At 56.9% G+C, this 55,621-nt stretch carries 59 protein-coding genes (2 of these 59 only partly in view); 38 read left to right on the top strand and 21 right to left on the bottom strand.

Annotation, left to right across the window (positions count from 1 at the left end):
* On the bottom strand, positions 1-228 hold the beginning of the coding sequence (locus CR254_RS07890) for a hypothetical protein (protein ID WP_145996720.1). It extends 1,077 nt beyond the left edge of the window; only the first 228 of its 1,305 coding nucleotides appear in the window; its start codon is at positions 226-228; its stop codon lies beyond the left edge, outside the window.
* 593 nt (positions 229-821) lie between these two features.
* Here CR254_RS07890 and CR254_RS07885 point away from each other — a divergent pair.
* The 3 genes from CR254_RS07885 (at position 822) to CR254_RS07875 (ending at position 2,518) form a co-directional block, all read left to right on the top strand.
* Complete coding sequence (locus CR254_RS07885; RefSeq protein ID WP_180955935.1) at positions 822-1,325, top strand: YfbU family protein; 504 nt, start codon at positions 822-824, stop codon at positions 1,323-1,325.
* Positions 1,326-1,382: 57 nt separating this feature from the next.
* Positions 1,383-1,820, top strand: coding sequence for a hypothetical protein (locus tag CR254_RS07880; protein WP_097929297.1), 438 nt, complete (start codon positions 1,383-1,385; stop codon positions 1,818-1,820).
* Between the two features lie 392 nt (positions 1,821-2,212).
* The gene (locus CR254_RS07875) at positions 2,213-2,518 is read left to right on the top strand and encodes a hypothetical protein (RefSeq protein WP_097929296.1); all 306 of its coding nucleotides are present in this window, start codon (positions 2,213-2,215) and stop codon (positions 2,516-2,518) included.
* A 115-nt stretch (positions 2,519-2,633) separates the two neighbouring features.
* On the opposite strand, the gene CR254_RS07870 is transcribed toward CR254_RS07875, so the two are convergent.
* Positions 2,634-2,873, bottom strand: a complete 240-nt coding sequence (locus tag CR254_RS07870) for a hypothetical protein (protein ID WP_145996719.1) — start codon at positions 2,871-2,873, stop codon at positions 2,634-2,636.
* A gap of 235 nt (positions 2,874-3,108) precedes the next feature.
* Here CR254_RS07870 and CR254_RS07865 point away from each other — a divergent pair, with 235 nt between their 5' ends.
* From CR254_RS07865 to CR254_RS07840, 7 genes are all read left to right on the top strand, one after another.
* Positions 3,109-3,777 (top strand): DUF6998 domain-containing protein, encoded by a 669-nt coding sequence (locus tag CR254_RS07865; protein ID WP_097929294.1) that lies wholly within the window; start codon positions 3,109-3,111, stop codon positions 3,775-3,777.
* Positions 3,778-4,083: 306 nt separating this feature from the next.
* Complete coding sequence (locus CR254_RS07860; RefSeq protein ID WP_097929293.1) at positions 4,084-5,127, top strand: restriction endonuclease; 1,044 nt, start codon at positions 4,084-4,086, stop codon at positions 5,125-5,127.
* Positions 5,128-6,124: 997 nt separating this feature from the next.
* Positions 6,125-6,802, top strand: a complete 678-nt coding sequence (locus CR254_RS07855; RefSeq protein WP_097929292.1) for a hypothetical protein — start codon at positions 6,125-6,127, stop codon at positions 6,800-6,802.
* Between the two features lie 23 nt (positions 6,803-6,825).
* The gene (locus tag CR254_RS07850) at positions 6,826-8,949 is read left to right on the top strand and encodes a TnsB C-terminal domain-containing protein (protein WP_180955934.1); all 2,124 of its coding nucleotides are present in this window, start codon (positions 6,826-6,828) and stop codon (positions 8,947-8,949) included.
* Entirely contained in the window at positions 8,946-9,509 is a 564-nt protein-coding gene (locus CR254_RS07845) for a TniB family NTP-binding protein (protein ID WP_097929290.1), read from the top strand. Before CR254_RS07850 ends, CR254_RS07845 begins: the two co-directional genes overlap by 4 nt.
* Before the next feature lie 121 nt (positions 9,510-9,630).
* Positions 9,631-9,948, top strand: a complete 318-nt coding sequence (locus CR254_RS17875; RefSeq protein WP_145996717.1) for a hypothetical protein — start codon at positions 9,631-9,633, stop codon at positions 9,946-9,948.
* Entirely contained in the window at positions 9,945-11,450 is a 1,506-nt protein-coding gene (locus tag CR254_RS07840) for a TniQ family protein (RefSeq protein ID WP_180955933.1), read from the top strand. Before CR254_RS17875 ends, CR254_RS07840 begins: the two co-directional genes overlap by 4 nt.
* A gap of 338 nt (positions 11,451-11,788) precedes the next feature.
* On the opposite strand, the gene CR254_RS07835 is transcribed toward CR254_RS07840, so the two are convergent.
* A complete protein-coding gene (locus CR254_RS07835; RefSeq protein ID WP_097929534.1) occupies positions 11,789-12,475 on the bottom strand; it encodes a helix-turn-helix transcriptional regulator in 687 nt (228 codons plus the stop codon).
* 40 nt (positions 12,476-12,515) lie between these two features.
* On the opposite strand from CR254_RS07835, the gene CR254_RS07830 reads away from it, so the two are divergent.
* Complete coding sequence (locus tag CR254_RS07830) at positions 12,516-13,154, top strand: glutathione S-transferase family protein (protein WP_342744475.1); 639 nt, start codon at positions 12,516-12,518, stop codon at positions 13,152-13,154.
* A gap of 599 nt (positions 13,155-13,753) precedes the next feature.
* Positions 13,754-14,764: a tRNA dihydrouridine(20/20a) synthase DusA gene (gene dusA / locus CR254_RS07825; protein ID WP_281252988.1), complete on the top strand. Its 1,011-nt coding sequence runs from the start codon at positions 13,754-13,756 to the stop codon at positions 14,762-14,764.
* Positions 14,765-14,783: 19 nt separating this feature from the next.
* Here dusA and purQ read toward each other — a convergent pair whose 3' ends face one another.
* Genes purQ through purC form a run of 5 tightly spaced genes read right to left on the bottom strand, consistent with a single transcriptional unit; the run spans position 14,784 to position 17,687 of the window.
* Positions 14,784-15,449: a phosphoribosylformylglycinamidine synthase subunit PurQ gene (purQ, locus tag CR254_RS07820; protein WP_097929288.1), complete on the bottom strand. Its 666-nt coding sequence runs from the start codon at positions 15,447-15,449 to the stop codon at positions 14,784-14,786.
* A gap of 11 nt (positions 15,450-15,460) precedes the next feature.
* A complete protein-coding gene (locus tag CR254_RS07815) occupies positions 15,461-16,489 on the bottom strand; it encodes a zinc-dependent alcohol dehydrogenase family protein (RefSeq protein WP_097929287.1) in 1,029 nt (342 codons plus the stop codon).
* Between the two features lie 3 nt (positions 16,490-16,492).
* Positions 16,493-16,732, bottom strand: coding sequence for a phosphoribosylformylglycinamidine synthase subunit PurS (gene purS / locus CR254_RS07810; RefSeq protein WP_097929286.1), 240 nt, complete (start codon positions 16,730-16,732; stop codon positions 16,493-16,495).
* Positions 16,729-16,926, bottom strand: coding sequence for a hypothetical protein (locus tag CR254_RS07805; RefSeq protein ID WP_097929285.1), 198 nt, complete (start codon positions 16,924-16,926; stop codon positions 16,729-16,731). Before CR254_RS07805 ends, purS begins: the two co-directional genes overlap by 4 nt.
* The gene (gene purC, locus CR254_RS07800; protein ID WP_097929284.1) at positions 16,926-17,687 is read right to left on the bottom strand and encodes a phosphoribosylaminoimidazolesuccinocarboxamide synthase; all 762 of its coding nucleotides are present in this window, start codon (positions 17,685-17,687) and stop codon (positions 16,926-16,928) included. The genes CR254_RS07805 and purC overlap by 1 nt, the downstream gene beginning before the upstream one ends.
* Positions 17,688-17,842: 155 nt before the next feature.
* On the opposite strand from purC, the gene CR254_RS07795 reads away from it, so the two are divergent.
* Positions 17,843-18,160, top strand: a complete 318-nt coding sequence (locus tag CR254_RS07795) for a DUF1476 domain-containing protein (protein WP_097929283.1) — start codon at positions 17,843-17,845, stop codon at positions 18,158-18,160.
* Positions 18,161-18,204: 44 nt separating this feature from the next.
* On the opposite strand, the gene CR254_RS07790 is transcribed toward CR254_RS07795, so the two are convergent.
* The 3 genes from CR254_RS07790 to purB form a co-directional block, all read right to left on the bottom strand.
* Positions 18,205-18,501: an antifreeze protein gene (locus CR254_RS07790; RefSeq protein WP_097929282.1), complete on the bottom strand. Its 297-nt coding sequence runs from the start codon at positions 18,499-18,501 to the stop codon at positions 18,205-18,207.
* 93 nt (positions 18,502-18,594) lie between these two features.
* A complete protein-coding gene (locus tag CR254_RS07785; RefSeq protein WP_097929281.1) occupies positions 18,595-19,116 on the bottom strand; it encodes a glutathione peroxidase in 522 nt (173 codons plus the stop codon).
* A gap of 124 nt (positions 19,117-19,240) precedes the next feature.
* Positions 19,241-20,548 carry an adenylosuccinate lyase gene (purB, locus tag CR254_RS07780; protein ID WP_097929280.1) on the bottom strand — a complete coding sequence of 436 codons (1,308 nt, stop codon included), beginning with the start codon at positions 20,546-20,548 and terminating at the stop codon, positions 19,241-19,243.
* A gap of 74 nt (positions 20,549-20,622) precedes the next feature.
* On the opposite strand from purB, the gene CR254_RS07775 reads away from it, so the two are divergent.
* Positions 20,623-21,054 carry a DUF6314 family protein gene (locus tag CR254_RS07775; protein ID WP_097929279.1) on the top strand — a complete coding sequence of 144 codons (432 nt, stop codon included), beginning with the start codon at positions 20,623-20,625 and terminating at the stop codon, positions 21,052-21,054.
* Positions 21,055-21,093: 39 nt separating this feature from the next.
* Here CR254_RS07775 and eno read toward each other — a convergent pair whose 3' ends face one another.
* Positions 21,094-22,371, bottom strand: a complete 1,278-nt coding sequence (eno, locus tag CR254_RS07770) for a phosphopyruvate hydratase (RefSeq protein WP_097929278.1) — start codon at positions 22,369-22,371, stop codon at positions 21,094-21,096.
* Positions 22,372-22,536: 165 nt separating this feature from the next.
* Here eno and CR254_RS17870 point away from each other — a divergent pair, with 165 nt between their 5' ends.
* On the top strand, positions 22,537-22,782 hold the full coding sequence (locus tag CR254_RS17870) for a transmembrane 9 family protein (RefSeq protein WP_145996716.1): 246 nt from the start codon (positions 22,537-22,539) through the stop codon (positions 22,780-22,782).
* A gap of 450 nt (positions 22,783-23,232) precedes the next feature.
* Here the strand turns inward: CR254_RS17870 and mazG are convergent, their stop codons facing one another.
* Positions 23,233-24,078 (bottom strand): nucleoside triphosphate pyrophosphohydrolase, encoded by an 846-nt coding sequence (gene mazG / locus CR254_RS07765; protein ID WP_097929277.1) that lies wholly within the window; start codon positions 24,076-24,078, stop codon positions 23,233-23,235.
* Between the two features lie 118 nt (positions 24,079-24,196).
* Between mazG and CR254_RS07760 the strand changes: the two genes are divergently transcribed.
* The gene (locus CR254_RS07760) at positions 24,197-25,363 is read left to right on the top strand and encodes a M20 aminoacylase family protein (RefSeq protein ID WP_097929276.1); all 1,167 of its coding nucleotides are present in this window, start codon (positions 24,197-24,199) and stop codon (positions 25,361-25,363) included.
* 41 nt (positions 25,364-25,404) lie between these two features.
* Complete coding sequence (locus CR254_RS07755; protein ID WP_097929275.1) at positions 25,405-26,424, top strand: sensor histidine kinase; 1,020 nt, start codon at positions 25,405-25,407, stop codon at positions 26,422-26,424.
* A gap of 43 nt (positions 26,425-26,467) precedes the next feature.
* Here the strand turns inward: CR254_RS07755 and CR254_RS07750 are convergent, their stop codons facing one another.
* Positions 26,468-27,121, bottom strand: coding sequence for an alpha/beta hydrolase (locus tag CR254_RS07750; protein WP_097929274.1), 654 nt, complete (start codon positions 27,119-27,121; stop codon positions 26,468-26,470).
* 183 nt (positions 27,122-27,304) lie between these two features.
* On the opposite strand from CR254_RS07750, the gene CR254_RS07745 reads away from it, so the two are divergent.
* The 11 genes from CR254_RS07745 to CR254_RS07695 all read left to right on the top strand — a co-directional run bounded on the left by CR254_RS07745 (position 27,305) and on the right by CR254_RS07695 (position 36,273).
* Positions 27,305-27,763, top strand: a complete 459-nt coding sequence (locus CR254_RS07745; RefSeq protein WP_097929273.1) for an Rrf2 family transcriptional regulator — start codon at positions 27,305-27,307, stop codon at positions 27,761-27,763.
* On the top strand, positions 27,760-28,803 hold the full coding sequence (locus CR254_RS07740) for a cysteine desulfurase family protein (protein WP_097929272.1): 1,044 nt from the start codon (positions 27,760-27,762) through the stop codon (positions 28,801-28,803). Before CR254_RS07745 ends, CR254_RS07740 begins: the two co-directional genes overlap by 4 nt.
* A 41-nt stretch (positions 28,804-28,844) precedes the next feature.
* A complete protein-coding gene (sufB, locus tag CR254_RS07735; protein WP_097929271.1) occupies positions 28,845-30,371 on the top strand; it encodes a Fe-S cluster assembly protein SufB in 1,527 nt (508 codons plus the stop codon).
* The gene (locus tag CR254_RS07730; protein ID WP_097929270.1) at positions 30,371-30,727 is read left to right on the top strand and encodes a hypothetical protein; all 357 of its coding nucleotides are present in this window, start codon (positions 30,371-30,373) and stop codon (positions 30,725-30,727) included. The genes sufB and CR254_RS07730 overlap by 1 nt, the downstream gene beginning before the upstream one ends.
* Entirely contained in the window at positions 30,724-30,981 is a 258-nt protein-coding gene (locus CR254_RS07725) for a hypothetical protein (protein WP_097929269.1), read from the top strand. Before CR254_RS07730 ends, CR254_RS07725 begins: the two co-directional genes overlap by 4 nt.
* Positions 30,974-31,729 (top strand): Fe-S cluster assembly ATPase SufC, encoded by a 756-nt coding sequence (gene sufC, locus CR254_RS07720; protein ID WP_097929268.1) that lies wholly within the window; start codon positions 30,974-30,976, stop codon positions 31,727-31,729. Before CR254_RS07725 ends, sufC begins: the two co-directional genes overlap by 8 nt.
* Positions 31,729-33,024 carry a SufB/SufD family protein gene (locus CR254_RS07715; RefSeq protein WP_342744474.1) on the top strand — a complete coding sequence of 432 codons (1,296 nt, stop codon included), beginning with the start codon at positions 31,729-31,731 and terminating at the stop codon, positions 33,022-33,024. The genes sufC and CR254_RS07715 overlap by 1 nt, the downstream gene beginning before the upstream one ends.
* Positions 33,025-33,029: 5 nt before the next feature.
* On the top strand, positions 33,030-33,629 hold the full coding sequence (locus CR254_RS07710; protein ID WP_097929267.1) for a YIP1 family protein: 600 nt from the start codon (positions 33,030-33,032) through the stop codon (positions 33,627-33,629).
* 69 nt (positions 33,630-33,698) lie between these two features.
* Positions 33,699-34,337: a hypothetical protein gene (locus CR254_RS07705; RefSeq protein WP_097929266.1), complete on the top strand. Its 639-nt coding sequence runs from the start codon at positions 33,699-33,701 to the stop codon at positions 34,335-34,337.
* Between the two features lie 72 nt (positions 34,338-34,409).
* Positions 34,410-35,630, top strand: a complete 1,221-nt coding sequence (locus CR254_RS07700; RefSeq protein ID WP_097929265.1) for a cysteine desulfurase — start codon at positions 34,410-34,412, stop codon at positions 35,628-35,630.
* 70 nt (positions 35,631-35,700) lie between these two features.
* A complete protein-coding gene (locus CR254_RS07695) occupies positions 35,701-36,273 on the top strand; it encodes an ATP-dependent Clp protease proteolytic subunit (protein WP_097929264.1) in 573 nt (190 codons plus the stop codon).
* 60 nt (positions 36,274-36,333) lie between these two features.
* Here CR254_RS07695 and CR254_RS07690 read toward each other — a convergent pair whose 3' ends face one another.
* The gene (locus CR254_RS07690; protein WP_097929263.1) at positions 36,334-38,793 is read right to left on the bottom strand and encodes a penicillin acylase family protein; all 2,460 of its coding nucleotides are present in this window, start codon (positions 38,791-38,793) and stop codon (positions 36,334-36,336) included.
* A 102-nt stretch (positions 38,794-38,895) separates the two neighbouring features.
* On the opposite strand from CR254_RS07690, the gene CR254_RS07685 reads away from it, so the two are divergent.
* From CR254_RS07685 to CR254_RS07675, 3 genes are all read left to right on the top strand, one after another.
* Positions 38,896-39,774: an NAD(P)-dependent oxidoreductase gene (locus CR254_RS07685; protein ID WP_097929262.1), complete on the top strand. Its 879-nt coding sequence runs from the start codon at positions 38,896-38,898 to the stop codon at positions 39,772-39,774.
* Between the two features lie 172 nt (positions 39,775-39,946).
* Positions 39,947-40,648, top strand: coding sequence for a ribulose-phosphate 3-epimerase (gene rpe, locus CR254_RS07680; RefSeq protein ID WP_097929261.1), 702 nt, complete (start codon positions 39,947-39,949; stop codon positions 40,646-40,648).
* Positions 40,648-41,016 (top strand): DUF2237 family protein, encoded by a 369-nt coding sequence (locus CR254_RS07675; RefSeq protein WP_097929260.1) that lies wholly within the window; start codon positions 40,648-40,650, stop codon positions 41,014-41,016. Before rpe ends, CR254_RS07675 begins: the two co-directional genes overlap by 1 nt.
* A gap of 22 nt (positions 41,017-41,038) precedes the next feature.
* On the opposite strand, the gene hemB is transcribed toward CR254_RS07675, so the two are convergent.
* Entirely contained in the window at positions 41,039-42,046 is a 1,008-nt protein-coding gene (hemB, locus tag CR254_RS07670) for a porphobilinogen synthase (RefSeq protein ID WP_097929259.1), read from the bottom strand.
* A 147-nt stretch (positions 42,047-42,193) separates the two neighbouring features.
* Between hemB and CR254_RS07665 the strand changes: the two genes are divergently transcribed.
* The 3 genes from CR254_RS07665 to CR254_RS18040 all read left to right on the top strand — a co-directional run bounded on the left by CR254_RS07665 (position 42,194) and on the right by CR254_RS18040 (position 46,458).
* The gene (locus CR254_RS07665) at positions 42,194-42,715 is read left to right on the top strand and encodes a hypothetical protein (protein WP_097929258.1); all 522 of its coding nucleotides are present in this window, start codon (positions 42,194-42,196) and stop codon (positions 42,713-42,715) included.
* Between the two features lie 46 nt (positions 42,716-42,761).
* Positions 42,762-46,214: a transcription-repair coupling factor gene (gene mfd, locus CR254_RS07660; RefSeq protein ID WP_097929257.1), complete on the top strand. Its 3,453-nt coding sequence runs from the start codon at positions 42,762-42,764 to the stop codon at positions 46,212-46,214.
* A 76-nt stretch (positions 46,215-46,290) separates the two neighbouring features.
* Positions 46,291-46,458, top strand: coding sequence for a hypothetical protein (locus tag CR254_RS18040; protein ID WP_180955932.1), 168 nt, complete (start codon positions 46,291-46,293; stop codon positions 46,456-46,458).
* A gap of 42 nt (positions 46,459-46,500) precedes the next feature.
* Here the strand turns inward: CR254_RS18040 and CR254_RS07650 are convergent, their stop codons facing one another.
* A complete protein-coding gene (locus tag CR254_RS07650; RefSeq protein WP_097929255.1) occupies positions 46,501-47,145 on the bottom strand; it encodes a DsbA family oxidoreductase in 645 nt (214 codons plus the stop codon).
* Between the two features lie 259 nt (positions 47,146-47,404).
* Here CR254_RS07650 and CR254_RS07645 point away from each other — a divergent pair, with 259 nt between their 5' ends.
* On the top strand, positions 47,405-48,025 hold the full coding sequence (locus CR254_RS07645; RefSeq protein WP_097929254.1) for a helix-turn-helix domain-containing protein: 621 nt from the start codon (positions 47,405-47,407) through the stop codon (positions 48,023-48,025).
* 3 nt (positions 48,026-48,028) lie between these two features.
* On the opposite strand, the gene CR254_RS07640 is transcribed toward CR254_RS07645, so the two are convergent.
* Positions 48,029-49,039 (bottom strand): patatin-like phospholipase family protein, encoded by a 1,011-nt coding sequence (locus CR254_RS07640; RefSeq protein ID WP_097929253.1) that lies wholly within the window; start codon positions 49,037-49,039, stop codon positions 48,029-48,031.
* A gap of 69 nt (positions 49,040-49,108) precedes the next feature.
* Positions 49,109-49,894, bottom strand: a complete 786-nt coding sequence (locus CR254_RS07635) for a 3-hydroxybutyrate dehydrogenase (protein ID WP_097929252.1) — start codon at positions 49,892-49,894, stop codon at positions 49,109-49,111.
* Between the two features lie 169 nt (positions 49,895-50,063).
* Between CR254_RS07635 and CR254_RS07630 the strand changes: the two genes are divergently transcribed.
* From CR254_RS07630 to CR254_RS07620, 3 genes are all read left to right on the top strand, one after another.
* The gene (locus CR254_RS07630; protein WP_180955931.1) at positions 50,064-50,507 is read left to right on the top strand and encodes a MarR family winged helix-turn-helix transcriptional regulator; all 444 of its coding nucleotides are present in this window, start codon (positions 50,064-50,066) and stop codon (positions 50,505-50,507) included.
* 14 nt (positions 50,508-50,521) lie between these two features.
* Positions 50,522-51,697 carry a YHYH protein gene (locus CR254_RS07625; RefSeq protein ID WP_097929250.1) on the top strand — a complete coding sequence of 392 codons (1,176 nt, stop codon included), beginning with the start codon at positions 50,522-50,524 and terminating at the stop codon, positions 51,695-51,697.
* A 547-nt stretch (positions 51,698-52,244) separates the two neighbouring features.
* The gene (locus CR254_RS07620; RefSeq protein ID WP_342744473.1) at positions 52,245-53,789 is read left to right on the top strand and encodes an extracellular solute-binding protein; all 1,545 of its coding nucleotides are present in this window, start codon (positions 52,245-52,247) and stop codon (positions 53,787-53,789) included.
* Between the two features lie 125 nt (positions 53,790-53,914).
* Here the strand turns inward: CR254_RS07620 and CR254_RS07615 are convergent, their stop codons facing one another.
* Positions 53,915-54,637 carry a DUF502 domain-containing protein gene (locus CR254_RS07615; RefSeq protein WP_097929248.1) on the bottom strand — a complete coding sequence of 241 codons (723 nt, stop codon included), beginning with the start codon at positions 54,635-54,637 and terminating at the stop codon, positions 53,915-53,917.
* Positions 54,638-54,844: 207 nt separating this feature from the next.
* Positions 54,845-55,621 carry the 3' portion of a GTPase HflX gene (gene hflX / locus CR254_RS07610; protein WP_097929247.1) on the bottom strand. It continues 570 nt past the right edge of the window, so the window shows 777 of its 1,347 coding nt (coding positions 571-1,347); its start codon lies beyond the right edge, outside the window — the gene reads right to left on this strand; it ends in the stop codon at positions 54,845-54,847.

The raw sequence follows: 55,621 nt of genomic DNA, 5'->3' as shown, positions 1-55,621 counted from the left end.
GTCGGCAGCCAAGTCGGAGGAGAAAAGCGCACTGCTAATAATGCGATGTCGAAGGGCATCACTTTTGACCTTTAGTCCAAAAGCCGAAACCAAAACAGCGATCCATTCGTCGTAAGCTCTGTCCTTAAAGCTGATACGTCCATCGCTCCCAATAGTTCGAATTCCCCTAATTTTTTCAAAAACATAATGGATCTGTTCTTCTGTGAAATCGTCGCGCCAGAAACCCAAGTTTTATCCAATCTGTCCATGTTCTCCACCAGTGAGGCGGCATTCGAATATCAGTATTTCGAAATCCACTTCGGTATCAAAGTGTTTTCTACATCGGCGAAATAGCAGAGCATCATTATTTTGATTTTTAAGGAAAATTATACACAGATAGTTTACTTTGCAAAGTCGTATAAACTACCCATTCTTGACGTTGGTCATGTTGCCTGTCGCCACAGTGCGGCTTCCCATCCAAGGTGTCTAACGGGATGTCCGCTTTGTGATGGGACCGGTCATCCGGTTGGTCGCGCCGAAGCCTGCAAGGTCAAGATTGCGTGCCGCACAGCAGCAAGTCCGGCTTGAATCCACTTTGACTGATGCTGCGCTTTGGACGAAGGGCTGCCGTGGAGGCCGTGAGCAATTTGGTCCACAATATTGCCCGTCCCATGACCTATAGCTATGCTAATTATTACCAAACTCTGGGGCCGAGCGCCTATGATCCTGTTGCAGCCCTTCTCAGGAGAATTGAATAGAGGCGTAAATCAATTGTTTTAATTGCATTTTCAATGCAGGCAGGGGCCAATATATGGCTTATCATAGTACAACGAGAGGCTGATATGGAATTGACGAAAAACGAGCGGTTATCTTTGATATATCAGTTAAGAATACTGGAGGCGTTATACCCCGAGGAGGCAACTAATTTCGTCCATAATCGCACCGCATTGGAGAATGGGTTCACGCTTCATTATGATTGGATATTCGAAAACCTACGTGATGAGTTGAGCAAGGAGGAGTGTCAGGAACTTCTCGATATTCTCGATATGTATCGCGCAATTACGTTCAGCCTGCGCGAACTGGACGAGGGTGACGTTCTCCACGAGCATCACTTGGCGAAGTTCCGCGGATTTGATGGCAACAAAGAAGGCCAACTTATGGCCTATGTGCGATACTTTATTGTTGATTTAGATAGATATGATGAACTAAAATACGAAAAATTGCCTAGCTTTAACTCTCATACGTCAATGTTAAACACTTATCGAGAAATGCTTAGCCGTTGGAGTGCAGCTGAAAAAAAACATATACTTTCTAGAGAGCAAATTTGCACTGTTCTAGAGGGCTGAGCGGTGACTTGGACCGATATAGTGACATGGATAGGCACAGGCATAACTATCATAAGCATGATTGTTACAATGCTGCAGGCAAGGGAGGCAAAGAGTGCCGCTGCCCACGCCGAGCAAATGCGAGGTGAGATTTCCGATCGCAACGCCCATAGCCAATTGAGCAGTTTGAGTGGTGTTCTTAGTGCTGCCATTCGGGCTATGGATAAGTATGGCCCCGGCACAGGATCAACCGCCCGTCGCGGTTGCTCGCCAAGGAGTGATGCCGCGCACGTTCGTGCCCTTACAGGTGAGATGAAGCGATTACGCAAACTTTTATCTGAAAGGTTTGGTAGCGAAGCAGACGATTTAATCAATAGAATTAACGACCTATTGGTCCAATTCGCTGAGGCTTCCAGCACTGCAGATAGAGATAAGTTTGGTTGCGATATTTATAACGAGCTTGTCGAATTTAACGGCAACATCGGAAACGAGTTGGATGGCAATATTTTCGGTTAAAGACGGATTGCGCACTTTGCATACTCAGGCGGACATCAGACTTTCTGGGCTTACTTTCCGTACGCTGCTGACAATCACCGTACGTGTTGTAATCTGCACACTTCAGCATCGGCCAATATGGAATCAATGGGGAAAGTTCTCGTCGTGCAAAAGCCACCGTTTGTTGAACGGTTCGCCAAACAGGACATTGATGCACATGTAGCGAAGGTTGGGCTTGTCCCACACAGCCGACATCGGCCCCATAAGATTGCTGCACACCATTGCCAATGTCCGATTCAGGAAAGCGGTGACGCCGCATTGTCGGTATCGGCCAATATAGCTGGTTTGGGCCGTTCATCCATTGTGCAGTTTTTTGGCTTGCGCAAACCATTGAACAGCCTAGCCTGCTCGCCATGGATTATATCTACCCCATAAATTTTGTTAGCCACGATGAGTGGTTGGACAGCGGATACGAACCAAAGCTGGCGCAAGGTGACGTTGTTACTCGCGATGGTGAATTCCTCGGGATGTGGCGGGTCGTTGATTACGATCGTGAGGACGAATACTCGAGCGGGCGAATAGAATTCATCATGGATGGAGAAAGTACCGTTAAATTCGCGGAGGATTTTGCGGCGCTAGATGTCAGAGCCAGCCGTGGCTTTGCACTGTCACAGCTTATTCGAACTATCAGAGCGTGGTACGAAGAGCAGCCATCCTGAACTAAAAATGCCCATCAGCTATGAGCTGTTCGGCGTGCGAAGGCGCTCGCAATGTCCGCTATTGGAAAGCTGCAGCGCAGCGACGATCGTGATGGCCAATGTCCGCTCTGGGCCGTTAGCTTTCGATGTTTATCGACTTCGGGCTAAACAGACGCGGCCCTTTTACGGCAGGCGAAGACATGCGGCCTTTCAAACCTTTTCGAATTTGGGATGCAAAATCTTCCAAGGTGGCAACACGGATGTAGTCTTTTTCAAAGCGCGTAGGAGACACAACATATTTCCCATCTTCGTGTCGATGCGGTGTGACAGTCTCTCCCTTCTGAGGGCCGCGTGAAACTCTCGCGATGATCTTCATTTGCGATTTGTCCTCTTGAAAAAAGTTCGCCATGTTGATCATCGGGCAACAGCGGTTGCAAGTATCAATGAAGGTATAGGCAGGGTATCATCGGCGCGTCCATCTCTACGCGGTGTTTGGCTGGTTTGTGTAAGCTGCGCTGCAGCGCTTTTTGCACGGCCAAGGTCCGGTATGGGCCGTACTAAACTGATCGAGCTGCCTGACGCTCAGCAGCGTCATCGAAGATGGGTGTACAATGGCGTTGTCGCAAGTTCAAATTATTCAATCTTTGGCCGAGGCACTTTCATGGTTTGAGAAGGAACTGAACTGGGGGGTGCCGCAAGCCGAGCTGCGTCATCTATCTGGCCGGATCGGCGAGCTTTATGCGGCGATGATTACACGAGGGCAAATGGCGCTGGCAGTCAATCAGCACGGTTATGATGTCGTGAGCGCCGATGGGGAACGTATTTCTGTCAAAACGATCACGACATCATCGCACGTTTCATTCAATATGGAGACATTCGACCAAGTGGATCGTGTAATTATTCTTCGCTTAGCCGTCGAAGAAAATGAGGTATCTATCGAAGAGTTGCTTGATTGCACGAGCGCTGATGCGCGCACAGAGATGCGAGTTTCGCAAAGAAAACTTGTCTATACGCCTGGTAAGCTATCCCAAGGTCGCACGTTTTCGGATTTACGCGTTACAGAGCAGGGGATGTCTTGTGGCATTTTAATCAAGCAACTCGAGAACGGCTCTATCTTGGTTGAGCGCAATGGGCAGCCGGTAAACCCTGCAAAACCTAAACTGCGCGAAGTAGCTGCCGAGATCGGAGTTGATATCCTCAACTCGAACGGCAATCCAAAAAATACTCGATCGCTTGGTGCGGATATCTTGACAGTATTGCGCTCTCAGTACGGTCAATAAGGACCAATGGATAGTAAACGTTAATGGCAGATTCGCGCTCGGCAATGGACCTTCTCTGTGCCGAGCCTGAATGTCTGCAATGGGCCGTCGTTGAAGGCTTTAAGAAAGGTGGAGAGCGGAAGTTCGACTCGTCTGGGGGCTGGTGTAGTAGGCGCAGCTTGGGGTTGCCTTTGGATGTATGCACGATACTTTCAGACCTGAAATGAGTACCTACTTTAGGCCCCATCATCGATGCCTTTTCACCTGAAAGTACACCTTTAATCGAAGCTCAGGCAAAGGCCGCCCCCAAAGCGAAAGGTCGCAAGAATGGCACATGACCCCACCGTCTGGGGCGTCCACATGGGCGCGCATGTAGGCGACCGTCCAATTGACGACAGCTATGTGGCCATCGGCTGGGATAAGATGGGCGACCTGACGCACATCGCGCCGAACCGCGAAGCCTTCAAGGCAGCGCTGGCTGAGGCCTATCCAGATAAAAAGGCGGGGGCAATCCCCGTCGATGCTGGTTCGATGTTCAAGTTTCTTCATCAGATCAAGCCTGGGGATATTGTCGTCTATCCGTCCAAGTCGGACCGCATGGTCAATATCGGCAGGTTCCGCGATAAGGTCGAATATTTGGCTGACGACCGAGACGAATACCCGACCCATCGGCACGTCGACTGGCTGGGGCATTTCCCGCGCAACGAATTCAGCCAAAGCGCGCTGAACGAAATCGGATCGTTCCTGACAATGTTTCGCGTCAAACGGCATGTGAACGAATTCCTCACCAAGGTGGATATGCGGATCACACTTCCGCCAGTCGCAATTTCAGAGGCTCAGGCCGAAGCTATAGAGGACCCCACCGACGACGACGCGGCCACCGTGGCGGCATCGCTTCAGGCCGAGGCGAACACCAGCGACTTTGTTATCAAGCGCCTGATGGCCGAACTGTCCGGGCATCAGTTCGAAGAATTCATGGCGCACCTGCTGGAATGTATGGGTTACACTGCCCGCGTGACGCCCAAATCTGGGGATGGTGGCGTTGACGTGATTGCCCATATGGATCCGCTCGGGTTTCAGCCACCCATCGTCAAGGTCCAGTGCAAGCGGACGACCGGGCAAACCCCGAGGCCGGATGTGGACCAGCTTCTGGGAACGCTCGGGGATGGTGAATATGGTTTGTTCGTGAACTTGGGGTCCTTCGCACGCGGCGCGGTGGAACTGGAACGTAACCGCGCGAAGCTGCGGCTGATAGACGGTGAACAGTTCGTGGAGCTGATCTTCGAGCATTACGCCGCCCTCGCTCCACGCTATCGCGCCATGATCCCGCTGAAACAGATTTTCGTACCAGACCTCACACAAAGTCAGTAATTTTGAGAGGGCAGATGGGTGGTCGTTCTTCGATGCTGTCGGCATGAACGACCACAGTCAGAGCGTTTGATGTGCCCCTACTTTCCTGAATGCCCGCCTCGTTCATTCTCCGTTGTGTGATTTCATAATTAACTGACGCAGCATGCCGGTCTTCGTATGCCTGAGGACGCGGCTCAGCGTCCGTTTGTCCGCGTGGGCGCAACCGCGGATGAAACCGAACCGCCGGTCGATGGAGTTTTGCAGCAGAGCTTTGGGCATTCACATTTATATCGTGGTGGCGAGGGCATAGGCGCACCTACAGCGGTATCGTTCTCGAACTCCATCAAGGGGTGGGCGATTTGCGAGAAAACTGACGGCCCCGCGAATGTTCACCCGCATCATGCCACGCTTTCGGTTTCACACTCGTGGTCCTCTTCGATGGAAGGGTCTTTCCGGCGTGTATTCCGCACCGACCCAGTTCGCAGCGCGTGCGGATATCGCTGAACTCTCAACGTCTTGAGTGCAAATATACCTTCCGAAGATGCGGAGTCGTGCAAGATTTTGCCACAAAACCGGGTGTTTGGCTCTGACACGCCATGATCGGTATATTGTCGCAGAATATCTTGGGGCGCAATTTTTTCGCAATAAAAACAATGGGATGCGAATCAATCCTATATTATGTAAGTCTTTTTCGACCCCGACCTTGGTAGCCGTGAATGTCGGAACATGTGGATAACCTTTTTCTGGGACTCGGCCTTTGACCAGCCCCGAGTCAATATGTCGCAACGCTGATAACACGGGAGCAAGAATGATGATGATCTAGCAGATCAAAAAAAGCCCGATCCAATGGACCGGGCTCAAAGTCTTAGTCGGGCGAACCCAACTTATCCTTCAGTCACAATGACGCACGCTCATAAAATGAGCAAGGATTTTCCCGACTTTTCCACAATTTAACGGACCGTTCGACGGCGCCGAACGATGGCCTGCGGGTCACGGGCAGGAAGAGTGAATAATTTGAATGTCGACTAATCATGTGTGGCTGGCTCCGAAGCCGAGCCGCGCGGAACGCAAAATTCCGCGCAAATCAAATAACCATTTTGTCGGGGAGCTGACCTTTGGTGAGGAACTGGGGCAGGGGCAGACACTGGGGTTCGAGAGCAAGCTCGAGCACGACATCGCGCTAATGACGATATACCACCCCGAAGTCGTCGATGTCCGCGAGCAGGTGAAGGTCGTCTACAAAAGCGCCCAGGGCAGATATCTTGCGCATTACGTCGATTATGTCTCGACCGAGAGACACGGTCGTCGGACCGCCATCGTGGTGAAGCCGTCCTACGTCTCGAACAAATATGAATTCAAGGATCTGGTAGCTCGGGTCGCTGCTGCAGCCATTCCGTCGGTGGTCGATCGCGTCGTCGTTGCAACGGAACGCGTGCTTGACCCTTTGCGGTTCTCGCGGGTTGAGCAATTTCATTCTTGTCGGTTCGCGCAGCCGGAGTTTGACAGTCATTTATCGCAGACTGTTGGACGCCTTGAGCAGGGATCGTCGATCCGGGACTTTCTGAGGAAAGTGGGTCTTGGCCCCAATGGCTTTCACGCGGTCATACGCATGATCCGGTTCAACTCGATCGAGGCTATGGAGCCTGGGATCTTGAAGCTCAGCTCGTTTATCCAGCGCCCACAGGTATTCGCATGAGCCGGGCACCAGAGGGCACGTCGATGCAGCTTGCTGAAGGCACGCAGATCTCGCTCAGGGGAAAGGTGGGCTCCGTCTATCGGTCAGGTCCCTTTGGCTGTGAACTGGTCTGGGCCGAGCATTGCGATGTGGAAACGGGTGAGATGATTGCTGCTATCTCGGGGAGGTTGAGTAGTGAAGAGATCCAGCGGACCTTGAGGTGTGGATCCTTGAAGATCGTTTCTCTCCCCGATCACTTGCACGTTCAACCACCTCAAAGGGCGGCTGCGGTCGCGCCCCGGCCCAAAGAGCTAATGCGGGCAGCGTGGCGCGAATGTTATGTCTTAGCTGCTCAGAAGATGATCGATGCAGGCATTTTGCAGCCGTATCGGGCTGACTTCGTTCGCCACTTTGCAGCGATCTCGCGCAATGGACTGGAGGAGGACAGTCGGCGGTCGAGTAAGGCGGGAAAATCAAAGCGTGCCGGACAACGGATCGACGTCCGGATGCCGCCGCGCTGTGGCGAAACGGTTTGGGACTGGTGGAACCGGGTCAGGGCTTTCGGCGCGGGCGAAACCCTCGATAACTACCGGAACTCAGGGCGCAAGGGGAGCCGGTTCACCCCTGAGGAGAATGCTCTGATGCAGGAGGTAATCGGCCTCAGGCTGACGGAGGAGCGCTGCTCGATTACGAGTGTGTGTGAGTCCGTTCAGGCGCGCTTCCGGATTCAGAACAATGATTTGACAAAGGATGACCCCGCAGCGAAAGAATTGACTGTTCCCGGATATGACGCCGTGTGGAATGCCATCGCGCAGATCGCGCCGCTCGATCACAAGATCCGGACCCGCGGTATGGATGTTGCCTATCGTGATCTGCACACGCTTGGTCAGGGTCTGCAGGTCGAACGTGCGCTTCAGCGTGTCGAGTTGGACGAATACACTGTCGACCTCATGGTGTGGCTGCGCCTTTTGAAGATCGACCATCTGATTACCCCTGACGAAAAAATGTCATTGGGCCTGACGGGGGACCCCAAGAGGGTGATCATCTCTGCGGCAATCGACGTATACACAGGCGCGATTGTTGCCATGCAGATTGCGCCTGCAGGCACGATGAATTTGGCGGTCAAGACGATCGAGATGATCTATCTCGACAAGCAGTCGATCGCTTCCGCCGCAGGGACCGAACACGAGTGGCCTATGCACGGACATCCGCAGACGCTTGTCCTTGATCGTGCGTCGGTGAACATGAGTGACGAGATGTATCTGCGTCTCGCGGCAGCTGGCATTACCAATTTCGCCGTGCCTGCGCGGAAGCCGTTCCTGAAACCGTGGGTCGAGGGCTTCTTTCCAACGATGGGCAGCAAATTCCTTCAGCAGTTCACGGGGAGGACCTTCGGAAATGTTGTCCTGAAAGGGGAGAACGATCCGGCGGAACGCGCGACGCTGACCTTGGATGAGTTCCTTGCTTGGTTGGTGCGCTGGATCGTTGACGTTCACCATACAAGCAAACCTGCAACCATCGGGCGGTCTGCCCCGCTGTTTGGCTGGCAACGCGCCGTCGCCGAAACGCCACCACTGATTTTGAACGACGAGTCGCGGTTGCGCAAAGCCTTCGGAGACAGGAGCGAACGCAAGGTGAGCCGTAAGGGGCTGCAGGTTCAGGGTCTTCATTACATCGGACCCGAGATTGCCGACTGGTTTCTGAATGAAAGTGAGCGGACCCTCGAGGTCTGGTGGTGGCACCGGAAGATTGGCCGCGTGGAGGTCTTGCTGCCGGATGGTCGCTGGGTCACCGCGCATTGCTCTGACCCACGATGGGCCGACAAATCCTATGATGATCTCGCGATGTTCGTTGCGGCCGAGAACGCTGAAATTACGCGTGGCCAGGACGCCCGCGATCGCTACCGCGTCGATGCGGATGAACGCACGCACGAGCTATCGGGACTGCGGGGAATGCTGCCACTGGCACCGTCCAAGGACGACCTTGCCCGGCGGACGAAGGAATTTTCACGCTATATGCTTGATCCATCGGCAGAACCATTCCAGGCGCGTGACCTGTTCGAAGACGAGGTCACGCCATTCCAAGACGAGGAGGATGCAGACGGAGGGCACTCCAGTATGCCGGCACCGCCGGTGGACGGATCTGAATACGGAGGTAACATGGAATGATGACGTCATTGGACCCGCAGCGGCGACATCAGCTGTCTGAAGCGCCTGCTACGCCCAGTTCCGCACCCAGTCTTGCGAGCAGTCCTGCCGAACGTCTGGCATGGGTGCGCGCACGTTACATGAAGAACCCGCGTGACGAGATGTTCGAAGACGCGATGCGGGAAATTCTGGAAAGTGATGCTTCCGGAGAGTTGACCGCGCACCCACAAAGGAACGGTCTGGTGAACGAGACCCGTGGTGTTCTGGTTCTGGGGGCGCCACGCATCGGAAAGACGGCCCTGATCCGCCGTAACCTCCGGCATCATACTGCGATCACCGTGACCGACGGTAAGGAGCCGGGAAACGCGCTCTACTTCCGCGTCTCGGCCAGCCCAACGCTGAAGGGTGTCGCGACGGATATTCTGAGGGTCACCGGCTATGGGCAGGTCCACGCTCGCCTGCGCTCCAGCCAGATATGGGACATGGTGGTGTCCCGGCTCGCAACCTTGGGGATCACGATCCTCTGGCTCGACGAGGCGCATCATATGCTGGAGCTTCCGAAGGAGTGCTGCGGCGGCTGAAAACGCTGATGCAAGGGGACAATGCGGTGGCATTGATCGTGTCTGGTGTTCCCGGCCTTGCGAAAAGATTCAGGCGGATGAGGAGACGAGTGAACGGCTGTTCCGCATCCAGTTGAAGCCAATGCAGACGGAGCGCGAACGTGGAGAGTTCAGATCGTTCATCGGGCAGTGCTGTCGGCTTGTGCATCTGGAATTCCCAGAAGATGAGTATCTCGTCGAGCGTCTGGTCTTTGCGACCAACGGCAGCTTGGGCCGTGCAATTGAATGCACCCATTCAGCCATCGGTCGTGCGCTACAGCGAAAGGATGGACATCTGACACTTGAGGACTTCCAGCGCGGCTTTGCCCTCAAAACGGGGCTTACAGGCGATGGTCCGTTCGATCCAGAGCCATGGCCGGTTCTCAAAGACATCCTCGACAAGAAAGGCTGGTCGGTATGATTGCACAATTGCGCCCGTATCTGCCCTTTGACGATGCAGAAACCACGGAGTCCTATGTTCGGCGCCTGAGCCAGTTCCACACGGGACGCGACGGGCCTAGCCTGCTGAAAGATTTCGGGATCGATCATCGGGCGTTTCTGGCGGGATCACATGAGGTGATCGCCAAACTGGCGGAGATCAGCGGCACGACTGTTGATGTTCTGATCGCCGGCACGTTCCAGCACAGGGCAAGGTATCGGGAATTCCGGAACGAAGCGTGCTCTGTGAGCTTCCTGCGGCCGGAGGGGGCGGCGATCTGCCCGGAGTGCCTCAAGAGCGATGCGAGCAAGGGGGTGTCCTGGATGCTGAAAGGCAGTGTGGCGTGGAGGCTGCGATCTCTCCAGACGTGCACGCTCCATAGCTGTCGGCTTATCGCGCCGGAAGGGTCTTCCGGAACCCGTGATGGCCACGCAGCCTCTATGACGCTGGACAGTATCCGCAATCTTGTGTCCGAGCCGCAGGAACCGACCGCTCTGGAGGTGAACATCTCAAACCGCCTCCGTGGGACAGCAACCGAGGCAGGTGACTGGTTGGACCAGCAGACGATCGAACAGAGTGCGAAGGTGTGCGAGATGATCGGAGCCACATTGCAGCATGGTCTGAAGTTCCACCCCAAGATGCTGTCGGCAGAGGACTGGCGACAAGCTGGTGCATGCGGGTTCGACATCGCCAGGCGAGGAGAAGACGCCGTCTCAGAAGCATTGTCTTCGATTGCAGCACTGTCCACGACGACGGCGGGGCAGGCGGGCCCGAAGGCGGTCTATGGCAGGCTCTACGAATGGATTGCCTACGGGTCACAGGTGGTGGATTTTGGACCGATCCGGGGATTGCTGCGTGAGCATATCCTGAACACGATCGTCATTGAGCCTGGCGAAATCCTGCTGGCCGAACCCGTTGCCGATCGGCGTCTGCATTCGGTTCATAGTCTGTCGATCAAAACCGGACTTCATCGCAAACGATTGCGCAAAGTTATGGTTCAGGCGGGATACGCCTCGGCGGACAGCTGGGATCTCGCCGCGCATCGTCTGGTGTTCGATGTCGCCAAAGCTGAAACCTTGTGCGCGGACATCGTGGACGGCCTGTCTTTGCACTTGGTTCCGGAGTTCATCGGATGCTCGAGAAACCAGGCCGAGTGTCTCTACCGCGAAAACCTCATCAGCCCGATCATCACGACCGATGCCTCGAACCGGATCGGGAAGCTTACCTTTGCGCGGCGCGATCTTCTGAGCTTCCTTAAAACCATAGGACAGCTTTCTGAGATCAAAGGCGATCCTGCGGAGCTGATCGATATGGTCAGTGCGACCAAAAGAACGGGGCGCAGCACCGGCGATATTATGACCAGAATACTCGATGGTAATTTGAAGGCTGTACGAAGGGCAGGTGATCCGGCCGTCAACGCGATCAGATTTGATCTACGTGATTTGGACCCGATCCGGACCAGAAAACCCAAACATCTGAGCTGACGATATCGTCTGGCATATCGATGAGTCCGGCCCGCTTCGGCGGGCTTTTTTGTGTCTTAAGGCCAATGGCGCAAAATGGGAGGAATTTTGGCCCGAAATCGGAGAAATTCTACTCGGGCACAGATGCGGGGGTGTTGATTTTAAAGGGTTAATTCGGGCGTGCTGGAGGAACTATGGTCGGACGGACACACAGTCTGTTGTCATTAAGCATCCCCAAACCGAGTAAAATCTCTCGGTTTGGGGGCAATAATATCTGATGTGATATCGATTTTGCGGTCATGCATTGCATTTACTGTCGTTTTGGCGCGGCCAATGGCTTGCCCGCCACGATCTGAAGCTTACTCGGTCGCATATCCCGCCACATAATCACGCAGTAGGGTCACGCGCCGTGGTCTAAAACTGCGTCCGTTGAGGGATGCCGTCTCGATCCCTGCCGCATGAAAAACCCGCCAGTCCTGCCGCAGGCAGCACCACACCAGTACCATCAATGTGCGCTCTGAATAACTGATGCCCAGGGGCCATATCTCGCGCTCAGTTATGCGGCCATTGAGGTCACGATAGCGGACGTCTAGCGCCAGTTCCTCCCAGCACGCACGCCGCAATAGCGCCATATCTACGGTGAATTCCACACGCGCAGGTGGTGAGCGGAAGCTGCGCAGGACGGTGTGCATCGCCTGGCGCGACTGCCCGTCGGCAAGTGTTGCGATGATCCGCGCAAGGGCGGATCGGCCTGCCGCCTCCAGTGCCGCATCGCCCGTTTGGGACAAATCCCCCACAGCAAGGACAAGCGCCTCGATCTCTAGCTGAGAGAAGCTTTGCGGCGGCAAGGCGGGGTCCTCGGTCAACCGATATCCGACGCCAGCCTCACCATCGATCAGGGCACCGCCAGCGCGCAAGGTGGCAATGTCACGATATAGCTGCCGCCTAGACACGTCTGTTTCTGTCGCCAACCTTGCGGCGGTAACTGGTGCCGGCAGGCGGCGCAGCGCATCCATCAGGCGCATAAGGCGATCGGTTCTGGCCATGCTGGCGTAATCTGTCAGCAGGTGCCGGATAAGACAAGGCATGACACAATTTCAGGATATCACGATCATGCCCACCCTTTATCATTCGCCAAATTCCCGCTCGACCTTGATCCTTTTGCTGATCGAGGAAATGGGCATCACCGACCGCATTGACGTGGTTAACGTTACCGTTGCCCGACAGGATGGCAGTGGAGGGCCGGACGCGCGCAATCCACACCCCGAGAAAAAGGTGCCCTATCTGACCAATGGCGATGATCATATCCGCGAGCGTGGTGCAATCGTCGCCTACCTGACGGATATGTTCCCAGACACTGCGCTGGGGCGTCCGGTCGGGCATCCGCAGCGCGGGAAATTCCTGGGCTGGTTGTTCTATTATCAAGGCGTAATGGAACCGGTTCTGGTTCTCGATTGGGCTAATGTCGAACACGCGGCGCTGCACACAACGTTCCGTGACCTAGATGCAGTTTTCTCATGCCTAGCCAACGCATTGCAGGATCAACCTTACCTCCTTGGGGGGGAGTATTCAGCGGTGGATTTGTTGCTTTCCAGCCCCTTCCAATGGCTTCCCGATGCGATGCCACAACACCCGTCCATTCAGGCATGGATACAGCGTTGCGCCAACCGCCCAGCATTAGCGACCGTAATGGCCCGAGAGGCCGCAGGATCGCAGTTGGTCTAAGTTCTTTGGGGCGAGTGTTGTTGGCTCAGTTGGGCCGGCAACACTTCGTCAGGCAAATCCCGTGGCGGTGCACAGCATATGTACATTTTTACGTCGCTCATTTGCGCTACGAAGGCGTGCACGCCAGACTTCAATGGCAGGTTTGTGGTGGGTAAAACCCTTGCGAAACGATAGCGAAGCTTTGTGTTCTTGATCCCGCTTTCAGCTGCTGTTTTACAAAAGGTACAGGCATTGTATTCGGCATTCATAATGCAGCCCTCTGCTGCATTAACGCTTGCTACAAGGGTTGCAGATACGGATTGGCAATGTCACGGCCAATCAGATGCAAGAGCGACATGCAAGGGTAGATGCCGTATGCGGCCGGTTGCACGCTCAACTGTCTCGCGCCGCAGATCCCAGCCGGTTACCGTTGTGCTTGATGACGACCTCTGCGGGATGCGCTATAGTCTTGTCCGGAGTTACGTGTTCGCTTATTGCACCCATGCATCCTCATGCCTTTAATTATCCTCCCGCCCCCCCAATCGGGGAGACGATAGGTGAAATTTGGGTGAGCAGGGGTAAACTAGGCGAAATAGGAGAATGAAGAAGTGCTGCATCATATTGATAACACAAAACGATACAGCAAGTCCAAAGGCTCTCGTTTGTCCGTTGCACCGATGATGCAGTGGACGGATCGTCATTGCCGTCTATTCCACCGGCAGTTCAGTGCCCACGCTTTGCTTTATACAGAAATGGTGACGGCGCGAGCCTTGGTTCATGGCGATCCGCAGCGGCTTATCGGTAAATCTGATGAGGAGGGTGAGGTCGCCCTGCAAATCGGCGGGTCCGAGCCGGATGTGCTTGCCGAGGCTGTGCGCGTCGCCGCGCCCTTTGGGTATGGAGAGATCAACCTGAACTGCGGCTGTCCCTCTGATCGCGTGCAATCAGGTGCGTTCGGTGCTTGCCTGATGCGCGATGCGGGGTTGGTGGCTGAATGTGTTTCCGCGATGAGGTCCGCCAGCCAAGGCGCTAAAATCACTGTGAAATGTCGTATCGGCGTGGACGATCAGGAACCGCACGAGGTTCTGCCTGAATTTATCGCGCGTGTATCTGCCGCAGGTGTTTCGCATTTTGTCGTGCACGCACGTAAGGCGTGGTTGCAGGGGCTCAGCCCAAAGGAAAACCGCGATATTCCACCGCTTGACCATCCGCTGGTGTTGCAGATGAAGGGCCTGTTTCCTGCGCTGGAAATCGTCATCAATGGTGGGATTGCGTCGCTGGATGAGGCGATGCCGCATCTGGAGTCCGGCTTGGATGGTGTGATGATCGGGCGCGCTGCCTATCACGATCCATGTGCTGTGCTTGCCGATGCTGATGCGCGGGTCTTTGGCCAGAGCAGCGCTCCGGTCGATCCGGCTGATGCGGTGCGCGCAATGCTACCGCATATCGAGGCAGAGCTGACGCAGGGCACACGCCTCAACCAAATTACGCGCCACATGCTGGGCGCCTTTATCGGCCGTCCGGGGGCGCGCCTGTGGCGTCGTGAATTGAGCGAGGGCGCACATTTGCCCGAGGCCGGACCAGAGCTGGTCGAAAAGGCCCTGACCCATGTGGAAAAACGCGCCGCCTGATCTGGCGGCGCGCAGTCAATTACGCCGTTTCTAGCGCACCAACCAGCCCGTTAAAGAACCGCTCACCATCCGTACCGCCAAGCGCTGGGTCGTTCATCCGCTCAGGATGCGGCATCATGCCCAGAACACGCCGGTTCTCGCTGAGGATACCCGCGATATCCATCTGGGAGCCGTTCGGGTTGCCCTCATATGTGAACGCGATGCGATCCTCACCCATTAGGCGGGCCAGTTCCTCATCATCCGCGATATAATTGCCGTCGTGGTGGGCAATCGCATAGGTCGCTGTATCGCCCAAACCGGCGGTAAAGGCGCTGTCATGGGTCGCTACGCGCAGCGTCTGCGCCTTGCACACATATTTCAGGCCAGCATTGCGCATCAGGGCACCGGGCAGCAGACCCGCCTCGATCAATATCTGAAAGCCATTGCAAACGCCCAGAACCAGGCCGCCGCGCTTTGCGAAATCAACAACGGCGTTCATCACCGGTGCGCGGGCTGCAATCGCACCGCAGCGCAGGTAATCACCGAACGAAAATCCACCCGGAACCGCGATCAGGTCCAGCCCCTCGGGGATCGAGGTGTCCTTGTGCCAAACGGATTGCGGCGCAATACCGGTGGCGCGCTGTAGGCCAACATGCATGTCGCGATCGCAATTCGATCCGGGAAAGGTGATGACGGCGGCTTTCATGGCGGCGCTCCTCAGGTCGCGAAATTCGTAATGACGGCAACACCCGGAGGGGCAGGGCCGTCGAAGGCTTCTAGCTCGGTCTGCGCATCAGATAACGATACGCGCCGTGCAATCATGGGGGACAGGTCCAGCCCCGCCTCGATCAATGCGAAAAGTGACGGGTACTTCCACGCAGGCATGCCGCGGGTGCCGAACAGAGCCAACTGCCCCGAATAAACCGCATCCATTGGTAGTGCCATCTGCACATGATCGCCCGCAGGCATACCAATCTGCACGTGCCGCCCCAATTTGCGTAGGCAGCGCAGGGATGCATCCGTCGTGGCCGCAATGCCCAGCGCCTCAACACTGACATGGGCACCGCCGCCGGTGAGTTCCTTGATCGCTTCTGCTGCACCGGCCGCTGCCACGGGAATTGCGCCCAGCTTCTCGGCAAAGGCCAACTTCTCCGGCACGACATCAACAGCAATCACACGCGCACCCATGGCACGGCCAAGCATGACAGCGGCCAAACCGATGCCGCCAACGCCATGTACCGCCAGCCATTCACCCGGAGCCAATGCCGCACGATCCGTCAGCGCGTGCCACACTGTAGTCACACGACAGCCAAGCGCGGCGGCAAGGGCAGGGTCCATAGCATCAGGCAGGGCAGCCAAATTTGCGTCAGCGCGGGGAACTGCAATTTGCTCGGCAAAGGCACCCGCGATGGTGAACCCCGGAACCGCCTGCGTACCGCATGTCGTCTGCTCACCCGCCTTGCACGCATCACAGCGGCCACAGGCCAGAATGAATGGTGCAATCACACGATCGCCAACAGACCAGTCGTTAACATTCGCACCAACCGCGCGAACCGTTCCGCAAAATTCATGACCCGGAATATGGGGCAGCGTCACATCAGGGTCCGCCCCCGTCCATGCATGCCAATCGGATCGGCACACACCACAAGCCAGAACGTCCAGAACAACGCCATCGGCTGGGCACTCCGGCGCAACCACATCATGTATTTCCAGCGTCCGCCATTCGGTGAGTACCGCCGCGCGCATCGCTTAGATAGCCGTGACGGTAAAGTTTTCGATCACCTGGTTTGCCAGCAGCTTTTCCGCCATCTGGGATGCTTGGGCCAAGGCGGCCTGCTCGTCATCAGTCGCCAGATCCAGCACGATCACTTTACCCTGCCGCACGCCGTTCACACCCTCGAAGCCGAGCGCACCCAGCGCGTGCCGAACTGCCTCGCCCTGCGGATCCAGAACGCCGGGCTTCAACGTGATATCAACACGAACTTTCATTTGTTTTCAGCCTTGTCCAAGATTTTCTTAACTGTCGCGATAACAATGCCGCCGCCGATCCATAGCAATGTGCCGATGATAAAGGAGGTCGGCGCATAGCCAAAAAAGGTCCACGCGAAACTGATGCACATCAGATAGACACCCGCCACGATGGCGGTTGCCTGATGCGTCAATATGGCGAAGACCTTTTCCATCAATGTACCAGCTTGGGCCCGTCATTCGAGCCGTTCTGCCGTGGCATCACGCCAAGGCGCTTTGCAACTTCGGTATAGGCCTCGCTGAGATTGCCAAGGTCGCGGCGGAACACATCCTTGTCCAGCTTTTGACCTGTCTCGACATCCCACAAACGGCAGGAATCGGGGCTAATTTCATCAGCAACGATCAGGCGTTGGAAGTCGCCCTCAAACGCGCGGCCAATCTCGATTTTGAAATCGATCAGCTTGATACCAACGCCCATCATCATGCCGGACATGAAATCATTGACCCGCAGGCCCAGCGAAACCATGTCATCCAGATCCTGCTGGGTGGCCCAACCGAATGCAATGATGTGCTCCTCACTGACGATCGGATCGTTCAGGTCGTCATTTTTGAGGTAGAATTCGATGATCGGGCGGGGCAACTGCGTGCCTTCCTCAATCCCCAAACGTTTGGACATTGAACCCGCAGCAACGTTGCGCACCACAACCTCCAGCGGGATCATTTCAACCGCACGCACCAACTGCTCACGCATGTTGAGCCGCTTGATGAAGTGGGTAGGAACGCCGATGCTGGCCAAACCTGTCATGAAATGTTCCGATAAGCGGTTGTTGAGGACGCCCTTGCCCTCAATCAGCTCATGCTTCTCGCCATTTCCGGCTGTTGTATCATCCTTGAAGAACTGGATCAGTGTTCCTGGCTCCGGCCCCTCGTAGAGGATCTTCGCCTTGCCTTCATAGACCATTCTGCGGCGCGCCATGATACTCTCCGAACCTGTCTGCGGCGGTCATCCGCCTATCTTGGCGGGTCTTAGCGCTTGTCGGCACAATGGGCAAGGATTCGGGCCGAAACCCTTGTTGCAGCGCCGTTTCATTGCCAACTATTGTAATGAGGAAACCCATAGGAGCGACGTAAATGTCCACTTTTGATGATCGCAAGAACGCATTTGAGGCGAAATTCGCCCATGATGACGAGATGAGATTCAAGGCTGAGATGCGCCGAAACCGGCTTTTGGCCGAATGGGCAGCCCTGCAATTGGGATATGATGCGCCCCGAACGACCGAATATGTGAAGGAGGTCATCAAGGCCGACTTTGCCGAGGCAGGCGACGAAGATGTCTTTCGCAAGCTCAACGCCGATCTAGGGGACAAGGTCAGCGAGGCCGATCTGCGGGCCCAAATGGTTGTCGCAGATGCCGAGGCAAAGGTGCAGCTTCTGACCGAAGCCCAGTGAATTCACTCCGGCAGGGGTATGAAACACCTCTGCCGGACGCCACATCAACGCGATAGCCGCTTTGCGTTAGCGCTGGTTTTGGCCGCGACCGGTTTTAATGCGGCCTCCATCATCTCGGACGGACTTTGCCCCTTTGCCATGGCAAGAACGGCATCCTGCAAGCCCTCAGCTATGGCCACGGGTTTTTCTACCCACATCTGGGTGGCTTCAATCGGGGTCAATGCGCCCTGAAAAAACAGGGTGGAACGGCTCACAATCGTCTGCGCAGCCGTCACGCTGATCTTGTGTTGCAGCCGTGCGAGCCGAGCGTATCCCCATGGGTCGAAAGCATCGTAACTCATCACAATATTCCCTATGTTGCACCGCACAATACGCGTTTGGCGCCGCGTTGTCGATGCATGTCATCCAAATGACGCTACATTATGACGAGAACGTCACATAGTTCGAGCACGTGCAATCATGTCTCGCATCTCTGCGCTCTCTGGTGTGATCGCCGTTGGCAGTGATCCGGCCAATGTTCCGTCAGGAGCGATGATCCACTTATGAAAGTTCCACTGTGCCTGCGCTCCGGCAACATCTTGCGTTCCGACCCAATCGAAAAATTCATGGGCCTGTGTGCCCCTGACATGCAGAATATCCGACATCGGAAAGGTGATGCCAAACATGGCCTCGCAAAACTCTGCTACTTCTTCCTCCGTTCCGTATTCTTGTCCCCCGAAATCATCCGAGGGCAAGCCGACAACGGTTATCCCTTCATCGCTATCATGTAGCTGCTGCAACGCCTGGTATTGCGGCGTGTACGCGCAAAAGGACGCGGTGTTCACAACCACCACAACGTGACCGGCATAGTCGCGTAGATTTAGCGGGCCGCCCTCTAGCGCAGTAAACTGCATAGGATCAGCGGATAGAGTGGTTGCGGGCAGGGTGAGGGCCAAGGCCAGTGCAATTTGTTTCATACACTATTCACGTAAAACCTTACCAAAAGGTTTCACGAAGCTGGTGAAATGGTTAACGCCCATTTTGCCAGCCATATAGCAGCCGCAGGGCAGCCCGAAAGCAGCCCTGCGATTTCGTCAAATCTTACTCGTCGCCAAAGACGCGAGCGAAAATCGTATCGACATGTTTGGTGTGATAACCAATGTCGAATTTCTCCTCGATTTCCTCGGCGGAAAGTGCGGCCAGAACGTCCTTGTCGCCCAGAAGTTCGGTCTTGAAATCAGCGCCTTGCTCCCAAACCTTCATCGCGTTGCGCTGGACCAGCTTATAGGAATCCTCACGGTTAACACCGGCCTGCGTCAGGGCCAGCAGAACGCGTTGGCTCATCACCAGACCGCGGAACTGGTTCATGTTACGCAGCATGTTCTCTGGATATACCACAAGCTTATCAATAACTTGCGTCAGGCGCGCCAAGGCGAAGTCCAGCGTAACCGTGGTGTCCGGCCCGATATTCCGCTCAACCGAGGAGTGCGAAATATCGCGCTCATGCCACAGCGCAACGTTTTCCATCGCAGGAACAACAGCCATCCGAACAAGACGTGCAAGGCCCGTTAGATTTTCCGTCAGCACAGGGTTCCGCTTATGCGGCATCGCCGACGAACCCTTTTGACCGGGAGAGAAATACTCTTCAACCTCAAGCACTTCTGTCCGCTGAAGGTGGCGAATTTCTGTCGCAATCCGCTCAATCGACGACCCAACAACACCCATCGCGGCAAAGAATGCAGCATGGCGATCGCGCGGGATAACCTGTGTCGAAACCGGCTCAGGGCGCAGGCCGAGTTTTTCGGTAACGAATTCTTCAACAAATGGGTCGATATTGGCAAAGGTTCCGACAGCGCCCGAAATCGCGCCGGTCGCAATCTCATCACGGGCCGTCAGCAGTCGAATGCGGTTGCGGTCCATTTCAGCATAGGCCTGCGCCATTTTCAGGCCAAAGGTAACAGGCTCGGCGTGAATGCCGTGGCTGCGACCGATGCAAACCGTCATCTTATGCTCCAGCGCGCGACGCTTGAGCGCATCGAGGAGCTTTTCAGTCTGCGCGATCAGCAGGTCAGCCGCGCGCACCAATTGCACGTTGAAACACGTGTCCAGAACGTCCGACGACGTCATGCCCTGATGCACAAAACGTGCCTCATCTGATCCGACATGTTCGGCCAGATGGGTCAGGAATGCGATGACGTCATGTTTGGTGACGGCCTCAATCTCATCAATGCGGGCAACGTCGAACTCGACATCTTTCGCCTTCCAAACGGCATCGGCATTTGCCTGCGGGATAACGCCGAGCTGTGCCTGTGCGTCACATGCATAGGCCTCAATCTCGTACCAGATGCGGAATTTCGTCTCCGCGGACCAGATGGCGACCATTTCGGGGCGAGAATAGCGAGAGATCATGCGGCGGAACCCTTGATTTGACGACGTTATGCGGGTGATAGACCCATGACGCGCTGCAAACAAGGGAGTGACCTGTGTCACATTCAACTCAACGGCCTGATCCGCTGGCTCCCTTTGTCGGGGAATGGTCGATTCGGCGCGATATTTTCGATCTGGACAGCAACTGGACTGGCCGGTTCGAGGGGCGCGGTGTTTTCGAGCCTTCGACCGCTGGCTTGGCCTACGCGGAGGAGGGCGAGCTGCGCTTTGCGGGGCTGCCGGGGTTCAAGGCGACACGCGGTTACCACTGGCGTGCAGATGGTAGACATATCATCGTTGAATTTGAGGATGGCCGATTTTTCCATCGCTTCGATCCCGCAACCGATGGAACCGAGGCAACGCATTTCTGCGACCCAGACACATATGATGTTCGCTATGTTTTTGAATTTCCGAACACTTGGCGTTCGGAGTGGCGGGTAGAGGGTCCGCGCAAGGATTATCGCATGGTCACCAACTACGCACGATAAGGGCGCGAGCCGTAGCCCGCGCCCCGATATCAGATCGGTTTAGCGCTTGAGGATCGAACGACCAGCATAGCGTGCAGTCGTGCCCAGCTCTTGCTCGATGCGGATCAGCTGGTTGTACTTGGCCAACCGGTCAGAGCGGGACAGCGAGCCGGTTTTGATCTGGCCACAGTTCAGCGCAACAGCCAGATCGGCAATCGTTGCGTCCTCTGTTTCACCGGAGCGGTGCGACATAACCGAGGTCATGCGCGCACGGTGCGCCATGTCTACAGCATCGATGGTTTCGGTCAGCGAACCGATCTGGTTCACCTTCACGAGGATCGAGTTGCCTGCCTTATCCTCGATACCACGGCTCAGACGCTTGGAGTTCGTCACGAACAGATCGTCACCAACCAACTGTACCTTGTCACCGATCAGCGCGGTCAGAGCGGTCCAGCCCTCCCAATCGTCCTCATCCATGCCATCCTCGATCGAGATGATCGGATAGGCCGCTGCCAGATCGGCGAGGTATTGCGCGTTTTCCTCGGAAGTCAGGGACTTACCCTCACCCTTCATCTCGTATTTGCCATCGACATAATACTCGGTCGAGGCGCAATCGAGCGCGAGGAAAACGTCCTCACCAGCCTTGTAACCGGCCTTCTCGATGGAGGTCATGATGAAGTCGAGCGCTTCGCGTGTGCTGGACAGCGCGGGGGCGAACCCGCCCTCGTCTCCGATGCCGGTATTGTGGCCAGCGGTGCTCAACTCTTTCTTCAGCGTGTGGAAAATCTCGGAACCGATGCGAACGGCATCGGCCAGATTTTCAGCGCCCACAGGCATGATCATGAATTCCTGGATATCAATCGGGTTGTCCGCGTGCTCACCACCATTGATGATGTTCATCATCGGTACGGGTAGGACGCGCGCGGATGTACCGCCTACGTAACGATACAGGGGCAGGCCGACGCTCTCCGCTGCGGCCTTGGCCACGGCCAGCGATACGCCCAGAATCGCGTTCGCGCCGATGCGGGCCTTGTTTTCCGTGCCGTCCAGACGGCACAGAATGTCGTCGATCATGACCTGCTCGGTTGCGTCGATGCCCAGCAATTCCTGACAAATCTCGGTGTTCACAGCCTCTACAGCCTTGAGCACGCCTTTGCCCTTGTAGCGGTTTGCGTCGCCGTCGCGCAGCTCAACTGCCTCATGCGCGCCGGTCGAGGCGCCCGATGGAACAGCGGCACGGCCCATGGCGCCGTCATCAAGGTAGACATCAACCTCAACGGTAGGGTTTCCGCGGCTGTCGAGGATCTCACGCGCGGTGATGTCGATAATGATACTCATATAGGGGGCTCCTCGTGAGGGTTTACGGATCGCGCCCTCCTACAACATGAGTGCGACAGCGCAAAGACTTGATCGCGGTAGGAGGTCGTATTGATAAAATTGTTGCAATCATAGGTTGTTTGTGTGCGAATTACGCCAAGCCTGAGATAGCTTGGGGGCATAGGCATGACTGATCCAACTACTGCGATTATGATTTTCATGACGAGGCATGTTAATGTCATCGTTCAGCAACTCGGACTTTTGCCATCTGACATTCAGTTGCTGTCCATCATTTTCGCATCCTTCGTCGTATTTGTAATTTTGCTTCGAACACTTCGCCATCGTGCTGTCGCTAGAAAACAGCCGATGACGGCGCGAGAGCGCAGTGATCTCCGCAATGTACGTCAGCAGCGAATGCCTCGTGATATTTAGCGAATAGATTCAACCAGTGCGCGAATACCCATAAGTATAGTTAAATACCTAATATATGCTATGATCTGTACACATTAGTTGTGTGCGAGGGTGTTATGGCAGGTATTGAGAGCACTAGTGCGCTGCACGTTGTTTTGGAGCCTGTGCCGGTACAGGATGGACCGGTTGCGCATGAGATAGTCGCGTCCGTTCGTAGCAGTGACATCTTCACGATGTTGAGCGATATTCAGGTCAGTGCACATATGATATTAGCTGCCAGTCTGCTGACGATCTTCATTGTTGTGTCGGTTGCCTGGTACATGCGCGGGCGTCGCGCAGGTACGCAGAGAGCCTTAGCCACCTTTGAAAAATCGGGCCGTCGCGGTCCGCGTGCGCGGGTGAACCGGCAGAAAACAGACACTGATTATCGGGCGCTGCGCAAAAGCCGCCCGATCATTCCAAAGCCGGATCCTACTCGTGAGATTTACGTTCTGCGGCCTTTGCCTGATCCCAGAATGCATCCATTTGCGCGAGATCAGCGTGTTCAACACTCGAACCCTGTGCCTCAAGAGAATCCTCTATAAACCTGAATCGGCGTTCGAATTTGGTATTTGCCCCACGCAGGGCGAGCTCCGGATCAATCTTTAGATGACGGGCGAGGTTGGCCATCACGAACATCAGGTCGCCGAATTCCTCAACCTGTTTATCAAAGGGTAGGGTGTCGCGGGCCTCAACCAATTCGGCGCTCTCCTCCTGCACTTTGTCTAAAACATGGGACGTGTCGGGCCAGTCAAACCCGACGCGGGCAGCACGGTTTTGCAGCTTAACCGCGCGGGTCAATGCGGGCAGGCCAAGGGCGACACCATCCAGCGTTCTTGCCTCGGCCTTACCGGATTGCTCACGCTCCTGCTGCTTGATCCGCTCCCAATCAGCGGTCTGTTCGGTGGCACTGCGACCGGGGGCATCGCCAAAGACATGAGGGTGCCGACGGACCATTTTATCGCTAATCGACCGGATAACATCTGGCAGGGCGAAGTCACCTGATTCGCTGGCCATTTGCGCGTGATATACAACCTGAAGGAGAAGGTCGCCCAGCTCATCCCGCAAATCCGGCATGTCATTTCGGGCAATTGCATCCGCAACCTCGGCCGCTTCCTCCAGCGTATAGGGTGCGATCGAGGCGAAATCCTGCTCGATATCCCACGGGCAGCCATCAGGCGCACGCAGGCGGGCCATGATTTCTGTCAGTCGCTCAAGGCGGTTATCACCCTGTAAAACGAGCGTATCGGAGGCGGTTCTATCATCGAGAGGTTTCATATCGCGAAGCGTGTCCCTTGCGGCGGATTTGCGCAAGTGCTGCAATTGCGAAAGACAGCGGCTTGACCCCCGGTCAAAGCAGGCAGAACCTCCACCCCGAACCAAAGGAGTCGCTGCAATGCCCGTCATTAACCGTATCGCCGAATTCAACGAAGACATGAAGGAGTGGCGCCAGCACATCCACTCCAACCCGGAGCTGGGGTATGATTGCCACGAAACAGCAGCCTATGTTGTTGATAAGCTCAAGAGTTTTGGCGTGGATAAAATCCAAACCGGCGTCGCACAGTCTGGCGTTGTTGCACTGATCCACGGGCAGGGCGGCGATGGCCCGACCATCGGCCTGCGCGCAGATATGGACGCACTGCCGATTCAGGAGGTCCGCGACCATCCGTATAAGTCAAAGAATGAAGGCAAGATGCATGCCTGTGGCCATGACGGGCACACAACCATGCTGCTAGGTGCCGCGCGCTATTTGGCGGAAACGCGGAACTTCACCGGCACCGTTGCCCTGCTGTTCCAACCGGCAGAGGAAGGCGGCGGTGGCGGTCTGGCCATGTGTGAAGAGGGTGTGATGGACACCTATAACATCAGTCAGGTTTACGGCCTGCACAACCATCCGGGGCAGGAGCTTGGTTCGTTCCACACCCGGCCTGGCCCCCTGATGGCGGCGGCGGATACCTTTACCATCGACGTAACGGGCAAGGGCGCGCACGCCGCTATGCCGCATCTGGGCATCGATACCGTGCTGGTCGCCTGTCAGATTGCACAAAGCCTTCAGATGATAGCTGCGCGCAACACCGATCCGCTAAAAAGCTGCGTTGTGTCCATCACCACAATCCATTCCGGTTCGGCCCATAACGTGATTCCCGAAACTGCGGAACTCGGCGGCACCGTTCGCACGCTGGACGAGGAAGTCCGCGAGATGGTTATCGCACGGATGGAGGAGATCGCAACCAATGTCGCTGCCGCACATGGCGCCGTTGCAAAGGTAAGCTATCGCCGCGGCTACCCCGTCACCGTGAACCATGCCGCCGAAACAGAGTTTGCTGCGGGCGTCGCGCGCGCAATCTCGGGCGAGGAAAACGTCGATACGGATACTGCCCCGATGATGGGTGCTGAGGACTTCTCCTACATGCTTGAGAGTCGCCCCGGCGCATATCTGTTCCTTGGCGGTGGCGGCGGCGCGGGTCTGCATCACCCTGAATTTGATTTTAATGATGATATCAGTGCTATCGGTGCGTCATGGTTCGTAAAGGTAGTGGAAACTGCCCAGCCCAGAGTGTAACTTCCCCGCTGAATTTATATTTCTTGTGAAAGCAGCAATCTATGGGTGACGCAGATATCCTTTCCACGCTTCAGGCCGAGGCGTGGAACCAGCTTGGTGAAGGTATGATCATTACCGATCCAAGTGGTGTCATCCGATTTGTGAATCGGGCCGCCGCAGATATGCACGGGGTTAAGGAATTGGGGGTTGAGGCCACCGATTATTCCGAAACCTATAATCTGCTGCGGCTTGATGGCACGGCCTATCCGTCAGATGAATTGCCCCTTGCACGCGCTGTGCGTGATGGTGAGGTGGTCGAGAACGAGATGTGGCTGATCGACCGTCCCAACGGAACGCGAGTCGTTGCCGAGGGATCGGCCCGTCGCGTCTATGATGAGAGCGGGGTCGTGTTGGGCGCCGTTCTTACTTTGCGCGATTGCACCACCCGTGAACGGGATCTGGTGGAATTACAGCAAGCCAATGAAACGCAGGCGATGTTACTGGACGAGGTGAATCACCGCGTCGCAAACAACCTTAGCCTGTTGATTTCTCTGGTCCGTTACCAACGCCGACGAACCGATGCGGCAGAGGCGATTTCGGTACTGGATCAGGTGCAAAGCCGAATTCAGGTGATGGCCTCGATCCACAGCGCGTTATACCGCTCGGATAAGGCGGCTTCGGTCGATGTTGGTACCTATTTCGTGCAGATGATGCAGGATGTCGCACAGGCCATTGGCGGTGAAACGCCCATCACGGTTGAGTGTATGGCGCCCGATCAAATCGTGCTGCCGGTCAATCAGGTGATTCCACTGGCGCTCAGCGTGAATGAGCTGATGACCAATTCCCTGAAATATGCGTTTGAGGGGCGCGAAACCGGCGAAATTAGCCTGTTGATCGAACAGATGGCGGATAAGCGGGTCATTACCTATCGCGATAACGGCATTGGATTGCCGGCTGATTTCGATCTGGAGAGCAGTGGCGGCCTTGGCATGACGATTGTCACGACGCTTGCGCGCCAATTGGCAGCTGAAGTCACCGTTCAGCGGGATGCACCAGGCACCTGCTTCGTGATTTCATTCTAGCGCAGTGGTCGTCCGGGGTGGCCTAACCGCCCCGGACATTATCTTAGCGAATATTCGGCTCGCTCTGACGCTTGGTCACGTAGGATTTTACGTTTCCGATCATCTCGTCCATGCCGTTTTCAAAGAAGTGGCCAGCACCCGGAATTGTCTTATGGGTGACTGTAATGCCCTTTTGCTGCTGCAACTTCTCGGTCAGGGTTGTCACGTCAGCAGGCGGAACAACGCGATCCGCCTCCCCGTTGATAATCAGGCCCGAGGACGGGCAGGGCGCAAGGAACGTAAAGTCATACATGTTCGCAGGTGGCGCGACGCTGATAAAGCCGGCAACTTCGGGCCGCCGCATCAGCAATTGCATGCCGATCCATGCACCGAACGAGAATCCCGCAACCCAGCACTGACGCGAATTTGGCGTTTGTGCTTGCAGGTAATCCAGCGCGGATGCTGCATCGGACAGTTCACCGATGCCCTGATCGTATTCACCCTGCGAACGGCCCACGCCGCGAAAGTTGAACCGCAGGACGGTAAAGCCCATTTCGTGGAACGCATAGTGCAGGTTATAGACGACCTTATTGTTCATCGTGCCACCGAATTTCGGGTGCGGGTGCAGGATGATTGCAATCGGGGCGTCCTTTGCCTTCTGCGGGTGATAGCGTCCTTCCAAACGTCCCTCAGGACCGGGGAAAATCACCTCTGGCATATGGCGCAACCTCTTCGTATGTCTGGCCCGACGGAATGCTTGACTAACCCAGTCGGAAAACCTAGAACTATTCTAAATTGTGCTGCAAGTGCAGCCTCTGAATGATGGCAGGTAAAGCTTGCCAGTGCTTGCGTCAATAGGCTGGTCCTATACTGCGCGTCGCGTTTGTTGGGAGAGGACTAAATGAAGCTCAGCACTAAGGGGCGTTACGCCATGATCGCATTGGCCGATTTGGCGACGCAACCGGCGGATGCGCTGATCACCCTGTCCGAGATTTCGGGCCGTCAGGATATCAGCCTTGCCTATCTGGAGCAGCTCTTTGTGAAGCTGCGCCGTTCGGGTCTGGTGGAAAGCGTACGAGGGCCGGGTGGCGGATATCGCCTTGCAAGGGATGCGGACAAGATTCGGGTGAGCGAAATTCTGTCCGCCGTGGATGAAACCATGAACGCGCTATCGCGTGGTGCTGGCGTGTCCGGCGCGTCGGGCGGAACACCTGCGCAGGCATTGACGGATAAGTTGTGGGAGCAGCTTTCGGCCCATGTTTACGTTTTTCTGCACCAGACTAGGTTGAGCGATATTACGCGGGACCAGATGGCGCCATGCCCGGCGGTTCCCGCAATCCTGCAATTGGTAGACGAATGAGCCGCACCTATCTTGATTGGAATGCAACTGCGCCATTACGGCCAGAGGCCCGCGCCGCGATGATTGCGGCGATGGATGTTGTGGGCAATCCGTCCTCCGTCCATGCGGAGGGCCGTGCCGCCAAGATGATTGTGGAAACCGCACGCGCACAGGTGGCCGAGGCGACAGGCGCAATGGATGCAGATGTCGTCTTTACCTCCGGCGCGACGGAGGCCGCGGCGCTGGCCCTATCAGGTCGTGAACTGGCTGCAACAGCGGTGGAGCATGATTGCGTCGGCGCGTGGGTGGCTGAGGATTTGGCCGTTGATCGCAACGGCATCGCAACTGTGCCGGATTCTGCGAACAGCGCGCTACAATTGGCGAACTCCGAAACCGGCGTGATGCAATCACTGCCACAGGGGCTGGCCTTTACCGATGCGGTGCAGGCCGTGGGCAAGGTGCCGTTTGCTTTCTCATGGTCCGGCGCACAGATGGCGGCGATTTCAGGCCATAAATTCGGTGGGCCGAAGGGGATCGGCGCACTGATCCTGCGGCAAGGCATTGATATACCATCGCAAATGCGCGGTGGTGGTCAGGAAATGGGGCGGCGTGCGGGAACGGAAAACGTCATCGCAATCGCAGGTATCGGTGCTGCTGCGGCGGCTGCGGCGGCGGATCTGGATGCAGGGCGGATGCAGGAAGTTGCCGAACTTAGAAATATTCTAGAAGACACGTTGAGACAGGGTTGCCCCGACCTTATCTTACTGGGCCAAGGGGCAGAGCGCCTGCCCAACACGACCTGTATCGCCGTTCCCGGCTGGCGGGGTGAAACGCAGGTGATGCAAATGGATTTGGCCGGTTACGCGATTTCCGCCGGTTCGGCCTGTTCCAGCGGCAAGGTGAAGGCATCAAAGGTCATCCGCGCGATGGGATATGATGAGGATATTGCCTCTAGCACGATCCGCATTTCCATCGGCGCGACAACAACACAGGCCGAGATACGGGGCTTTGCCGCCGCGTGGCTCCGTCAATTCGAGAAATTCCGCGCCCGTGCGGCGTGACAGATATTGCGCCCAACGGGCCGACAGGAAGGATGAGTAACATGAGTGTTTTGGATGAAGTCCAAATGACCGCAAAAGAGGGCGTCGAGGAAGAAACCGTCGCCGCTGTTCAATCCCTTGCTGGCAAATACAAATACGGCTGGGAAACGGATATCGAGATGGAATACGCCCCGAAAGGGCTGACCGAGGATATCGTCCGCCTGATCTCGGAAAAGAATAACGAGCCTGAGTGGATGCTGGAATGGCGTCTGGATGCCTATCGCCGCTGGCTGAAACTGGATGAGCCTGACTGGGCCATGGTCGATTACCCCAAGATCGATTTTCAGGATCAGTACTACTATGCGCGCCCGAAAAGCATGGCAGAAAAGCCCAAGAGCCTGGACGATGTAGATCCCAAACTGCTGGAAACCTATAAAAAACTCGGCATCCCGTTGAAGGAGCAGATGCTCCTCGCCGGTGTTGATGGCGCGGAAAACATGGACCCCAACCGCAAGGTTGCCGTAGACGCCGTGTTCGACTCCGTTTCCGTCGGCACGACCTTCAAGGACGAACTGGCCAAGGCAGGCGTGATCTTCTGCTCGATCTCCGAGGCTATTCAGGATCACCCCGAGCTGGTCAAAAAATACCTCGGCACGGTGATCCCCGCATCCGATAACTACTACGCGACGCTGAACGCGGCTGTCTTCTCGGACGGATCGTTTGTGTATGTGCCTGAGGGAACGAAGTGCCCGATGGAGCTGTCCACCTATTTCCGCATTAACGCGGAAAACACTGGCCAGTTCGAGCGCACGCTGATCATCGCGGATAAGGGCGCCTATGTGTCCTATCTGGAGGGCTGTACCGCCCCACAGCGTGATATCGCGCAACTGCACGCGGCCTGTGTTGAGCTGGTGCTGCTTGAGGATGCGGAGATCAAATACTCCACCGTTCAGAACTGGTTCCCCGGTGATGAGGACGGCAAGGGCGGCATCTATAACTTTGTGACCAAGCGTGCGGATTGCCGTGGCGATCGGTCCAAGGTGATGTGGACGCAGGTCGAAACCGGCTCCGCCGTCACATGGAAATACCCGTCCTGCATCCTGCGCGGCGACGATAGTCAGGGTGAGTTCTACTCCATCGCTATCGCCAACAACTACCAGCAGGCTGACACCGGCACGAAAATGGTCCACTTGGGCAAGCGTACCAAGTCGCGCATCGTGTCCAAGGGCATTTCCGCCGGTAAGGCGCAAAACACCTATCGCGGTCTGGTGTCGATGCACCCCCGCGCCAAGGATTCGCGCAACTACACCCAATGTGACAGCTTGCTGATCGGCGATCAGTGCGGCGCGCACACGGTTCCCTATATCGAGGTGAAGAATAACTCGAGCCGTGTGGAGCATGAGGCAACCACATCCAAGGTTGACGACGATCAACTGTTCTACTGCCGTCAGCGCGGCATGGATGAGGAGGAGGCCGTCGCCCTCGTCGTCAACGGGTTCTGTAAGGAAGTGCTGCAAGCGCTGCCCATGGAATTCGCGATGGAGGCACAGGCGCTGGTCGCTATCTCGCTCGAAGGGTCGGTTGGCTGATGGGTGGTAACGACCATTTTGATGAGCATAGGGAGCTACATGATCAAATTGTGAGTGATTTGAATGGCATTTATTCGTATAAGTTCAGTAGTGAAATAAATGCAGGTAATTTCTCGGAATTTGTTTTTCTGAATAAGGATAGTTTTTGGGCGCCGTTCTTTAAGATACGGTGTGCAGGATTTGCATCTTTTGTAATTGAGAGCAATCTCGGCGATCCTGATGGATCAATAGTTAATGCGTATGAGGCACAGCGTATGTGCCTTATTTCCGCAAGGGCTATTTTTAGTAATGAAGAAGCCTACGCACACCTTCCGTCGGTGATTGGGCTAGCGGATCGCCTTACGGTGGACACATGAAACACTATATCCCCGCCACGATCATCGCGGCGCTCGTCTATTTCTGCATGAGCTTTTTCTCGGACCTGTGGTTCGAGGCAACAACACGCACGACCTTTGCGCTGGCGCTCTGGTCCCTGATGAAGACCGCGATTTTCACTGCGGGCTTCCATGTCATTCACGGCTTTCTGGGCAAGCTGTTCGGATTTTACGACTACGATCCGGAGCTGGACGCCCCATACAATAAGACTTCTGAGGATAAAAATGATGCTTGATATCAAGAACCTGCACGTAAAACTTGAAGAAGAAGACAAGGTCATCCTCAAGGGTGTGAACCTGACGGTTGAGGCTGGCAAAGTCCACGCGATCATGGGGCCGAACGGTTCGGGCAAATCCACGCTCAGCTACGTTCTGGCCGGTCGTGACGGCTACGAGGTCACCGACGGTTCCGCGTCGCTGTCCGGTGCCGACATTCTGGACATGGAGCCGGAGGAGCGCGCATCCGAGGGCCTGTTCCTTGCCTTCCAATACCCCGTGGAAATCCCCGGCGTTGGCAATATGACCTTCCTGCGCACCGCTGTGAATGCACAGCGTAAGGCGCGTGGCGAGGAGGAGCTGACCGCAGGTGAATTCCTGAAGGTTGTGCGTGAGAAGGCAAAGAGCCTGAAAATCGACGCCGATATGCTAAAACGTCCGGTAAACGTAGGTTTCTCGGGTGGTGAGAAGAAGCGCAACGAGATCCTGCAAATGGCGATGCTTGAGCCAAAGATGTGCATCCTCGACGAAACAGATTCTGGTCTGGACGTTGACGCAATGAAACTGGTGTCCGAGGGCGTGAACGCGCTGCGGGATGAGGGGCGTGCCTTCCTCGTCATCACCCACTACCAGCGCCTGCTGGATCACATTAAGCCTGACGTCGTGCACATCATGGCCAATGGCCGCATCGTGAAAACCGGTGGGCCCGAGCTGGCGCTTGAGGTTGAGCAAAACGGATATGCCGACATTCTGGCCGAGGTGGCATAATGGTTTCGGTTAAGGCAAAAAAGCTGGCCCCAACGGATGGGATGCTGTCGCGCCACGCGGCTGCACCCTCTGCTTCGGGCTGGGCAGATGCGGCTCGTGCTTCGGCGCGCGCCCGTCTTTCGACTGTCGGGGCACCACAGCGTCGCGATGAATATTGGTCGTTCACGAACCCGACCGGTTTCGTCAGCAACGAACCTGCTGTGTCCACACCGCTTGCTGCGGATGAGGCAGCCTCCTTTGCGGATGCTGACGCGCTGGTCCTGACCTTTGTGGACGGTGTTTTTGATCCGGCGCAATCGGGCGATCTGGCGGGTGAAGGGTTGGAGATTCAAACTCTGGCCGATGCACTGAGCACAGATATCCATTGGGCAAAGGACGTGTTCGGTGTGCTTGAGGAAGCGGGCCAGAATCCGGTCCCGCGTGAGCTGACTATGCTCAACACCGCCGTCGCGACCGAGGGCTTTGTCCTGCGCGCGACGCAGGTTGTGGCGCGTCCGGTTCGGTTCAACTATGTGCAAACGTCGGCAACCTCGGATGCGGTTATGCGCAATCTGGTAAAGGTTGATGCAGGCGCCTCGCTGACCATTCTGGAAAGCGGAACGATTGCAGCACGTTGCAACACGGTGTTCGAGATCGACATCGCGGATGACGGCGCATTGCATCACGTTCGCACTCAGGGGCGCGATCACGACCGTCAGGTCTTTACCGCGATGTTTGCCCGCCTTGGCGCACGCAGCACCTACAAGTCGTTTACTTTGGCGATGAATGGCGTGCTGACCCGTAACGAGCAAGTTGTTGAATTCACTGGCGATGATGCTGCCGCGCATGTTGCCGGAACCTGCATGGGTGAGGGTGATTTCCACAACGACGATACCGTTTTCGTCACCCATGATGCCGTGAACTGCGAGAGCCGTCAGGTCTTTAAGAAAGTCCTGAAATCCGGCGCAACCGGTGTGTTTCAGGGCAAGATTCTCGTGAAAAAGGGCGCGCAGAAAACCGATGGCTATCAGATTAGTCAGGGTTTGCTGCTGGATGATGAGGTTAACTTCCTCGCCAAGCCCGAGCTGGAAATCTACGCGGATGACGTGATCTGTTCGCATGGTTCCACCAGCGGTGGTCTGGACGAGACCGGCCTGTTCTATCTGCTCAGCCGTGGTGTTCCACGGGCTGCGGCGCAGAACATGCTGGTCATAGCCTTCATGGATGAGGCCGTTCAGGAAATCGCCGACGAGGCAATCGCCGATGATGTGCGCGGCCGTATCGCTGGCTGGCTCGACCGGCACAGCGCAGGCTGAGGCGGATGAGCACGACAGGCCGTATTTTCGCTGCGTGGGGAAACCCGCGCGGCGTTATGCGTGATCAGATGAACGAGGGCGACATTGACGGTCGCGCGCTGACCTTCATCCTGATCGCGGGTATTTTGCTGTCCATCGGCAACCTTCCCAGTGCGATGATGCAGGGCGGTCTGACGAATGACCCTGGCTCGGAACCGGCTGCTGCAATGATGGCGGCGCGGTTCTTTCAGGTGGCAATCGGCGCTGTTGCGATGGCAGTTGCGGGCCTGATTGCGGCGCCGATCAGCCATTTGATCGCACGTGCCTTTGGCGGTGTTGGCAGCTGGGCGACCACGCGGCTTGCGCTGTTCTGGGCGCTTCTGACGGTGACACCGCTTGCGCTGCTCTCGGGTATCGTGTTGGCGGCGGGTGTTGTGACGGGGGCGACGTGGTTGTTTGAGGCAAGCTTCCTCATCGGGCTGGCTATGCAATTCGTCCTGCTACACGTCTGGTCCGGCTCCTTGGCCGAGGCGGAGGGCTTTAAACGCTCATGGCCAACACTGTTGGGTATGGCGTTGATCCTAGGGGGAATCTACGCTGCTTTGACAATCGGAATCACGGCGTGAGACGGGCCTTGCCTGAATTTGACCTAAATTCCGCGTCATGCTGCATTGCAGTTAGCAGGAGCGAGACACATGCCCGAGGAATTCGACATCACACATGGGCACTTCGAGGACGAACATGCGGGCCTCGCATGGCGCATCATGGATGCATGGCGCAATATGGGCCGCTCCACCCGTCGCTTGATCCGCGAGGATCCGGCCGAGGGGCGTTTGCTGTTTTACGTTCTGATGGCCGATATCGTTGTGTTCCTGTCGTGGACGCTGAAAACAGTGATCGTGCCGCATCCCGACGCGCCAATTCCGTTACAGATCAGCCTGTGGTTGGTGCTGATGCTGATGGGGCGCACGGCGATTATGTACGTCTTTGCGGCGGTCGCAGGATCCGCGCTGCGCATTCTGGGCGGCACGGGCAGTTGGCGCGATACGCGCGCGGGCGTGTTCTGGGGGGGCTTCGTGGCCGCTCCGTTCAGCCTGCTTGCCTCACTGATAACCGTCGGCTTGGCCGCGTCACACGGCGAGGCATCACCAACGGGATCGTGGTATATGATACCGCTCTATTGGATCAGCCTGATACCGTTCATCTGGTTTATCGCAGCCGGTTTGGCCGAGGCACAGCGCATGCGCTTCGCTCCGATCTTTCTGGCGCTGTCGGTTTTGACGGTCGCGACATTGATCGGCGCCCTTGCGGCCAGCTCCGCCGGACTTATCTGAACATTACTGACGCGCAGGGCCTAGCGCCTGTTGCGACGTGGGTCACTGCGCCCGCGCCAGAAGGGATTCCCCATGTATGACATCCAGTCTATCCGCGCCGATTTTCCGATCCTTTCTCGTGAGGTAAATGGCAAGCCGCTGGTCTACCTTGATAATGGCGCCAGCGCGCAAAAACCACAGGTGGTGATTGACGCGATCAGCCATGCCTATTCCCACGAATATGCAAATGTGCATCGCGGGCTGCATACGCTGTCCACCATCGCGACGGAGAATTACGAGGCGGTGCGCGGCAAGATTGCGGGCTTCCTGGGGGGCGTGGCGGAGGAGGAGATCATCTTCAACACCGGTGCGACCCATGGTTTCAACATGATTTCCTATGGCTGGGCGATGCAAAACCTGACCGCTGGGGATGAGATTGTGTTGAGCGTTATGGAGCATCACGCAAATATCGTCCCATGGCATTTCCTGCGCGAGCGCATGGGGGTGAAGCTGGTCTGGGTGGAGCCCGAGGCCGACGGTTCCTTTGACCCCGCCCGCGTGGTTGAGGTGCTGAACGACCGCACAAAGCTGGTTGCTCTAACCCATATGTCCAACGTGCTAGGCACAGTAGTGGATATCGCGGCGGTTGCTGAAATCCTGAAACCACGGGGCATCCCCTTGGCGGTCGATGGCTCGCAGGCCAGCGTTCATATGCCGGTTGATCTGACGACGCTGGGCGCTGACTTCTACTGCATCACGGGCCACAAGCTATACGGCCCATCCGCATCCGGTGCCGTTTGGATCAAGTCGGAGCGCATGGCCGAGATGCGCCCCTTTATGGGCGGCGGCGATATGATCCGCACGGTCACGCGGGATGAGATCACCTATAACGATCCCCCCCATACGTTCGAGGCTGGAACACCCGGCATCGTGCAGATGATCGGTCTGGGCACTGCCATCGATTATATGACCAATATCGGCATGGCGAATATTGCCGCGCATGAGGCAAGCTTGCGCGACTATGCGCAGGATAAATTCCGTGCCTTGAATTGGCTGAACCTACAGGGAACAGCCGCGAATAAGGGCGCGATATTCTCGTTCACAATGGATGGTGGCGCGCATCCGCACGACATCTCAACCATTGTGGATCAAAAGGGTGTGGCCGTGCGGGCAGGGCATCATTGCTGCCAGCCGCTGATGCAACATCTGGGCGTTAACGCAACCTGCCGCGCCAGCTTTGGCATGTATAATACGGTGGATGAGGTGGACGTTCTGGTCGATGCACTGGAAACTTGCCACCGACTACTCGGGTAAAATGCCCGCTGGCCCTTGCCATTCGGGCCGCGCTACGCACCTATGAGCGACATCATTTCAGGAGGCCGCAATGAGCGATGACAATAAAGACGACAAGCAATCCGACCCAATGGCCGACCGCCTCCTCAAATCCCGGCAGATCATCATCTGCGAGGGGATCGACCAGAAAATGGCCAAGCGCGTAACCGCGCAACTGCTGGCCATGGCCGAGGAAAGCGATGAGCCGATCACCCTGTTCCTGAATTCGCAGGGCGGCCATGTTGAGGCAGGCGATACAATCCACGACGTGATCCGCTTTATCACGCCAAAGGTTCGTATCATCGGAACCGGCTGGGTTGCCAGCGCCGGCACGCATATCTTCCTGTCCGTACCTAAGGAAGATCGCGTTTGCCTGCCAAACACCCGCTTCCTGATCCACCAGCCATCGGGCGGTGTTGGCGGTCAGGTGACGGACATCACTATTCAGGCCAGCCAGATCGAGAAGATGCGTGAGCGTCTTGCCCACACAATCGCCGATGCAACCGGTCAACCTGTTGAGCGCGTGATGAAGGACATCGATCGCGATCACTGGATGGATACGTCCGAGGCGATTGAATACGGCATTCTGGACCGCGTAATTACGAACCGCGCCGATCTGGGCTAATCAGCCGTCAGAATGATACAGCCCGCCGCAATCGTATTTGCGGCGGGCTTTTTTGTGCGCTTAACTGCGTGGCGCCAGTACCGTGACCCCGATTGCATCAGCACGGGCGCGCTCCTCGTTCAGGCTCATCGGGATGTATTCACCACGACGCCATAGAACGGACAGGTCATCATAGTGGCGCGACAGCAGGTGCCCCGATTGACCGGTTGAAATGATGTAGCGCGAGTTTTCCGGATCACCGAAATCCACAACAAATCGCAGGCCTGATGCATGCACATTGGCGTAGGGGTTGGGCTGCTCGCCCGATAGGCGACCCCGCATCAAGGTGTCATCCCCACCACCCGTTGGCTGCACGATGGAGGCGATCAGCGCGACGCCCGGAATGCGGCCCAGAACTTCATGCTCCTGCATGGCCAGATGTGCATCCCCCCATTGCCACGATTCCACTCGGGCTCCGTACTTATCCCGCAGCTCGGCCAACGCATCATTCAGCGCCCGCAGCGCCATGTCGGAACAGGTCTCTACCGCCTGCGAGGTTGTGATATCGCACCATGCAGAGGCTCCGTCGATATCGCGGAAAACACGCTCGATGAAGAGCGGCTCCAAGCGCGTCATTCGATCCGCCATAGCTCCGCCCAAATCATCGCGCACCAAATTGCGCTGCAAATGTCGCACCCACGCAGCGTAGATTAGGCCCTCTGGCCCGTGCTCGTTCATCTCACCATTCCACTCGGCCAAGCGCTCCAATGCGACGCGGCGTAGGGGGGATAGGGCATCATCCTCAACCGGCGATCCGGTCCACCACAGATCACGCCCGATCAGGGGCAGCAGGATACGCGCGGTCTGGCTGACCGTATCGGTTTGCGCCTCAACAAAGCTGTCAGCGGTGTGGAATTCACGCTCCGTCAGCAATCGACGGGCGCGCTGTATGCGCTGTGTATCGCCCCAGACAAAACTGACATGGTAGGGAAATTCACGATCCGTGGTCCGGTTGTTGGTGTTCAAGACAATCCCGGATCGCGGGTCGATAATGGCGGGCATCTGATCGGCAGGAACATAGCCCTGCCAATCATTCTGCGCGACCCAACCGGGTACAGGCATGCGCCCTTGGCCCTGATGTGTGTCCTGACGCAGCGGTGCCTTGCCCCCCACAACAAAGGCGACGGAGTTTGCATCCGCCATGGTGAAATTCTGGCTGGGGGCGATCAAGCCCTCCAGCGCGGCCCGCCCCTCGGAAATATTACGAGCGTGCTGTAGCTCAATCAACGTGTCCATCGACCGGTCCGAAGGGTCCAGCGCAGTCCATGCAAGGGCCGCAATATGACCCGGAGGTGTAATCCGGTCCGCACCAAAGGCGGTTCCGGGCAGCACCGGACCATGGCGTGTGCGGCGCAGTGTTACCGTGCGCGCAGGCTCATCGCCAACCCCGATCAGGACGTCCTGAGTTTCGATCTGCGCATAACCATCTGGTGTTAAATATTGCGAGCTATCGTCAGGGTTCAACCGCTCGATATATAGATCCTGATCGTCGGTATAGGCGGTGGTTAGGCCCCACGCGAAATCCTCGTTCCGGCCGGCGATAATGCCCGGAATACCGGGGATGGTGCCACCAATCGCGCCGCCATCTGGAAACTCCAACCGCGCCAACATCCAGACCGAGGGCGCGCTTAACCCCAGATGCGGATCGCTGGCCAACAATGTGCTGTCCGAGGCGGATCGCGTGGCATCAACCGCCCAAGCATTTGACGCGCCCGCCATGCCGTAATCCTGAACCGGATCGAAAGCATGCCGTTCGGGCAGGGGGGTGTTCGACGGCTGCATGTCAAACAAATCAGCAAATTCCGGCTGACCAACGGTGGCTAGACGCGGGGCCTCTGGCATGACATCGCGCAAACGCTCAGGGTCCAGCAGCAGGGACAGCTCGGCGCGGCGCACCTCATATCCGGCATGGCCGGACAGTTGCAGCGCCATGACGCGGTTTACAGCAATGGAATCCGTCGGGGTCCACGGCGAAATTTCACGCGAGAACAGGAAGAATTCGGGCGAACCACGGCCCAGCGCCTCCTCACGCACCTCACCCAGCCGTGCGTTCACACCGGCGGAATAGGCACGTAGGGCGGCTTGGGTTTCCTCGCTTTGGTTGGCGACCATCTGACGGGCGACACCGTACAGGTCCAGATTGCGCAGCAGCAGATCGATATCAAAGGTTGCCTCACCAAACAGCTCGCTCAACCGGCCCTGCGCGGTGCGGCGTAGCATGGTCATCTGCCACAGCCGGTCCTGTGCGTGGGCATAGCCAAGGCCGAAATAAACGTCCTCGTTCGTCTCACCAAAGATATGGGGCACGGCATTGCGATCGCGGACAATTTCGACGCGCGATGTCAGGCCTGCAACCTCGACCCGATTGTCATATTCCGGCAGCGACCCGCTGGCCAAATACCAGACCAATGCCAGCGCCAGCAGGAACAACGCGCCCAGCCCCAGAAATATCCGTGCCAACCATATAAAGAGTGTAACCACACCGATACTCCATCCATTGCAGAGCTTAGCAGTAGCAGCGGCCTTGACTTGGTTCAATGCGGGCCGGAAACCTGTGCCAAACAACATTGAGAGGATACCACAATGGCACGCTGCGCATTTATCGGACTGGGCGTTATGGGCTACCCAATGGCAGGGCATCTGATGGCTGCCGGTCACGAGGTTACCGTCTATAACCGCACCTCGCTAAAGGCTGAAGCATGGGTTGACCAGCATGGCGGCGCAATGGCGGCCACTCCGGCCGAGGCAGCCAAGGGCGCGGAATTCGTGTTCTGTTGCGTTGGCAACGATGCTGACCTGCGATCTGTCACAACGGGTGAGGACGGCGCCTTTGCCACCATTTCCCCCGATGCTGTCTTTGTCGATCACACAACTGCTTCGGCAGATGTTGCCCGTGAATTGGCCGAAGTCGCCGCCCATACAGGTTTCCACTTCATCGACGCACCGGTTAGCGGTGGTCAGGCGGGCGCGGAAAACGGTGTTCTGACCGTGATGTGTGGTGGGGAGCAGGCGGCCTATGACCGCGCAGAGCCGATCATCGCGGCCTTTGCCAAATCCTGCCTGTTGATGGGCGCCGCAGGTGCCGGCCAAATCACCAAGATGGTGAACCAGATCTGTATCGCAGGACTCGTGCAAGCGTTGAGCGAGGGGATTAACTTCGCGCAAAAGGCAGGCTTGGACGGACACGCCGTTGTGGATGTGATCTCAAAGGGTGCTGCCGGCAGTTGGCAGATGGAGAACCGTGGTGGCACCATGCTGGACGGCAAATTTGATTACGGTTTCGCGGTGGACTGGATGCGCAAGGATCTTGGCATCGTTTTGGACGAGGCCCGCAATATCGGCGCGTCGGTTCCAATCACTGCAACCGTCGATCAGTTCTATCAGGACGTGCAGAATATGGGCGGCGGGCGTTGGGATACATCAAGTCTTATCCAACGCTTGCGACGCCTCGATTCCGAATAGATCGACCTGATCCCATCAACGCGGCGATTGCGCTTCTGTCGTTCGATGGGACGCGACTGATACCCGCCGCAGGACACAACACCTGCGGCGGTAGTATTTTGGGCAATCCGGTTGCGCGTTATTGATGCCGGCCCCCTTGGCCGCTAGGTACGGGGCAGCAGGAGGACAGCCCATGACATTCGACCGTTCCATCAAGATCGCCCCGTCGATCCTCGCCGCCGACTTTGCCAATTTCGGCGCTGAATGCGCCACGGTTGAGGAACAGGGCGCCGACTGGATCCACGTTGACGTAATGGACGGGCATTTCGTGCCCAATATTACATTCGGCCCCGCGACCTGTGCCGCCATCCGCCCGCACATCAAGGGCGTGATGGACGTGCATTTGATGATCGCCCCCGCCGATCCCTATCTGGCTGAATTTGCCAAGGCAGGCGCAGATGTACTGACCGTGCATGCTGAGGCAGGGCCGCACCTGCACCGCTCCGTCCAGATGATCCGCGATTTGGGCTGTAAGGCTGGCGTCGCGCTGAACCCCGCCACGCCTGCAAATGCCGTTGAATATGTGCTCGACCGGATCGATCTGATCTGCGTGATGACCGTGAACCCCGGTTTCGGCGGGCAGAGCTTTATCGACAGCCAGATTGAGAAGGTCCGCCAATTGCGCGCGATGATCGGTGATCGGCCAATTCATATCGAGATTGACGGCGGCATGACCCCGACAACCGCCCCCCTGATGGCCGCTGCTGGCGCGGACGTTCTGGTCGCCGGTTCCGCGGTGTTCAAGGGTGGTTCGGTCACAAACCCGGCCCCCTATGGCGAAAATATCCGCGCAATCCGCGCCGCAGCCGAAAAGGCGACCGGAGTACTGGTCTGATGTATGAGAGCGTAAATGTCTTTGGCCAACCGCTTATGGTGTGCGGTGGCGATCCCGTAACGGGTTGGTATCGCAACGGTAAATGCGACACCTGCGCCGAGGATGCAGGCTCACACACCGTTTGCGCGATCATGGATGCGGAGTTCTTGGCCTTTTCCAAATATGTCGGAAATGACCTCAGCACACCGCGCCCTGAATTCGGGTTTAACGGGTTGAAGGCAGGCGATCCATGGTGCCTATGCGCCAGCCGTTGGGCGCAAGCTGCGGATGAGGGATGCGCGCCCAAGGTTGTGCTGAGCGCAACGCACCAGCGCGCATTAGAGGTGTGCGACTTCGAGACCCTGAAAAGCCACGCGGTTGATATCTAACCAACCGCGTGACGGGACCTGATTACAGGCCTTCCTCAGCGATCAGCGTGGCGACATCCTTGGCAAAGTAGGTCAGGATGCCGTCACAGCCCGCACGTTTGAATCCGGCGAGGCTTTCCAGCATCGCGGCTTGCCCGTCGATCCAACCGTTCTGCGCAGCAGCTTGGATCATCGCGTATTCACCGGACACTTGATACGCATAGGTCGGCACGCCAAACTCGCGTTTTACACGGGTGCAAATGTCCAGATAGGGCATGCCCGGTTTGACCATGACCATATCCGCGCCCTCGCTCAGATCGATCGCAACCTCACGCATGGCCTCATCCGAATTGCCGGGGTCCATCTGATAGGTCTTCTTGTCACCCTTCAGCGCACCATTGGCGCCAACAGCATCACGGAACGGTCCATAAAACGCGCTGGCATATTTCGCGGCATAGCTCAGGATCGTGACATCAGGGAAATCGTTCTGCTCCAACGCTTGACGGATGATCGCGACGCGCCCGTCCATCATATCCGATGGGCCCAGGATGTCGGCACCCGCCTCGGCATGGGACAATGCCTGCTGTTGCAGGGCGATCAGGCTCTCGTCATTTACAATGCGACCATCGCGCACAATGCCGTCATGACCGTCGGAATTATAGGGGTCCAGCGCCACATCCAGCATAATGCCAATATCGGGAACCTGCTTTTTAATCTCGCGCGTGGCGCGGTTGACCAGATTGTCAGGGTTCCACGCTTCCTCCGCACCGGGTGTTTTCGCGGCGGGGTCGGTATACGGGAACAGCGCGATACACGGAATGCCAAGGCCGGCCGCCTCATTCGCTTTCTCCGCAATCAGATCAACGCTGACCCGCTCCACCCCTGGCATCGAGGGGATCGGCTGGCGCTGATTGACGCCATCCACCACGAAAACCGGCCAGATCAGGTCATCAACGCTCAACGTTGTTTCACGGACAAGACGGCGCATCCAGTCGGATTGACGCAGGCGGCGCGGGCGGGTCATGGGGAAGGGGGCTGCGGGATGTGGCATGAAACTCTCCTGATCTGCGAAGGCCCGATCTGCCGGCCTGATTTACAGGCGTTGTCGCACGTGGCTATGATGGCGCTCAAGTGAAAACCCGCTTGTGGCCCGTGGTCCGGTGACTATGTTATTCCACGTAAAAGATTAGGATTTCATGTGCCCGCCTTCCTAGAAACATTGGAATATTTGACGTTCACCTCGGCATGGTACTGGGTTTTTATAGCCCTTGCATGGTCATCGCGGGCGCATTGGACCATCAGCATTCCCTTTGACGCGATTGTGCGCGCAGAACGCCGTGGTGAACAGTGGGAGGAGGATCTGGATAAGCTCGCCCAGATCATGTCGCGCCGCGTGAATTACTTTGCCCGTGGCGGCGGGGTTTGGGGCGTGGTGATTGTGACCTTTACACTGGCCGCGCTGGTCACCGGCAGTATCGTTACGCAAAGCCAGTTTGTGCGGGGATTAACGGCGGTGGCCGTACCGATGGCGATTGCCGCGTTTGGCGATATCAGGCTGGCGTTGCGCATTCATGATACCGGCTTGCGCGGTTATCACCTGCGCCGTGCCTTGGTTTGGCGGCGTTTTCTGAACCAGGCGACCGGGCTGTTTTCGCTTCTTTTAGCGGCCTCAATGGGCGCGCTGACGGCTCTACAACAAAGCGGCTATCTGCTTTGGTGATCGGTTACACTTGCAGTAACCGGTTGGTCGGGCTAACTCGCCTGTGATGAAGGATGCTGGACCTCTCAAGAGCGGGGCCGTGCTGGTCGGTGGTGCCCCCGAGGGTCACGACGCGCGGCTGATTGCAGATTACGTGCGACGCGAGGGCGGGCCGCTGATCCACGTCGCGCGCGATGATGTGCGCATGGCGTCGCTGGCCAGCTCGCTGAAATTCGTGGCGCCCGATCTACCGGTGCTGAATTTCCCCGCATGGGATTGCCTGCCCTATGACCGGATTTCACCCGCAGCGGAGATTTCGGCAAAGCGCATGGCAACCCTCGCTACCTTGGCCGATGGATTCACCCGCCCCGCGATTATCATTACAACGCTCAGCGCCGCAACGCAGCGTGTGCCCGCGCGCGCCGTGGTGGCCGATGCGTCCTTTACCGCGACAGCAGGTTCGCGGCTGGATGAAGATAAGCTTCGCAACTGGCTGGTCCGCATGGGGTTTTCGCAAACCTCAACCGTGACGGAGCCGGGTGACTACGCCATTCGTGGCGGCCTGATCGACATCTATCCCCCAGGGCCAATGGGGCCGGTGCGGCTGGACCTGTTCGGCGACGTGCTGGATTCCGTCCGCCGTTTTCGCGCCGACACACAGCGGACCTTGGAAAATATCGACCGGATCGAACTGGCCCCCGTGTCCGAGGTTGTCCTCGACGCCCCTGCGATTGAGCGGTTCCGCAAGAGTTATCGAGAGATTTTCGGCCAGCCGGGACCCGAGGACGCGCTCTACGAAAGCGTCAGCGCCGGTCGCAAACATCAGGGATATGAGCATTGGGCACCGCTATTTCATGAGCGGCTGGAAACCCTGTTCGACTATCTGCCGGACGCGCCCGTTACGCTGGACGATCAGGTTGACGCCGCCCGCACGGCTCGTTGGGAAACGATTGAGGATCACTACAGATCGCGCCGTGAGGTGCTGGCGGAGAAAAAGGGCCGCCGCGATGCAGCCTACAAACCACTGCCGCCGAAGAGTTTCTACCTGGACGATGCCGATTGGGCCGCCGCGATGCATGCGCGGGCGCTGCGCAAATTCTCGCCCAATCCCACGCCCTCCGGCCCCGGTGTTATTGACGCAGGCGCACGGATGGGGCGTAGCTTTGCGCCGGAACGACAGGCCGAGGATCTAAGCCTGTTCGGTGCGCTGGCCAAACACGTGGCGGATAAGCGTAAGAAAACCGGCGTTGTTATCGCCTCCTATTCCGTTGGTGCGCGCGAACGCATGGGCACCTTGCTCAGCGATAGTGGCGTGGGCGACGCGACCTTTATCGACCGGCTGACAGATGCGGGTGGTAAGGGCAGCCTGTCCCTTGCCGTCTGGGGGCTGGATTCAGGGTTTGAGGCACCGGACCTGACGGTCATCGCCGAACAGGACGTGCTGGGCGACCGCCTGGTCCGCCGTGGCCGTCGTAAGCGGCGGGCCGAGAATTTCCTGACCGAGGCGACATCTCTCAGCCCCGGTGATCTGGTCGTGCATGTTGAACATGGCGTGGGCCGCTATCACGGGCTGGAAACCATCACCGTTACCGGTGCGCCCCATGAATGCCTCAGCCTGGAATATGCGGATAATGCCCGCCTGTATCTACCGGTCGAAAATATCGAGCTTCTGACCCGTTTCGGTCATGAGGAAGGCCTGCTGGACAAACTGGGCGGCGGCGCATGGCAGGCGAAGAAAGCTCGCTTGCAGGAGCGGATCAAGCTAGCCGCCGAACGCCTGATCGCAGTTGCCGCCGAACGTGCGCTGCGCAAGGCACCAGTTCTAAGCGCGCCCGATGGCCTCTGGGATGAATTCTGCGCCCGCTTTCCCTATCAGGAAACCGACGATCAGCTTTCCTCGATTGATGATGTGCTGGACGATATGGCCTCGGGCAAACCGATGGACCGCCTGATCTGCGGCGATGTTGGGTTTGGCAAGACGGAGGTCGCCCTACGCGCCGCCTTTGTCGCTGCAATGTCTGGTACGCAGGTCGCGGTGATTGCACCCACAACCCTGCTGGCGCGGCAACATTTCAAGGCATTCTCAGAGCGCTTCCGTGGTCTGCCGGTTAAGGTACGGCAAATGTCGCGGTTCGTCTCGACCAAGGAAATGGCCGCCACGCGTGAGGGGCTTGCCAAGAACGAAGTCGAGATCGTTGTCGGCACCCATGCCGTGCTGGCCAAGGGCATGAAATTTGCCAATCTGGGCCTGCTAATCATTGATGAGGAACAGCATTTCGGCGTGCAGCATAAGGAACGGCTCAAGGAACTGCGCTCGGACATTCACGTCCTGACCATGACCGCCACGCCGATCCCGCGTACCTTGCAGCTCAGCCTGTCTGGCGTGCGTGAGCTGAGCGTCATCGGCACGCCGCCTGTCGACCGCCTCGCCATCCGCACCTATATCTCCGAATTCGACACGCTGACGATACGTGAGGCATTGCTGCGCGAAAAATATCGCGGCGGGCAGGCGTTCTACATCGTGCCGCGCGTCACGGACCTAAAGGAAATCGAGGATTTCCTGCGTGAGGAAGTGCCCGAGGTTTCCTTCATCACCGCACACGGCCAACTGGCCGCCGGTGATCTGGACGACCGGATGAACGCCTTTTACGACGGGCAATATGACGTGCTGTTGGCGACGACCATCGTGGAATCCGGCATTGATATTCCGGCGGCAAATACGCTGGTGGTCCATCGCGCCGACATGTTCGGCCTGTCGCAGCTGTACCAAATTCGGGGCAGGGTGGGGCGCTCCAAAATCCGCGCCTATGCCTATCTGACCACCAAGAAACGCAAAAAGCTGACCCCCGCCGCGCAAAAACGCCTGAGGGTGCTCGGTTCGCTGGACAGTCTGGGCGCCGGTTTCGCGCTGGCCTCGCAGGATCTGGATATTCGCGGCGCTGGCAACCTGTTGGGTGAGGAGCAATCCGGCCAGATCAAGGAGGTCGGCTACGCGCTGTATCAGGACATGCTGGAGGAGGCGATCAACAAGCTGCGCTCGGGCAAGGGTGAGGGCCTCGCAATTGACGGCCAATGGTCGCCGCAGATCAATTTGGGCGTACCTGTTCTGATACCAGAGGTTTACGTGCCTGATCTGGACGTGCGCCTCGGCCTCTACCGCAGGTTGTCGTCGCTGAATACCAAGGTGGAGCTGGAGGGCTTCGCCGCAGAAATGATCGACCGCTTTGGTCCATTGCCACCCGAGGTGGACACGTTGCTCCGTGTCGTCCGGATCAAGGCGATGTGCCGCAAGGCCAATATTGGCCGTCTTGATAGCGGGCCAAAGGGCGCGACCGTCCAATTCCACGAGAATAGATATGCCCGCCCTGAGGGGCTGATCCAGTTCATTCAGGATCAGAAGGGCCGCGCAAAGATCAAGGATAACAAGGTGGTAATCGCCCGCAACTGGCCCGATGACGCCGCCCGCATCAACGGGTCATTCGTCATCGCACGGGATTTGGCCCGTTTGGCGAAAAAGTAATAGGGGAACTTGGAACCAATCACACACGTAGGGGTTGATCTGATGAATGACGGTATTCACTCAGATGGACTTCGCCATGACAAAACGTGTTGGAATTGCTCTCGGCCTATTCTTTAGCCTGTGTTTCTTTTCGATTTTCGATGTGAAGCAGACGCGTGAGATCGAGCTTCCAAGCTTTGATATCAGCAGTTTTGAGCTGAGTGGTGGGCAGTTGCCCCATTTCGAAATCACGTTGACAGCCTGATTTTCCAAATGTGGCGCCCGCAAAATGCAGGCGCCGTTTTCATTATTGCTGTGGCATCGCAGCAGAGGCTTCGCTGATCTCCGCGATAATATTCGCCCAGGTTGCCGCATCCTGCGCACCCTGTACCGCATAGCGTCCGCCGATCAGGAAAGTGGGTACGCCGGAAACGCCCATTTCGCGGGCTTCGGTATCCTCGCGAATGACAACGTCCCGATCTACATCACCGGCCAGTAGGCGGGACATGACCTCGGTGTCCATACCAACAACCTCAGCCGCGTTCAGCAGGATCGCGTGATCCGAAATATCCTGACCCAGCTTGAAATACCGTGCGAACAGCTCTGTAACCAAGGCGGTCTGATGATCGCTGGTTTTCGCCCAACGGATCATCCGGTGTGCATCGACAGTGTTCGGCGTCCGCTTGATTTGCGAGAAATCTACATCCAGACCAGCCTCCACCGCGGCGGCCTCGATCTGCGCGTAAACGGGAGTCGCACGATCCTTGCCGAACTTTCCCTCCAGATAGGCGCGGCGATCCATACCAGTGGCGGGCATGTCCGGATTTAACTGAAACGGACGCCATGTGATTTCAAACGGATTGGGCGCGGTTTCCAAAGCCTTATCTAGTTTGGCCTTACCAATGTAGCACCACGGGCAGATCGGATCGGAGATAATTTCGAGACGGGTCATAGCCGCTCCCTTTGTACATATAGTTCGTGCAGCCCCTTACCTAACCTTGCCAGTCGGACGGCGGGGCCATTCTGTGATGGATCGGGTATGCTTTGGCATTTTATATGGGGCAAGTCGCGTGGCAAGCCGGGTCATCACATCCTCGGGATCAGTGAGCCTGAGGATAGTGCGAGGCCATGGTCCGTATTTCTTTTCGGATCGAAAGCATAGCAATTCATCCCATATTGTGCCGGATGCGTCCATCGCCTATTGCTTTTGCATGACAAACGATAATCCCTCCGTACTTGATATCGGCCGACAGGGTGGTCCCAGCCAATCGGCGGAACCTGTTAAGCTGGGGGAGCGTGTGCGCGCCCTGCGTAAGGCACGTAACTGGACGTTGGAGCAGGCGGCAAAGCAGGCCGGCCTTGCCCGATCGACCCTCTCGAAAATCGAGAACGAGCAGATGTCACCGACCTTTGATGCGGTGCAGAAACTGGCCAAGGGCTTGGACATTTCCGTCCCCCAACTGTTCACCGCGCCGTCCTCGGACAAGGCGATGGCCCGCCGCACAATTACGCGCCGGGGTGAGGGGAAACCCCACATTACTGCCACCTACGAACATGAATTGCTGGCCAGTGAGCTGACCCGCAAAACCATGCTGCCCTATCGCGCCCGCATCCGCGCCCGCAGCTTCGACGATTTCGACGGCTGGGTGCGCCATGACGGTGAGGAATTCCTCTACGTTCTGACTGGCCGCATCCGGTTCCTGACGGAGTTCTACGAGGCGGTCGATCTGGAACGCGGCGACAGCGCCTATTACGATGCCGCCATGGGGCATAACGTCGTTTCAATATCGGATGATGATGCGGAAATCCTGTGGGTGACGACCCAGCGCTAGGCGCTATTCAAACATCTGCCGCAGATTGACGCTGGACCGCTCTCCCAGATTGCCCCAGCTATCGCGCAGGAACGCGTCACCGGCTGCGTAACCTTTCTCGCGGAGGTTTTGCAGCATGGCCATGTCGGGCGTCAGCTTTGACTGTACGCCCAGCTCGGTCATCGTTTCATCATCGCGGATCGAATGGATCAAAACGTCCTTAAACCGATCACCCGTTAGAATACCGTCAGAGATCAACCGTTTGATCAGCTCGATGTTGCGCAGCTCACGCAGCAATGATGAGTTGAACGATATCTCATTGATCCGGTTCAGAATATCCGGGGCGCGGTGTGGCACCTCATCCCGCTCAATCGGGTTGATGTGCACGACAACAATGTCGCGCGATTTCGTCTCGTAGAACAGCGGGAACAGCGCGGGGTTGCCGGTATAGCCGCCATCCCAATAGGCCTCTCCGTCAATCTCAATCGCCTGAAACAGCGTGGGCAGGCAGGCGGAGGCAAGGATCGCGTCGGTGGTAATTTCGTCGTTCTCGAACACCTTGATCTTACCGCTGCGCACATTGGTGGCGCAGATGAACAGCTTTGGCCCCTCAGGCTCATCCATGGTGCCGAAGTTCAGCTCACCAATCAGATCGCGCAGCGGGTGATAGTTTAACGGATTGAAATCATAGGGGGAAAAGATGCGGGTCATCGTTTCGCCCGCAAATTGCATCGGGCCGCTCATACCCTCCATCAGCATCGGGTTCACGGCCTGCAACCACTGCATCATCGGGTTGGAGGAGGGGCTGTGCTTGCCCACACCGCTCCAAAAGGCATCCAGATGCTTGATCGCCCCCTCACGCCCGCCAGCAACCCAACCGCATTTCAACGCGGCGGCATTCATCGCACCGGCGGAGGTCGCGGTGATCCCCTCGATCATCAGCTGCTCTTCTTCCAGCAGCCGGTCCAGCACGCCCCATGTCAGCGCCCCATGTGCGCCACCACCCTGTAGGGCAAGGTTGATTGTCTTGACCATCGGGGCCTGCTTTCTGCTGTCGTGAAATACCCCCACCGGCAAAACGTACCGCCGGTGGGGTGGTGTAGATCAAAGCGCGGTCCAGCCGCCATCGATGCTGATTGTAGTGCCGGTAACCTGCTCCGCCGCGTCCGAGCATAGATAGGCAACCGTGCCGCCAATCTGCTCAACCGTTGCGAACTCCTTGGATGGCTGACGGGCCAGCAGGACTTCCTTAACGGCGGTATCACGATCCATGCCGTATTTTTCCATTGTCTCGGGGATTTGCTTTTCCACCAGAGGCGTCATGACATAGCCGGGGCAGATAGCGTTTGCGGTGATCGGCTCCTGCGCGGTTTCCAGTGCTGTAACCTTGGTCAGGCCGACAACGCCGTGCTTTGCGGCGACATAGGCGGATTTATAGGGCGAGGCGGTCAGACCATGCGCGGAGGCGATGTTAACAACACGACCCCAGCCGGATTTGCGCATCAGGGGCAGGGCGGCCGCGGTGGTGTGGAATGCGCTGGACATGTTGATGGCGATGATTGCGTCCCACTTACCGATCGGGAATTCCTCAATCGCGGCAACGTGCTGAATGCCAGCATTGTTGATCAGGATGTCCACGGTGCCGAAATGCTCGGCAGCCTTGGTGACGAGGCTACGGCACGCCTCCGCGTCGGACATATCGGCGCTGATATAGATCACATCGGTGCCGTGTTCGGCTGCGATGCGTTCGGCCAGCGCGTGATCTTCCTCACTATCGCTAAAGGAGTTCAGGACAACCCGCGCGCCCAAACGCGCCAGCTCCTCCGCCACGCCAAGGCCGATACCGGAATTGGAGCCGGTGATGATTGCGACTTTATCTTTAACAGACATGGCAGATCTCCTTTCGAGTGTTTCCTGTCCCACTATGTATATGCTGCACGCGCGAAGGCCACAGCGGCGTGGTAAATTTTCACAGATTGCGAGCTGTTAGCGGCGGCACCTCTTGAAAACACACAATCATTAGCATACTAACTGTAGCATGAAAAACGATGCTTACCTCATGCACTTCCTCTTACATGCCAGCGATCTGGTTGAGGATAAGTTGCGCCGCCGCCTCAATGAACTCGACCTGCACCCACGGCAGGCACGGGTGCTGGACGCCCTGTCGCGAATGGAGCCGACGTCGCAGGTTGAGCTGGCACGTGCCTTTGATGTGACTGCGGCAAGCATGAGCACAATGACCGTGCGCCTGATGGCGGCTGGCCTGATTACACGACAAGTGGACCCCGATCAGGCCCGGAGCAATGTCCTGCGCCTAACGCCACAGGGCACGGAATTGCTCGATACCATTCATCAGGCATGGCGCAGCATTGATGACGAAATTGCGGAACTGATCGGGCCAGAGGACGCCGCGACCCTTGCCGCTTTAACGCGCAAATTGCGCAACAGTCTCGGTGGTAGTGCACCGGGAATGAAACAGGCAAAGACTGCTTCAAACTCCTGAAAAGGAACTTTCAAATGACAGTTATTAACCGAACTCCAGTCTATCTGGCGATGGCAACGTGCCTTCTGGCGCCTAGCTATGCATTGGCTCATTCCGATACGGCATATTTCACCGACACCGCCTTTACCGAGGCACCACAGATCGTTGACTGCACGCTAGAGGACGGCACCGAAACGCAGTGTCATGAAATCAAGGTTGGCTACCTGCCAGAGGGGCTGGAGATCGGACCCTTCTGTCCGGCAACGCTGGATGAGGCGGGCGGCATCTGGGAATGGACCGGCGAGAATGCGGGCCTGTACCGCATCGACCGTGACTACCTGACCATGATGGATGAGCTGGGCTACACCTTCTATGATGAGGACGGCAACGTGCACGTCGTGGATAACGCGACAGAACAGCCAACGGTCGATCACGCCTGTATCAACGTCTCCGCTGATGAAAGCGTTGAAATCACGATCCTGCTGCCCGTTTATCCCGTTATGTCAGATGAGCCAACCAGCCTAGGCACGGTAGTAAAGGTCGGCGTGGCGCTGGACGGCGTTCCGATCTTTTCTGATGCCCCCTCGATTCAGGCGACAGGCCATATGCCCGCACTGGACACCTGCGGCGGGCATATTGATCCGGGCGGTTGGTATCACTGGCACGCCACCTCCACCGACGTTCAGACAGTGTTCGAAAATGAGGACGTCATCGCCGATTGCACCGTGACACAGGATGCAACCGCGCAGTTCGGCTACGCCTTTGACGGCTTCGCGATGTTTGGCAGTCTGGAGGCGGACGGCTCCACGCCTGAGGGGCTAGATCAATGTGGTGGCCATGTGGGTATCACCGCAACGGGTGAGGAGGTGTATCACTACCACGCCTCGGACGAGTTCCCGAACCTGCCATCCTGCCTCAACGGTGTGCAGGCCGTGGATAACTTCACCACTACAGCAACAGCGGGCGTAGGCGCGCAGAACGCGGGCGCTGGTGGCCGGAACGAACCTCCTCGCCCCACGGATGGTGGACCTGACGGAATGATGCCTCCGGGCTTTGAGGAGGCCGCTGCGACATTGGGCGTTACAGCCGATACATTCATGCAGGCAGTTGAGGACGCAGGCGGGCGTGATCTGGACGTTGCCGCAGCAGCACACGCATTGGGTGTTAGCGAGGACGAGTTGCGCGCGGTTTTGCCACAACCTCCACGTTAAAATTTGACCGCTGGCGGCAACGCCGTACATTCCGATCTAGATCAAGCATCCGCTGGCTGACCGCTGGCGGATGTTTCGATTCAGGGATGCTGAAATTTGCCAGACGTAACCCGAAAAAAAACCCCCTCGCACGCGAGGGGGTAAAGTATTGAGGCAGGTTTCATACAGGCAAGAAACCTATCGAGCAGTAAGCCCAATATAGGGATTATGTCGGGGCATGACAAAGTTATTTTTTTGCCGACCCGCATCTGGGCCTGTAGTATGATCCCAATTAACCCATAAGAAACAGATAACTGGTGCAGATATGTCACGAATTAGTTCAATAGCAGCGGTGGTCCTTCTGACTGCCTCGGCTGCCGCCGCGCAGCCCCAACATGGCATTGCAATGTATGGAGAGCCTGCTCTGCCACCAGATTTCGCGCATTTACCATACGTTAACCCAGAAGCACCCACTGGCGGAATCATTGTTGAGGGCGCTCGCGGGTCGTTTGATAGCCTCAACCCCTTTATTCAAAAAGGAAGTGCGCCATATGGAACCCGCGCCCATGTGGCAGAATCGCTCTTGGGTAGAAGTTATGATGAGCCATTCACCCTATACGGGTTATTGGCCGAATCGGTGGAGATGGCAGACGATCGCACATGGGTTGAATTCCACCTGAACCCCGCCGCCCGATTCTCTGACGGTTCACCCGTCACGGTTGAGGACGTGATCTGGTCCTTTGAAACTATGGGTGAGCAGGGCCACGCCCGCTACCGCTCCGCATGGGATGGCGTCGTCAGTACCGAACAAACCGGTGAGCGTTCTGTCCGCTTTAACCTGACGGGTGACAGCCGCGAATTGCCCCTGATCCTCGGCCTGCGCCCCGTGCTGAAAAAGGCAGATTGGGACGATGTCGATTTCACGGAAAGCTCGCTGCGCCCCTTCATTGCATCCGGTCCCTACACAATCGGGGATTTCGACACGGGCCGCTTTATCCAGTTTGACCGCAATCCCGACTACTGGGGCGCCGACCTGAATTTCAACGTGGGCCGCCATAACCTCGACGCGATCCGCTACGAGTTCTTCGGAGATGGAGAGGCCGCATGGCAGGCTTTCACCTCAGGTGAAACATCCTATCACGTCGAATATGATGAGGCGAAATGGGTTGAGCAATATAACTTCCCCGCAGTGGAGCGTGGCGACATCGTGCAGTCAGAGGTGGCACATCAGCGGCCAACAGGCATGTCTGGCCTCGTCTTTAACACACGCTCACCGATCTTTGCCGATATCCGTGTGCGCGATGCCTTGCTGCACGTCTTTAACTTCGAATTCATCAATGAGCGTTTGAATGCCGGGGTACCTGGCCGGATCGAAAGCTACTTCGACAACTCTTTGCTGGGGTTTGAGGGAGAGGCATCCGCGCGTGAGCGCGAATTGCTGGAACCATACCTCACCGATCTGCCCGCCGACGTGCTCAGCGACTACACGCTGCCGGTTGGCACAGCCGATCTGCGCAACCGCCGCAACCTGCGTGCCGCGCAGGATCTGCTGACACAGGCGGGCTGGACGCTAAATGATGGCGTACTGCAAAACGGGGCAGGTGAGCCCTTTGTGTTTGAGATGTTGCTATCCTCCTCCGCCAACGAGGCTGTGACCAACATCTTCGCCGAGGCACTGCAACGGCTGGGCATCACGATGGAAATGTCACTGGTAGACAGCGCCCAATATGCCGAACGCCTGAACACCTATGATTACGACATGATCGCCCACACATGGGGCCTGTCATTGTCGCCGGGGACAGAGCAGATCAATTACTGGGGCTCACGCGGGGTTCAGGGGCAGGGCACGCGGAACTACGCGGGCATAGATGCTCCTGCCGCTGGCGCCATGATCGATGCGATCCTGTCCTCCGAGGGACGCGAGGATTTCGTCTCTGCTGTCAACGCACTGGACCGCGTTCTGACGACCGGTCGCTACGTGATCCCGTTCTGGTACTCACCTCTGGTGCGCGTGGCACATAAGGCGGAGCTGCATTACCCCGCGGACAATCTGCCAATCTACGGTTACTGGATCGGCTTTATGCCTGATGTGTGGTGGTCAGAGGTAAAATAAGTAAAGGCGGAATCTATACTTGGCGATTTCGCAGTTAATATAATTGCGAAATCGCCATAAATAACATAATTATCAGTATGCGTCAGATTATTGCATTTAGATACTTAACTATAGCTCCATCTATACTACGCGCTGCGCCGCACAGGCTCGCCTTTACGATTTGCAACTCGCACACCGGCAGCTTTCTCCGCCGCAGTAGGGGGGGTGACCAGACCGGCGGAGATGATCAACTTCGCCGCATCCTCCACATCCATATCCAGCATCACCATTTCGGCGCGCGGTACGAATAACAGAAACCCGCTGGTCGGGTTTGGAGTGGTTGGCAGAAAGACGGAGATCAGCTGCTCCTCTGGCAGGCGGTTCGACACTTCACCCTTGGTCTCGGTCGAAACGAACGCGACAGCCCAAATTCCCTTGCGCGGATATTCGATCAGACAGGCTTGCTTGAACGAACTGCCGGATTGGCTCAGGATCGTTTCAGCTATCTGCTTGATGCCGTTATAAACGCCACCGATAACCGGCATACGTTCAACCAGATTTTCACCCCAGCGCAGGATGGATCGACCAACCAGACCCTTGGTCAGCCAACCGATCACAGCCGTGAACAGCAAAAAAATGATGACGCCAAAGCCGGGGACATCATTGCCAAGATAGGTGCCCGGATTATAGCCGCTGGGCACCAACGGAACGACCTTCGCATCGATGAAGGTGATGACCGTCCAAATCAGCCAGATCGTCAAACCAATCGGCGCAACGATCACCAGACCGGTCAGAAAGTTTCCACGCCAACGCTGCGCAACCGTCGCACGACGTTTCGTCCTGCGACGGGTTCTAGGTGCTTTTGCCATCAATCCGGACCACTTCGTGAGAGTTAGCTTTCAATCTAGGAGAGGACGCGGCCCAAAGTAAGTCTGTTTAGGCCGCGAGTTCCTGACTGTTTTAGTGCGCAGCCACATAGCAGCCGGAAATAAGCCGCTTTGCAGCCAGTTAGTCGAGGACGGTTTTCGACCCGGAATTGTCTCGATGAAGTGCTGCATAATGATAATTATGTTAAATCAGTCATCTGGGTGCCAAGGCGTCTTTTCAGACTCATCGACCTCAGGCTCCTCGGGTTCGAGATCAGGAATGTCGAAATCGCCGCGATGCAGCTTATAAAACTGCTCTTTCTGCTTATGGGTCCACTCGACCTCCAACAGCATCCGCAAATCCTTGATATTGCTGGATACGACAAGCTTTCGCGCATATAGCCACGCAGTCGCTTCACCGGCGCTGATCGGCATGTCCAGCGTTTCATACAGGATCGGATCACGTACTGTGCCGTCGATCATGTCGCATAATTGGTCCAGATTACGGCCCGTCGTGGCAGAGATCGCTAGATGCTTCTCATGCCGTCCGGCAACGCGCTCCGCCGCAGAAAGACCTTCGGAATCAAGTAGATCGACCTTGTTCCAAATCTCGATCATCCCGTCGCGTTGCTCCTCGGAAACGCCCAGATTTTCCAGAATGTCACGCACGTCCTTGGCCTGCGCCTCGCTCTCCGGATGGGAAATATCGCGGACATGCAGGATCAGGTCAGCGTCCAGCACTTCTTCCAGCGTCGCGCGGAACGCAGCAACCAATTGCGTCGGCAAGTCCGAGATGAAACCAACCGTATCTGACAGGATAATGTTCTGACCTGATGGCAGCTCAATGGACCGCATCGTCGGGTCCAATGTGGCGAACAGCATGTCCTTCGCCATCACATCTGCACCGCTCAACTTATTGAAAAGCGTTGATTTTCCAGCGTTTGTATATCCAACCAAGGCCACAATCGGATATGGCACCTTGGCCCG

It is taken from the genome of Pontivivens marinum (assembly GCF_900231835.1).
Lineage (GTDB): Bacteria > Pseudomonadota > Alphaproteobacteria > Rhodobacterales > Rhodobacteraceae > Pontivivens > Pontivivens marinum.
The sequence above is the reverse complement of the archived record's forward strand: the minus strand, read 5'-3'. Positions and strand labels throughout refer to the sequence as shown.

What these genes read in the sequence shown, in the direction of transcription:
- CR254_RS07885 (WP_180955935.1), top strand. Translation starts at nt 822, where the DNA reads ATGGAATTGACGAAAAACGAGCGGTTATCTTTGATATATCAGTTAAGA.
- CR254_RS07880 (WP_097929297.1), top strand. Translation starts at nt 1,383, where the DNA reads ATGATTGTTACAATGCTGCAGGCAAGGGAGGCAAAGAGTGCCGCTGCC.
- CR254_RS07875 (WP_097929296.1), top strand. Translation starts at nt 2,213, where the DNA reads ATGGATTATATCTACCCCATAAATTTTGTTAGCCACGATGAGTGGTTG.
- CR254_RS07870 (WP_145996719.1), bottom strand. Translation starts at nt 2,873, where the DNA reads ATGAAGATCATCGCGAGAGTTTCACGCGGCCCTCAGAAGGGAGAGACT.
- CR254_RS07865 (WP_097929294.1), top strand. Translation starts at nt 3,109, where the DNA reads ATGGCGTTGTCGCAAGTTCAAATTATTCAATCTTTGGCCGAGGCACTT.
- CR254_RS07860 (WP_097929293.1), top strand. Translation starts at nt 4,084, where the DNA reads ATGGCACATGACCCCACCGTCTGGGGCGTCCACATGGGCGCGCATGTA.
- CR254_RS07855 (WP_097929292.1), top strand. Translation starts at nt 6,125, where the DNA reads ATGTCGACTAATCATGTGTGGCTGGCTCCGAAGCCGAGCCGCGCGGAA.
- CR254_RS07850 (WP_180955934.1), top strand. Translation starts at nt 6,826, where the DNA reads ATGCAGCTTGCTGAAGGCACGCAGATCTCGCTCAGGGGAAAGGTGGGC.
- CR254_RS07845 (WP_097929290.1), top strand. Translation starts at nt 8,946, where the DNA reads ATGATGACGTCATTGGACCCGCAGCGGCGACATCAGCTGTCTGAAGCG.
- CR254_RS17875 (WP_145996717.1), top strand. Translation starts at nt 9,631, where the DNA reads ATGCAGACGGAGCGCGAACGTGGAGAGTTCAGATCGTTCATCGGGCAG.
- CR254_RS07840 (WP_180955933.1), top strand. Translation starts at nt 9,945, where the DNA reads ATGATTGCACAATTGCGCCCGTATCTGCCCTTTGACGATGCAGAAACC.
- CR254_RS07835 (WP_097929534.1), bottom strand. Translation starts at nt 12,475, where the DNA reads ATGGCCAGAACCGATCGCCTTATGCGCCTGATGGATGCGCTGCGCCGC.
- CR254_RS07830 (WP_342744475.1), top strand. Translation starts at nt 12,516, where the DNA reads ATGACACAATTTCAGGATATCACGATCATGCCCACCCTTTATCATTCG.
- purQ (WP_097929288.1), bottom strand. Translation starts at nt 15,449, where the DNA reads ATGAAAGCCGCCGTCATCACCTTTCCCGGATCGAATTGCGATCGCGAC.
- CR254_RS07815 (WP_097929287.1), bottom strand. Translation starts at nt 16,489, where the DNA reads ATGCGCGCGGCGGTACTCACCGAATGGCGGACGCTGGAAATACATGAT.
- purS (WP_097929286.1), bottom strand. Translation starts at nt 16,732, where the DNA reads ATGAAAGTTCGTGTTGATATCACGTTGAAGCCCGGCGTTCTGGATCCG.
- CR254_RS07805 (WP_097929285.1), bottom strand. Translation starts at nt 16,926, where the DNA reads ATGGAAAAGGTCTTCGCCATATTGACGCATCAGGCAACCGCCATCGTG.
- purC (WP_097929284.1), bottom strand. Translation starts at nt 17,687, where the DNA reads ATGGCGCGCCGCAGAATGGTCTATGAAGGCAAGGCGAAGATCCTCTAC.
- CR254_RS07795 (WP_097929283.1), top strand. Translation starts at nt 17,843, where the DNA reads ATGTCCACTTTTGATGATCGCAAGAACGCATTTGAGGCGAAATTCGCC.
- CR254_RS07790 (WP_097929282.1), bottom strand. Translation starts at nt 18,501, where the DNA reads ATGAGTTACGATGCTTTCGACCCATGGGGATACGCTCGGCTCGCACGG.
- CR254_RS07785 (WP_097929281.1), bottom strand. Translation starts at nt 19,116, where the DNA reads ATGAAACAAATTGCACTGGCCTTGGCCCTCACCCTGCCCGCAACCACT.
- purB (WP_097929280.1), bottom strand. Translation starts at nt 20,548, where the DNA reads ATGATCTCTCGCTATTCTCGCCCCGAAATGGTCGCCATCTGGTCCGCG.
- eno (WP_097929278.1), bottom strand. Translation starts at nt 22,371, where the DNA reads ATGAGTATCATTATCGACATCACCGCGCGTGAGATCCTCGACAGCCGC.
- CR254_RS17870 (WP_145996716.1), top strand. Translation starts at nt 22,537, where the DNA reads ATGACTGATCCAACTACTGCGATTATGATTTTCATGACGAGGCATGTT.
- mazG (WP_097929277.1), bottom strand. Translation starts at nt 24,078, where the DNA reads ATGAAACCTCTCGATGATAGAACCGCCTCCGATACGCTCGTTTTACAG.
- CR254_RS07760 (WP_097929276.1), top strand. Translation starts at nt 24,197, where the DNA reads ATGCCCGTCATTAACCGTATCGCCGAATTCAACGAAGACATGAAGGAG.
- CR254_RS07755 (WP_097929275.1), top strand. Translation starts at nt 25,405, where the DNA reads ATGGGTGACGCAGATATCCTTTCCACGCTTCAGGCCGAGGCGTGGAAC.
- CR254_RS07750 (WP_097929274.1), bottom strand. Translation starts at nt 27,121, where the DNA reads ATGCCAGAGGTGATTTTCCCCGGTCCTGAGGGACGTTTGGAAGGACGC.
- CR254_RS07745 (WP_097929273.1), top strand. Translation starts at nt 27,305, where the DNA reads ATGAAGCTCAGCACTAAGGGGCGTTACGCCATGATCGCATTGGCCGAT.
- CR254_RS07740 (WP_097929272.1), top strand. Translation starts at nt 27,760, where the DNA reads ATGAGCCGCACCTATCTTGATTGGAATGCAACTGCGCCATTACGGCCA.
- sufB (WP_097929271.1), top strand. Translation starts at nt 28,845, where the DNA reads ATGAGTGTTTTGGATGAAGTCCAAATGACCGCAAAAGAGGGCGTCGAG.
- CR254_RS07730 (WP_097929270.1), top strand. Translation starts at nt 30,371, where the DNA reads ATGGGTGGTAACGACCATTTTGATGAGCATAGGGAGCTACATGATCAA.
- CR254_RS07725 (WP_097929269.1), top strand. Translation starts at nt 30,724, where the DNA reads ATGAAACACTATATCCCCGCCACGATCATCGCGGCGCTCGTCTATTTC.
- sufC (WP_097929268.1), top strand. Translation starts at nt 30,974, where the DNA reads ATGCTTGATATCAAGAACCTGCACGTAAAACTTGAAGAAGAAGACAAG.
- CR254_RS07715 (WP_342744474.1), top strand. Translation starts at nt 31,729, where the DNA reads ATGGTTTCGGTTAAGGCAAAAAAGCTGGCCCCAACGGATGGGATGCTG.
- CR254_RS07710 (WP_097929267.1), top strand. Translation starts at nt 33,030, where the DNA reads ATGAGCACGACAGGCCGTATTTTCGCTGCGTGGGGAAACCCGCGCGGC.
- CR254_RS07705 (WP_097929266.1), top strand. Translation starts at nt 33,699, where the DNA reads ATGCCCGAGGAATTCGACATCACACATGGGCACTTCGAGGACGAACAT.
- CR254_RS07700 (WP_097929265.1), top strand. Translation starts at nt 34,410, where the DNA reads ATGTATGACATCCAGTCTATCCGCGCCGATTTTCCGATCCTTTCTCGT.
- CR254_RS07695 (WP_097929264.1), top strand. Translation starts at nt 35,701, where the DNA reads ATGAGCGATGACAATAAAGACGACAAGCAATCCGACCCAATGGCCGAC.
- CR254_RS07685 (WP_097929262.1), top strand. Translation starts at nt 38,896, where the DNA reads ATGGCACGCTGCGCATTTATCGGACTGGGCGTTATGGGCTACCCAATG.
- rpe (WP_097929261.1), top strand. Translation starts at nt 39,947, where the DNA reads ATGACATTCGACCGTTCCATCAAGATCGCCCCGTCGATCCTCGCCGCC.
- CR254_RS07675 (WP_097929260.1), top strand. Translation starts at nt 40,648, where the DNA reads ATGTATGAGAGCGTAAATGTCTTTGGCCAACCGCTTATGGTGTGCGGT.
- hemB (WP_097929259.1), bottom strand. Translation starts at nt 42,046, where the DNA reads ATGCCACATCCCGCAGCCCCCTTCCCCATGACCCGCCCGCGCCGCCTG.
- mfd (WP_097929257.1), top strand. Translation starts at nt 42,762, where the DNA reads ATGAAGGATGCTGGACCTCTCAAGAGCGGGGCCGTGCTGGTCGGTGGT.
- CR254_RS18040 (WP_180955932.1), top strand. Translation starts at nt 46,291, where the DNA reads ATGACAAAACGTGTTGGAATTGCTCTCGGCCTATTCTTTAGCCTGTGT.
- CR254_RS07650 (WP_097929255.1), bottom strand. Translation starts at nt 47,145, where the DNA reads ATGACCCGTCTCGAAATTATCTCCGATCCGATCTGCCCGTGGTGCTAC.
- CR254_RS07645 (WP_097929254.1), top strand. Translation starts at nt 47,405, where the DNA reads ATGACAAACGATAATCCCTCCGTACTTGATATCGGCCGACAGGGTGGT.
- CR254_RS07640 (WP_097929253.1), bottom strand. Translation starts at nt 49,039, where the DNA reads ATGGTCAAGACAATCAACCTTGCCCTACAGGGTGGTGGCGCACATGGG.
- CR254_RS07635 (WP_097929252.1), bottom strand. Translation starts at nt 49,894, where the DNA reads ATGTCTGTTAAAGATAAAGTCGCAATCATCACCGGCTCCAATTCCGGT.
- CR254_RS07630 (WP_180955931.1), top strand. Translation starts at nt 50,064, where the DNA reads ATGCACTTCCTCTTACATGCCAGCGATCTGGTTGAGGATAAGTTGCGC.
- CR254_RS07625 (WP_097929250.1), top strand. Translation starts at nt 50,522, where the DNA reads ATGACAGTTATTAACCGAACTCCAGTCTATCTGGCGATGGCAACGTGC.
- CR254_RS07615 (WP_097929248.1), bottom strand. Translation starts at nt 54,637, where the DNA reads ATGGCAAAAGCACCTAGAACCCGTCGCAGGACGAAACGTCGTGCGACG.